We start from the raw sequence: 54,357 nt of genomic DNA on the forward strand, positions 1-54,357 counted from the left end.
AAATTAAAAATGAGCCCGGTGCAATACCGGACTCATTTGGATCAAGCTGCCTAATGAAATAACCGTGTCTAACTTTTAGGGGTCACTTCAGAAATGTTTACGATTCCATAATCGTTTTTTTGTTTATTTTACGTTTCTTAGAATGATTTCATTTAATCAAGTGTACCTTTTACTTCATTTCTTGTTTGTAAATAGCATCTTCTACGTAAATTTGTTCTTTGTCGACAGCAGTGCTATGAGATAATACTAAACCGATTGGTGTTTCTATACCTTTATTTTGAACAATTGTAAAAGGAACATTTTTTTCATTCGCTAATTTAATGTATTTTGATAAATGTGGGTAAGCAATGCCACCATTTAGGAATATTTGTAATGATTGAGAAGAGCGCATGCTACTAGCTACTTCAGAATATACATTACTTTGCATTACTTGACCGATAGTTAAAGCGATTTCTACACGCTCACGTAATGTAGTTAAATACATATTACGTTCTTCTGGTTTGTTCTGCTTTTGGCCATAAATGCCTTCTTGGAGATAATCTTCCACATTTTTATTTACCATATTTTTCACACCTTTCATTTTCTATTGTACGAAAGAATGGAGCAGGATGCAAAAAAGTCGCATACAATATAAAAAATTTTGAATGAAAGGAAGGAAAATGGAATGTATCAATCTAAACAATTAATAAAGTTATAAAAATTTTATCAACACATATTAACAAAATGTGACAATAATCTATTAACGAATCATGATTTTTGTGTTAATATTCAAAATATAAAGGGTGTTCGTCGCATGGAAATGGAGGAATGGAGGTTTTTCCAATCGATAAGGATATTAAAGAAGTATTTTGTTCGCACTTGAAAAACAACAGGCACCAATTCGTTGAGAACTGGAAAAACAAAATGATAATTTCCGATAAAGATCCGTTTAGACTAGAAGCAGTTCAAAATGGAGTGGATTTATTAGAGTTTATTATCGAACTTACTATGGAAGAAAAAGATATAAATTATCTTCAGCCATTATGCGAGAAAATAGCAATCGAACGTGCAGGAGCAGATGCGAATATAGGTGATTTTGTTTATAACGCAAATGTGGGAAGAAATGAGCTTTTCGAAGCGATGTGTGAGTTAGATGTTAGCGCACGTGAATTGAAACCAATTATGGCTCAAATACATACTTGTTTTGACAAATTAATTTATTACACTGTTTTGAAATATTCGGAAATTATATCAAGAAATTTAGAGGAAAAACAGCAATATATTAACGAAACACATAAGGAAAGGCTGACAATTTTAGGGCAAATGTCAGCTAGTTTTGTACATGAATTCCGTAACCCGCTTACGTCCATTATGGGATTTGTCAAACTATTAAAGGCAGATCATCCTAGTTTATCGTATTTAGATATTATTTCGCATGAATTAGACCAATTAAACTTTCGTATTTCGCAATTTTTACTCGTATCGAAAAAAGAAATGTGGACTGAATCAGAACGATTTTGGCTTAATGACTTGTTTCAAGATATTATACAGTTCTTATATCCGAGTTTGGTGAATGCAAATGTTTCGATTGAAAAGAATTTGCCATATCCAATTCCTCTTACTGGTTATCGCAGTGAAGTGAGACAAGTATTTTTAAATATATTAATGAACTCAATTGACGCTCTTGAATCAATGAAAGAAGAACGAAAAATTATCATTGATGTATTTGAAGAAGATCAATCGATTCGAATTGTAATAAAAAATAACGGACCAATGATTCCAGCTGAAAATGTAGAAACGATTTTTGAACCGTTTGTAACTACTAAAAAGTTAGGAACTGGTATTGGGTTATTTGTATGTAAACAAATTGTAGAAAAACATAATGGGTCCATCATGTGTCGTTCAGATAAAGATTGGACAGAATTTCAAATTGCATTTCAAAAATAAACAGTCTACACCAAATGAATGGTGTAGACTGTTTTAATTCGTAAGTATAACGGCTTCTAATTTAGGGTCTTTCATTGAATAACCTAAAAGTGAAATTGTATAAATAATATTCGGTTCTACTTTGAAATCTGGTATAGTCAGCAAAACACTTGGATTATCTGCGAGTGAAATTTCAATATCTGCTGTACCTGGGCTAACTTCTAAAAAATCTGTTATTTGTTTAAAAAGTACATTTTCAAATAAATGATCTCCGCCTTTTAAACTTACATTTACAACAGGCGTATCTGGAGAAAAATGCGCAAACCGTATTTTTGCTTGACCTGATGGTAAATGAGTATTATCGAGCATAGGTTGTAATTGTAGATGATGATCACTATTTATTGCAGCAAAAGTATAAGAGTGATTTCCCATTATCGGTACTAAAGCTGAAAAGATGGGTGTTTCACTTTCGACAGGAACAATATCTATACGGTACTTACCTTGTACTAATGTTAAATAGGGACTAAATTGTTTAAATGAAATATTTTTAATAACCTTTTGTCCATTTACTAAAATGTCAACCGCAGGTGTATTTGAAGCAGAGTGAAAAAACCTTATATGTGACGGTAATGCAGCTTCTTGTGAATCTCTTTTTTCATATGCCTGTACAAGTTTCGTAAGCGCATCGTAATATTTCATATATAGTTCTACATATTTTTTCGGATTATGAAATTGATAGTATCGAGCGAGCTGTTCGTAACGTGCAGCTTCTTGTCCATATTTTTCGATTTCAGATTGAGACATGAACATTCCTCCTTTGTCATCATTAAAACTATATGCTTAGCAAGAAAGAGGTTATGCAAAAAAATGTTTTTAAAAGAGAAAGATAGGAAATTAATAAGAAGTATTTTTACGGATAAGTGTAGTTTAGGTGAATGAGAGTTATAAATTTCTAGAGGACAAAACAAAATTTCCTCCATATGAGCTGATGAAGTTTGTATTTCGAAATGAAAACGCAAGAGTGAAACAAGTGACATTTCGAAAACATGTCCCAAATCCTTAGGAAACTAGGGATTTTTTTAATTATGGGCAAATACACATACAAAGTGATAATTGTCCTACATAAATTATAAAGGAAAGGTAGTTTGAATTTGAGGAAAGGGATGAAATCTTGGGATGGGGATATCCCGCAAGGAATTGTGAATGGAGTTATGGATGGTTTTGTGCTTTATGCTGTAGGATGAATTTTGATTTTGTAATACTATTGTTTCTATTTACGTTAGCAAGTGACGGTATTAATCGATAAAAGAGCGTCGTGCCGAACTGATTAATGTGGTTAATCGGTTCTTTTTTTATTGTATAAAACAGAGCGAAGTATATGTGAAATATTGGTTTCTATAAAAATAATTGCTATGCATTTAGTAGGATTAATTGTCGAGATTTGTTTGAAAATATGCAATATAAAGTAGGAGAATAGGAAGGAGTTTAAAGGGAGTTTCGTCGAAGTTTACACAATGTCGGCATTTGAGGAAGGCTGGCATTATGTTAGAAAAATTTTCAGCGAAGCGTTAATTTTATATAAGGGAGGGTTATTTGGGCGTAAAGATAAGGGTTGATCTACATTTTAAGTTCTGAATTTTCTGTTTTCAAAATAATATTTAGCACTCATTTGTATATTTTATAATAGTTTTTTGATAAATTCACTGCTTTCGCAGAGGGTTCTTTTTTATGAAAGAAACGTCAATTTTCTTCATATATATATACAAATTGGAGAAATGGGGGAGCGCTATGCGCGATTACTTAATTAAACCACTTGTTGGTCAGCCGTATCCAATGATTTCACATGGAAAAGGTGTGTATTTGTATGATCAAAACGGAAATAAATATTTTGATGGGTCGTCAGGGGCAATTACGGCAGGTATTGGGCATGGCGTAAAGGAGATTGCGGACGTTATCAAAAAGCAAGCAGAGGAGATTGCTTTCGTTTATAGATCACAGTTTACGAGTGAACCAGCTGAAAAATTAGCGAAGAAATTAAGCGATTTAAGTGTAGGAGATTTGAACTGGAGCTTTTTTGTGAATAGTGGTACGGAAGCAAATGAAACAGCTATGAAAATTGCAATTCAACATTTTCAAGAGCGAGGTATTCAAGGGAAACATAAAATTTTGTCACGATGGATGAGTTATCACGGTATTACGATGGGCGCCTTATCAATGTCTGGACATCCACTGCGTAGACAACGTTTCGTATCAATTTTAGAAGATTATCCAACTATTCCAGCTCCATATTGTTTTAGATGTCCGGTGCAAAAAGTATATCCAACTTGTCAGCTTGCTTGTGCGACTGAACTAGAAAGATCAATCGAAAGAATTGGTGCAGAACATATCGCAGCTTTTATCGCTGAACCGATTATCGGAGCAGCTGGAGGCGCAGTCGTTCCGCCGAAAGAATATTATAAAGTTATTAAAGATATTTGTAGTCATTACGATATTTTATTTATTGCTGATGAAGTAATGACTGGGCTTGGTCGTACTGGCGCATGGTTTGCGATGGAGCATTGGGGGGTAGAACCGGATATTATGACCCTTGGTAAAGGTTTAGGAGCTGGATACACACCGATGGCAGCGACGGTTGTAAGTGACCGTGTAATGGAGCCGATTTTACGGGGGTCGCGTTCTGTTATGAGTGGGCATACGTTAAGTGCAAATCCATTATCTGCAGCAACAGCTTTAGCTGTTATTGAATATATGGAGAAACATAATCTACCTGAAAAAACAGCGGAAAAGGGAGAGTATTTAATAAAAGGTTTACAGAAAGTTCAGCAACAATCGACAATCATTGCTGATGTGCGCGGAAAAGGTTTGCTAATTGGGGTAGAATTGCAACCGTTTACAAAGGCGTCGGAACTTATTTCAGTTGCAGCTAAAAATGGTCTTCTTTTATATCAAGCTGTTTCAGGGCAAGCAGGAAAAGAAGATAGTGCACTGCTTGTGGCACCGCCAATGACAACTACATATTCCGAGTTAGATGAATTACTTTCAATTTTTGCAAAAAGTGTAGAAGAAATGATGCAAAAAGGAGGGCATAGTATCGCATGACAACTATTACAAATACATTCGGTAAATTAAAAGAGATAGAGGAAGTAATTTCTTTGTTTCACGATGATATGACATTAATGTTTGGAGGGTTTGGGGGGATTGGATCCCCTCCTTCTTTAATACAGGCGATTTTAGAAAAAGGAGTTACAAATTTAAATTTAATAGGAAATGATACTGGATTTCCTGATGTAGGAATCGGTCGTCTCGTTACGAATGAAAGAGTAAAATCATTAATTACTTCTCATATCGGCTCAAACCCAAATGCAGGAAGACAACTAAACGAAGGAAGGTTACAAATTGAGTTTTCTCCCCAAGGAACATTAGCAGAGCGTATTCGCGCTGGTGGTGTAGGGCTTGGTGGCGTATTAGTTGATGTGGGTGTTGATACGATTGTAGAAGAAGGAAAACGTACTGTTGAAATGAATGGTAAGACATATTTAGTTGAAACAGCATTAACTGCTGAGGTTGCGATTGTATATGCGAAAAAAGCGGATCCGTTCGGTAACCTTGTGTTTGATAAGAGTGCTCGTAACATGAATCCTCACGTTGCTATGGCCGGGGATATAACGATTGTAGAAGCAGAAGAAATTGTTCCACTTGGAAGTTTAGATCCAGAAGAAATTGTTGTTCCAGGAGTATTTGTAAATTATATCGTACCGTCGGAAGGAGTGAATTGGAAATGGGTATGGGCCTAGAAGTGAGAGATAAAATTGCTAGACGTGCAGCGAAAGAAATACAAAATGGCATGATTGTAAATTTAGGTATTGGTATACCATCACTTGTACCAAACCATTTGCCTGACGATATAAACGTTATGTTTCATGCGGAAAATGGAATTGTAGGTATGGGTCCTACACCAAGCAAAGGAAATGAAGACGAAAATTTATGTAACGCAGCAGGTTTGCCGACATCTCTTATTACTGGAGCGAGTTATTTTGATAGCTGCACAGCGTTTGGGATGATTCGGAAAGGTTTACTAGATATTACGATTCTTGGTTCATTACAAGTGAGTGAGAATGGTGATTTAGCGAACTGGATTGTACCAGGAAAACGCGTTCCAGGTATTGGGGGAGCGATGGATTTGGCACAAAAAGCGAAGCGTGTCGTTGTTGTCATGAATCATGTCGATAAATACGGAAATGCAAAAATTGTTTCGGAGTGTACATTACCATTAACTTCAAAGAAATGTGTAGATTTAATTATTACGGATATGGCGGTTATGGAAGTGACGCCGAGTGGACTTATTTTACAAGAATTAATGAGCCCGTACACAGTGGAAGATATAAAACAACATACGGAAGCGGAGTTTGAAATTGGCTCTAATTTACTAGTAATTGAATGAGGGGAGATGTAATATATGGAGCAATTAAAAAAACAAATTTGTGATTATATTGAGAGTCAAGAAGAAGAGAGCGTAAAATTTTTAAAACGATTAATTCAAGAAAAGAGCGTATCTGGTGATGAAAGTGGTGCGCAGGCAATTGTGATTGAAAAATTGCGCGAGCTAGGTTTAGATCTTGATATTTGGGAACCTTCATTTTCTAAAATGAAAGATCACCCTTATTTTGTATCACCACGTACAAGTTTTTCGGATAGTCCGAACATTGTAGCGACTCTTAAAGGAAGTGGCGACGGGAAATCTATGATATTAAATGGACATATTGATGTTGTACCAGAAGGAGATGTGGACCAGTGGGACCATCATCCCTATAGTGGTGAGAGAATAGGAAATCGTATATACGGCCGCGGGACAACAGATATGAAAGGCGGCAATGTCGCGCTAATGCTTGCGATGGAAGCAATTATTGAATCTCGTATTGAATTAAAAGGAGATATTTATTTTCAAAGTGTAATAGAAGAAGAAAGCGGCGGAGCAGGAACATTAGCTACGATATTACGAGGATATAAAGCGGATGGTGTCATTATTCCAGAGCCGACAAATATGAAGTTTTTCCCGAAACAACAAGGTTCTATGTGGTTTCGTCTACATGTAAAAGGGAAAGCAGCACACGGTGGAACACGTTATGAAGGAGTAAGTGCAATTGAAAAAAGCATGTTTGTTGTAGAGCATTTAAGAAAGCTGGAAGCGAAGAGAAATGACCGAATTACAGACCCGTTATTTAAAGGAATCCCAATTCCAATTCCAATTAATATTGGGAAAATAGAAGGCGGGAGCTGGCCAAGTTCTGTTCCTGATTCGTTAATTTTAGAAGGAAGATGCGGTATTGCGCCGAATGAGACTATAGAGGCAGCAAAAGAAGAATTCGAGAATTGGATCGCTGAATTAAATGATGTGGACAATTGGTTTGTTGAAAATCCTGTAGAAGTAGAATGGTTTGGAGCGAGATGGGTGCCTGGTGAACTAGAAGAAAATCATGAGTTAATTACAACACTCGGACATAACTTTGTTGAAATCGAAGGAAAAGAACCAATTATTGAAGCATCGCCGTGGGGGACTGATGGAGGTTTATTTACACAAATCGCAGGTGTACCAACGATAGTATTTGGCCCAGGAGAAACGAAAGTCGCACATTATCCAAATGAATATATAGAAGTTGATAAAATGATAGCTGCCGCAAAAATTATTGCATGTACATTACTAGATTGGTGTGAGGTGAAAAAATGAAATACTATGAATCTTTTAGAGAGCAGACGAACCGCTATACAGTAGAAGGCGTTTTAGATTATTTTAATAAACGTATTCGAGTAGACCACTACACAGGAAATATTGAGAGGATTATCCAAACAATTGACGAATTAGCAGAGAAACATTCTTTCACTAAATGTATTGTTAAAGGAAAGGGAGAGCATGTTTCAACATGGCTCTCTTTCGGTTTTTTATTGGAAGCAACAATACCACATTATTTTCAAGGTCACGATGCATACTTCTTTGTGAAATTTAATAATGATGAAAGACGAAATAGTATTCATTGGGCTGAGGAAGACACCATTTTAAGCGGTGTAAAAGCAAAAGAAGTAAAGGAAAAAATAGTCCCAGAGAAATTTCTATTAAGAAAAGCGACAGAAGAGGATGCAGAGGAATTAGCAGTTGTATTTGGGAAAGTATTTGAAGTGTATCCGACTCCGTTAAACGAAGCGAGTTATGTAAAACAAACGATGAGAGAAGACGATACAATTTATTATGTGTATGAATTCGAGGGGGAAATAATTAGTACAGCGTCTGCAGAAATGAATATAAAAGAAGGCAATGCAGAATTAACGAATTGTGCTACCTTACCCGAATATCGTAAACATGGGTTTATGAAAAGTTTATTAATTAAGTTGGAGGAAGAACTGCAAGAAAGATCGATTTTCTGCTCTTATACAATTGCTCGATCTCTTTCTTTCGGAATGAATGCGGCCTTTCATCAGTTAGGTTATACGTATTCAGGGCGACTGGCGAACAATTGCTACATTTTTGATAAGTTGGAAGACATGAATATTTGGGTGAAAGATTTGTCTAAATAGCACGGTAAAAAAATAGAACGGAATCGTCATGCTTATAATCGCACATAGGTATGCCGAAAATTCGGCACGATATTTGCTGAATTTTCGGCAAGAGGGGGGATGACATTGCTAGCAGTTTCGACACAAGAAGTCATTGAGGCGATTTTGGGCAGTATTGATGAGGCTATACACGCAGTAGATGAAAATGGTATTACAATTTTCTATAATACTGTAGCTGCAAAACACGATGGATCAAAAATTGAAAAAGTGTTAGGTAAACATTTGTTAGAAGCGTTTCCTTCTTTATCTAGGGAAACAAGTACATTGATGAAAGTGTTAGATACAAAAAAACCAATCGTTCATCAAGTGCAGCATTATCAAAACTTAAATGGGGAAGACATTTGTACAGTAAATACGACGTTACCTATTTTTATAGAGGGAAATATTGCTGGAGCTGTTGAAATTGCAAAAGATTATTCCACAGTACAAAAGCTTACGGATACAATAGTCGATTTGCAGTCGAAAATAAAGCGGTCATCTAGAAAGAAAGCAATTAAAAAGGATGTTGCATTTGAGACGATTGTGACGAATGATGCTCGTTTTAAACAGACGAAAGAATTAGCACAAAAAGTAGCCCCAACTGATGCGAATGTTTTAATATATGGGGAAACAGGAACCGGGAAAGAGTTATTTGTACAAGCGATTCATGAAGCCTCTAAACGGAAGAACAAGCCGTTTATTGCACAAAACTGTGCAGCATTGCCAGAGTCTCTATTAGAAAGTTTATTGTTTGGAACGACGAAAGGTAGCTATACTGGGGCAATTGAACGAGCGGGATTATTTGAACTTGTAGATGGAGGGACATTATTTTTAGATGAACTGAATTCAATGCCACTCGATTTACAAGCGAAAATGCTACGTGTATTAGAAGATGGTGTGATTCGTCGTATTGGTGATAATAAGACGAGAAAGGTAGATGTTCGCGTTATTACCGCAATGAATCAGCCACCAGAAATATGTTTAAAAGAGAATAAAATTCGCACTGATTTATACTATCGATTAAATGTCTTTTCATTATATATTCCACCGCTCCGTGAAAGAACGGAGGATGTATTATTATTAGCATCTTATTTTTTGAAAGAATATAATAAAAGTTATAAAAAAGGTGTACTTCAAATGGATAAGGAAGCGAAGGAAAGACTACAAGGTTACCAATGGCCTGGAAATGTTCGGGAGCTTAAACATACGATTGAACATGCTGTCATAATTGCAGAAGGGAATACATTAACAGCCAATTGTTTACCGCGTACATTTCGGAAAGAGAGTCTTCCGCAGAAGAAGAGTATATTGCCACTTAGAGAAGCACTTCATCAAACGGAAAAAGAATTAATAGATCAAGCGTTAATTGAAACGGAAGGGAATATATTACAAGCTGCAAAAATGTTAGGTATTCCTCGACAGACGCTTCAATATAAATTGAGTAAGTACGACAAAACCGCCGAATAATTGGCGGTTTTTGTGTGTTTGCACCAATAAAAGAGCGTTTACATATATAAAAAGTAATGAATATGATAGTATGTATGGATTTCATGCAGTGCTCAAAAAAATTTTTTCGCTTATGTAATAGGGTTCGCCGTACATTTACTTATCAATAAAGTAAAGTTGGCATAACTATTGCTTATATAAAGGATGAGCGTATAAAAAGGGGGAATAGCAATGTTACATGATGTATACAAACCAAATCGTCACTGGAAGGATATCGAATTATGGAAAGATGTTACTGAAGAGCAATGGAATGATTGGGTTTGGCAATTAACGAATACGATCAAAACGTTAGATGACTTAAAGAAAGTGATTAACTTAACACCTGATGAAGAAGAGGGCGTTAAAATTTCAACGAAAACGATCCCGTTAAATATTACACCGTACTATGCTTGGTTAATGAATCCTGATGACCCACGCTGTCCGATTCGGATGCAATCTGTACCGATTTCGGAAGAGTTATATAAAACAAAATACGATTTAGAAGATCCGCTTCATGAAGATGAAGATTCACCAGTTCCAGGATTAACACATCGTTATCCTGACCGCGTATTATTCTTAGTGACAAATCAATGTTCGATGTATTGTCGTTACTGTACGCGCCGTCGTTTTAGTGGACAAATTGGAATGGGTGTACCGAAGAAACAATTAGATGATGCAATTGCTTACATTCGTGAAACACCACAAGTACGAGATGTATTAATCTCCGGTGGTGATGGTCTTCTAATTAACGATAAAATTTTAGAATATGTATTAAAAAATTTACGTGAGATTCCGCACGTTGAGATTATTCGTATCGGAACGAGAGCACCAGTGGTATTCCCGCAGCGTATTACAGAAAACTTATGTAACATTATTAAAAAATATCATCCAGTATGGTTAAATACACATTTCAATACATCTATTGAAATTACTGAAGAATCGAAAAAGGCATGTGAAATGTTAGCGAATGCTGGTGTTCCAGTCGGAAACCAAGCAGTAATTTTAGCTGGTATTAACGACAGCGTTCCAATTATGAAAAAATTAATGCATGACTTAGTAAAAATCCGTGTACGTCCATACTACATTTATCAATGTGACTTATCTGAAGGCATTGGTCATTTCCGTGCACCAGTTTCTAAAGGTCTTGAAATTATCGAAGGTTTACGCGGACATACGTCTGGTTATGCAGTTCCGACATTCGTTGTTGATGCACCAGGAGGGGGCGGTAAAATTGCGCTTCAGCCAAACTATTTAATCTCGCAAAGTGCAGATAAAGTTGTGCTTCGTAACTTTGAAGGTGTTATTACAACGTATCCAGAGCCAGAGAGCTACATTCCAGGGAGAGCAGAAGGATACTTTAAAGAAATCTATCCGAACTACGAAGAAAAACGTTCAGATGTTGGTATTGCGGGTCTTATGAGCGATAAGAAATTTAATCTTGTTCCAGACGATTTACAGCGTATGAACCGTCGTAAAGACTATGAAGATAATGAAACGCATGCAACATTAAAAGATAAACGTGATAAGCGCGACCAATTGAAAGATAAAAAATATCAAGCACAAATGGCTAAAATAGAAGAAAACGACAAAAAAACTGAGGGTGATGCAGTATGAATTGTATGTGGTGTGACAGTACAGAAGCAAAAGAAAGCTTAAATACTGTATATTGGGAATTACCAGATGGTACGAAAGCCATTGAAATCCAAGAGACACCATGCATTTCTTGTTCCTCATGTGGTATGGACTATCAATCAGATCATACAGTGAAAGAAATAGAAGATCAATTGTTTCTAATTTATACGAAAGATTTACCAAAACAACTAACATATGAAGAATTAATGGGAAGACCACGTCTATTAAAAAGAAATTATTTCGACTTTTAACCAGCTTTTATGCTGGTTTTTTTCTTTTTTGCCTTGTATAATGTACCCAAGTTAGAAAGGTAGGGAATATTTTTGAAAAAGACATTTTACCACTATATGATGAAGCATCGCGCAGCTTTATTTAGTAATGAAATATCGAATTTAGCAGAGGCAATGTATGATGATTTAAGCTTTCCGAAGCAATCTGAAGATTACGATGAAATTAGTTCATACTTAGAGTTAAGTGGAATGCTAGAAAGTATGTCTATATTTGATGAAGCGTGGGATTTGTACATACAAGAGAGATAAAAACTATACGGGATTTTTTTAATGTGAAGCTAGTTTATTTGCTAGCTTTTTTTATATTGTAAATAAATTTTCATATGGTGATATTTTTTATTGAAAAAATTTATGAATATACGCTTCTGTGATAAGCGTTTTTATGTAGGTTGCATATACTGTTATCAAAATCACGACGTCAAAAAAAGGAGAGATATAGATGGCAAGGAAAAAGCAACCTAAATATAACGTAGGGGACATAGTCGTGATTACGCTATATGGAACCGTTGGTAAAATCACAAATATGAAGGTTTTAGATGGAGTTTACGTATACGAAGTCAATAATCACGATGGGTTTTACGTAGAGCAAACGTTGCAGCACGTTTCAGAGCAAGATATGAAAAAAGGTGAAACTGAGTGGATTGAATTAAATTATCATTTCACATTTGGTGATCTCGTGCAAGTAACAGGATACGATAAAGATGTGTTTCGAATTGTTGGTTTTCGTACAGAAGTATGGAGATATAAAAATGACGCATGGGAAGATACAATATACGAATTGTCACGAATTACGGATGGTGAATGGTTAGAAGCGGATGAGTCAGATTTAACGTTACTTGCCAATGCTCAAACGGCAAATGCAATTTTGAAGAAAATGAAACAAGATAAAGCTGGTATGAATAAATTAGATTTAGGAAAATTAAAGTCAATTAACAACTCGAAAAAAGTGAGTGTTAAGACAAATCGTCAAGAAATCATTGATGGATTACTTGATATTTATAACGATTATCAATTGTTATTTGATACATTTAAAGATGAAGAATACAAAATTGTTATGGATGTTGTTCATAATTATTTAGTTAAATTGACAGAGAAAAAATAGTTAACTAGAAAGAGAGAATAAATTGAACAACAACATATGCAGTATAAGGTATGCCTACAATTATTAAAAAAATAAAAAGCCATTTAATAAGAGAGTCTGCCCATTGATCTTCATGCATGAACTCTTCTTTTGTTTGTCCTACTTCTTGTTTTACCTCGTATTGGTATTCCATAATTAAATCCCCCTTTTTGATAGCTTGTACTACCATCGTATGCATCTCGTCCAAAGGATATAACCTATAAAAAAAGAAAAACTATTTTTCTAATCTCATATACATATTTTTGAGATTTTTTCATAAAACAGAAATAAAGGAGTGATGCTCATGAAGGAAATTGAAGTCGTAATTGATACGGAAGAGATTGCGGAGTTTTTTTATGAGCAACTAATTGAAAGAGGATACGTCCCAAAAAGAGAAGAAATTGAAGATCTCGCAGATATTACATTCGAGTATTTATTAGAGAAATGTATGATTGATGAAGTGTTTGATGAAGAAGATGAGTGAAAGTAACGACGGGCTTAACTCGTCGTTTTTTACTCTTTACAAACTTGTCACAAATCTAGCCAGCAATAGTTGGTATAATTAAAAGAAAATTTTACTCAAGAGGTGAAGGGATGTTCAAAAAAATTATTGATTCTTTATTAGGAAAGAAAAAGTATCGTTCGTATTCTAGTAGTGATTATCGCCATAGAGGTCGCTCTTATTCAAGTAGCGATTATAAGCGACGTTCATCTGGTTATGGGCATCATCATTATAAAAGAAAACGTAAAAGCCGTAGCTTCTTTTCAAGTAGCTGATGAAATGGCGTCGTATACTAGCTTTATTTGATAGACCACTGCGAAAAAATACAATCGTTGCAGAACGTTATAAAATTGAATCAGTAATTGGAATGGGCAGTTATGGGGTTACATATGTCGTTAATGACTTACAAATAAATAGATATAAAGTCTTAAAACAATTAAGACAAAGTAAACAAAGATATGAATCTGGGAGAAAATCATTTGAACAAGAGAAAATGATTTTACAAACATTAAATCATCATGCAATTCCTAGTTTATATGATCAATTCGTATGGGAGAAAAAAAGCTTTTTTGTAATGGAATATATGCCCGGTAAAAATTTCGAAGATTATATTTTTTTAGATGGGCATGTATATACAGAACGTGAAGTTTTAAAAATTTTATACGAAATATTAGAAATTGTATCGGTGTTTCATAGTGAAGGTATTATTCACCGAGATTTACGCATTCCAAACATATTAATGAAAGAAAATGAAATTAGTATTATTGACTTTGGATTGGCTAAATTGAAGGGTGAGGGTGATGAACGAGCTACGACTTATGAAGGTGAACAAGCTTTGATGCGAGAAGTTCACTTTCGTAGCGATTTTTATGCGCTTGGTCATTTCTCATTATTTTTATTATATGCAGGCTATGAATCTATTGAAAAACATGAGAAGCCATGGCATGACGAATTAACTTTGGAAAAATATAACCGTGAAATGCTTATGCGCATGTTACAAATAAAAACACCGTACTATGAAAATGTACAAGATTTAAAAAAAGATGTAGCTTTTGCTTTAGAAAGGATGGAGGATCCATGTTTCAAAAGTTTTTAGCAAGCGTTGGTATTGGTAATGCAAAAGTAGATACAGTTCTTGAAAAAGATGAGTATATTGTTGGAGAAGAGATACACGGGAAGGTTCATATAACTGGTGGTTCAGTTAGCCAACAAATTGAAAGCATTTACTTAACGTTATCAACATCGTATGTACGAGAAGTGGATGATAAAAAGGTAACAACAACATATGATTTAGAGCGAGTTCGTTTAACAGAACCTTTTTCTGTTGAGCTGAATGAAAAAAAAGAAATTCCATTTTCATTTAACATGCCAGTTGAAACGCCACTTACTCTTGGAATGAAAACAGTTTGGGTGCATACAGGCCTTGATATTAAACGCAGTATAGATCCAAGTGATCGTGATTACATTCAAGTGTTGCCCAATGCACTATTAAATAGTGTGTTAGAGAGTGTAAATCAATTAGGTTTTAAAGCGCGTCATATAGAATGTGAAGAATTACCGTATCGCTTACGTAAGCAAGTTCCATTTGCACAAGAATTTGAGTTTATTCCTGTTTCCGGAGAGTATTATGGGAAATTAGATGAACTAGAATTATTAATCTTACCAAGCGCTTATGATCGCCTAGAGATTATTATGGAAGTAGACAGAAAATCTCGCGGTTTAGCAGGTTTATTTGCAGAAGCACTTGATCTTGACGAGAAAGTGATTCGCTTTACAGTAACGAATGAAGATATACCAGTAATGAAAGAAAAAATTAACAATTATATTTTTTAATAAACTATGCATAAAAAAGAAATGGAGAGGAAAACTAAAACAACCGCTCCATTTTTTTGCATAGTGAGGTTATGTATGTGAAACGATATCGACATTTATACTTGTTAAGTTTTACGCTACTCATTTGTTTTGTCGTATTATCACTTTCGTATCATACCACTTGTATTGAGAAATTTGACAATATAGTCGCACATTTTATTCAAAGTTTTAGAAACGACTACTTGACAGCCTACTTTACTTGGGTGTCTTTTATCGGTTCCAAAAGAATATATTTTCCGTTACTCATCATTCTTGTAATGTATTTTCTCGTTAGAAAAAAGTTGCTTAGTGCATTACTTCTAACAATTAATTATTATGGATCTCGTTATTTAAACAGTATGCTTAAACTATGGTACGAACGAGCAAGACCTGATGTAACGCAGCTTGTTACGGCAACTGGATATAGTTTTCCGAGCGGTCATACGATGAATGCTACTGCTTTTTTAGGATTTATTGCATACGTCACAATTACAGAAGAACATATTACATTGCATAAAAAATTGTTGATTATTTTTATAGCGAGCTTTGTTGTATTATCTATTTCAGTTAGCCGAATATATCTTGGCGTCCACTATCCATCTGACATATTAGCAGGATGGGCAGCTGGCGGTAGCTGGCTCGTTTTATGTGTTATATTTCATAAAGCGTTTATTAAAAAAGAACCTATGTCATAATAGGTTCTTTTTCCATTGGCTCAACATGAATGTGTGCATGATAAATGCCAAACTTTTTCCGGAGCATAGCCTCGATGTTGTCAGTAATACAATGACTTTCACCAACATCCATACTAGCATCTACCTCGATTGTAATATCAACGTACGTTTGATTTCCGTACATACGAGCGCGAATATCCACGATATTTTCCACGCCACCTATATGTTCAATAGCATCAGCGTACTCTTCCATCTTATCTGGATCGATTCCATCCGTTAACATATGAGAAGCTTCTACGAAAATCTCCCATGCAGTTTTACAAATAATAAGACCGACAATTAAAGCGGCAATAGGGTCTAAAATAGGCATTTGGAACTGCGAACCGACAATACCTACTACTGTACCAATACTTACGAGAGCATCTGATAAATTATCCTTTGCAGCGGCTTCTAATGATTTGCTTTTTGTGCGCGCCGCAACCTTTTTCGTATATAAATACACACAGTACATAACGACAGCAGAAAATAAAGCTACCCATGCAGCAAGTACATTAGGTGCAGCTTGTTTTGGATTTAAAAAAGATTGAATGGCACTAACAACAACCTCTAATCCGACCGTTGCCATAATAAAAGAAGCAACAAGTGATGCAATTTGTTCAGCGCGCGAATGCCCATAAGGATGATCTGGGTCACGAGGTTTACGAGAGATTTTTAGACCGATTAATATCGCTAAAGAAGCACCGATATCCGTTAAGTTATTTAAACCGTCAGCACGTAATGCGCTAGAGAGGGTAATATAACTGATGATGATTTTCATAGAGGATAAAAATATGTAGGCCATAATGCTGACAATCGCACCTTTATCAGCTTCTTTATGAGAAAGAGTATCCATTTTAATCACTCACCTTTCTACAAGGAATTTCTTTCTATAAATAGAGTACCAAACGGAACTCGTGTGGGTCTATACAAACATTGTTGACGTTTTTTAGCTTTTTAAGAAGGGGATAACAAAGTTTCGTGAAGGAAAAATATGTTGTAAAGTGCAAAGTAAGGGTGCGAACTCGATTTTGATTGAGGGGATAGGTGAAAGGATACATGTATTATGATGAATCCGTATACTACATTGCTCAAAGGTGATTGGGCAAAATAAAAACCCTCTAAAAAATATTTTTCAGAGGGTTTTCATCTTAGTATGCTTCTAAAAACTCAGTAACTTGCTCTTCAGTTTTTGCATTAGCACTATGTAAGTGGCCTAGCTTCTCTCCATTTTGATATACAAGTAAACTTGGAATACCCATTACTTGATACTCTTCAGCGATACTTGGAAACTCATCTTTATTAATAGAATACCATTCAAACTTATTGAACTCTTCCATTACATCTCCGATAAAGTTGTCCATACGCACACAATCTGGGCACCATGTAGTAAAGAACTTAACAACTACTGGCTCCTCGCTTGCGATGATGTCTTTGAATTCCTGTTCAGATTTGATTTCTTTCATGTTTTTGACTCCTCTCAATGTCACACGGATAAGCTAGTATTTTTATGCAAAATCCGCGATTGCAAACATTTTGCAAACATTAGTGTTTTTGAAGAAAGTTATTTGCAAAATCTTCGACTGCTTTTTCTTGTAGGTCTGGTTCGACATAGGCGTAGGTGCTCAGTATGATACCTACGCTGTTAAGTCCTAAACGTCCGCTTTGTGATCTTTGGATGTATAACTTAGATACTAGAAACGAATATTAGGAACCTCACTTTTCTTTATAAGCTTTTTCATGAGCTGTGTCAAACTTCTGAAATTGCAGGGGTTACTATTATAGGGTGGGCAAACCAAATCCAAATTATTATATCCATCGCTATACCGTTCTTTATCTTCATTTATTTTTTGAAGATGTTCTTGAAGAGCATGTAAGGTGATTTCAGGCAAAACCATTAATCTTTTTCCTTTTAGGTCCATGAAATTGTTTTGTGACCTGAGAGAGGTAACGATAAACCGATAGAGTTCTTCTCTCCAAATCAATATCCTTCCATTGAAGCTTTAAGATTTCGCCTTTACGCATGCCACATGTAATAGCCAATAGATATGCAACATAGTATCTGCTATCTTTTGTACGATCTAAAAAACAAAGGACATCTTCTTCTGACCAAGTATTTACTGTTTTTTCTTTACCTTTAGGAGGGCTTACTACATCAGCTACATTCTTTTGATATCCAGCGAATGTATAGCGGAGAAAAAGCTTTTAAGAAAATGCAAAATTACCGCAACCCACATTTCAATTACATGGGTATGAGAGTAAACGTAGCTGGCGTGTGGGGTTTATTTGTAATAAATCGGAAAAAATAATCTATTCGTTTTGTTCGATGGAGAAATTAAGAAGCATAATTGCCATCCCTATTGGGAAATTGCTTACTACGGTGATGAGGGTAATGTTGTAAGAAGCTACCAGAAGGAAGAGTATGCGATATAAAAAAAGGACTAGCGGTTGCACCCGCTGTCCTTTAATAGGAGAAAAAGTATTCTTGTTTAGAACTACGCATAAACAGAAAATCTGCTTGTAATTAGTTTTACCCTCAATGTACGTGCTTATACAAAAAAGAGATAAGTAAAAAATACTTATCCCCAAGAAAGGAAATCCCAAGCACCAAAATGGCTCGTATTGGTCTGCAGGTTCAAAAGTAGTATATGTAGAACGAAACAATCTCATGCAAAAAGCAGACAACGCTTTTTGTTGTCTGCCAGTGGGTCGAATGAGTTAGCTAATTGTGATAAATTGCATTCCCATTACAAGAAGAGTGAAGCTGCTAGTTCAAACAGCTTGTTGGTATTATTTTCGATATTAAAAAAAATATACAGGAAAAGCAGATAAGTTAAAAAACCTACCTGCTTCTGCTGTAACAAATGAAAGAAGTATTAGCCGTGGATACGGCGGCTTGGAAATAGTATGTATTTTTATTTAAAAAATATTCAAGGGTTGAAGAAACATAGAATGTTTGATAAATGGTATCCATGAAATTAATCAGCTAATCAGTAAAACAAAAGTGAAAAACAATGAGCAAATATAATAATAAAAAGGTAAAACTAGATGACCATGTATTCGATAGTAAAGCAGAAGCGAATTATTATGCTGGATTAAAAATACGCCAAGCTACAGAGGGAATTTCAAGTTTCGAATTGCAACCAAGATCCATTTTGCAGCCAGCATTTATAAAGAGCGGAAAAAGATATCAGGCAATTACATATTGGATGAGTACGACAAATTAAAATGTGAAAAGAAAAACTAAAATAAGTAAATTTATGTATATTTTTAATGCATGTTCAGTTTGAAAAAATCTTTCTTTTGCAAAACAAAGCAGTTAGTTAATAAAACTAACTGCTCGTTGTACAAAAGAAACGCTCCGCTTACACAATAGATTGTAACCTAAAGTTGAAAAATAGTATGAACAGGGTTAAAAATGTGATTTAGAAATGAAAGGAAACATAATAAAAAAAGAGAAGCGCTTAATTAGGACACTCCTCTTAATGCCAATATACAATAACTATTCCATTATAATGTATAAGCATAAAATATTTAACAATTAGTTATGTGGTAAAAATTTCATTTTGTTTTAGGTTAAAATGAAAAAAGAGCACTTACAGTGAACTGAACGTCTAGGTTAGAAATATATGATTTGAAAAAGAAATAAGAACAAAATTTTATTATTTGCTCAATATAAAAGAGGAGTTAGCCCAGTTCAACTGCTCAGTACAGGGGTAATGATCTAGATGCATAGATATTATATGCCAAGTTATTGACTTTATTCGAGGAGAAATAAAGAATATGTATTTATTTGGAAAATATAGTTAGATAATTTCTTTAAGTAACAAGAGCAATAATGAAATAAAAGAGCAGCTAGCAAAAGCAAACTGCACCAATCATGGAATATGGTTCGAAATGGGGTGTCTATATTATTGACGGAATATTGAGTTTTAGTCAGGGGCACCTAGAGGTTTTCTTTTTTACTTAATCCATATCTCGCAAACAAAATAATGGCTAAAAATACAGATAATAAAAATGTCAGAAAGTTTGTTATTATGTCCCTGAGCATCGCTTTCCAGTTGTTTATTTTAGAGAATTCCATCATACCAATAAAAAAGTTCCTATTGTTAAAACTAGGAAAAGGAATAAACGATGAAAATTTATCGGAAAAGAAAGTCAGGAATTATCAATTTTACAAGAGCGTTAAGCATGATATGAATATAAAAATGGAAGTTTTGGGGTACCATTCAGGGTATTATTTTGGGCAGTGAATTTTCACATTGAAATCAACGTTATGATATTTCTACAGTTAATTGTTCTTTGAAAAGAGCATAATGTGAGGATAACGTATCTATGCGCTCTTAATCAATGATCATAGCTTCTATATCAAAACGCGTTATCTGAGAACGGGCATGGGCAGTAAGAATCCGAAAAGGACGAAAAGACCAATATCAATTATAGTAGACGCTGTCATGATCTGGTTGACGTCATGTTTGTTGTTAAGAAAAGATAAGGGGTGATGTAGACTTGCAAGTTAAAATATTATTAGTCTAAAACAGAAAATATAGACTAGTAAACAAACTGTTTTCACCATTTATTCATAGAATATGATGAATTCTATTTTTAGAGGAGGGAATCATATCTATGGGATGTAATAATAATTTTGGACATTCCCGAGATTGTAATAGATTTTGGGATGATTTAGTATTTTGCGGATGCGGTCGTAGACGCAGAAGAAACGATTTTAACGACTGTCATTGTAGACGTGACTGCGATTGTGATGAGTGTCGTCGCAGACGTAATCATGACCGTGATCATGATCATGATGATCGTCGAGATTGGTAAAGTCTCTTAAAAGAGTGCATATCTTTATAGCACTCTTTTTTATTGTGTTTTTTAATACTTAATAATTTGAAAGACGCAGTTTCAAACGGGTTTAACGTTTAACAAAACAAACGGACATAACGAACAAAAAAGAAAAGTAAGAATCAAATAATTCCTGCAAGGTGGAAATATACGATGGATAATCCGATAGCGCCAATAAATTCTGGTGAAATGTAAAAATCTGATTTAAATCTGTTTGTTTTTTGATTTTAAGTTTCTTGTCCCGTCTCCCTTAGATATTTTTATCTTACATGGGCATATACAAACCGAAAGGGATTTTGTAACAAATAAATGAGCAATATTTTTAAATAAGATTTATTTAGCGATTAGCTTAAGTAGTAAACTCATGGGAATTGAGGTGGCAGGTGAAATGTAGATGGCAAGACAGCGCAGTCCAGACCGTGATAAAGCATTCGAAATATACAGAGCAAGTAATGGTAAGAAGCCACTTGTTGAGATTGCGAAAAGGAGTGTTACTAATGTAAAGAAACTCAAAACAAAAGCCAAGTTAAAAAAGATGATAGATGATGGAGAGCTGGCGGAACAAGAACGACTCTTGAAGTATTTTAACGGTACACAAGATGGACTGGAAGTTGGCTATGCAAAAAGTAGCGTGAATAGCTGTTTACTCAGAAGAGTCCGTGTAGCACTGTAAGTCCGAAAGCTTAAAGGTGAAATGGTTGAAATATTTTTTTGAAGCGATAGATGTATGGAATGAGTAAATTAAGATTGCTTTTGCTAATATGAAAAAAGGTCCTGTTGTTTCCAACAGGACCTTTCCTAAAATGGCAAAGGGTAACTCTTACCTTACCCTTCTCGTATATAATACCTGAAAAAGATAGATGTGTATACAACAAGAAATTCCAATATAATTATTCGAATATAGTGTTAAGAAATAAAGGTGTGTAATTTGAAATAAGGAATTAAATTACAAATGTTGATTTGTTAAGTGATTGGAATGGATGCCTATCAAATTGTAGTGAATAAAGTAATATTGAGATAATAAAATATGTAATTTTGCATATCGGATTTTTAAAAGTAAACAAGGTTATAAAATATATAAATGTTACGGAAGTTGAGGAAATAAATACTAAAATTCATTTGATTTTTTCCTGAAATAAATAAATTCATTTGAATCGTAGTAAAAAATAGAGGTTTGCCTTAAACATTTATAAAAGTAAAGAATATTTATAACAAAAGGAGTAAATACACAGGTCCAATTTTTGTAATGATGGAGGGAATTGTTGTGGACATAACTCAAAGTATGGCACGAATAGTGGTTAACGGGAAAGATCTTCCGTTTAATTCAGTTAGAACTTCTGTATGGAATCAAGGGCCTGTAAATGATTTAATTGTTTCAACAAATCAGAGAATCGAGGAGTTTTATCAATTTATGTGGTCACAAGTGCCAGTCACACTTGCGATGTATTTTCTTCAGGGGGCGGACTTAATGAGGTTTGCCAGAATTATTGGGATTAATCAAAGTGTGACAGGAGAATATATATATCATTTCTCTTTGGGATAAAAGGAATGTAAAGTAGCTTAACAGCTACTTTTTTATTTTGCACAGGAATTTAGAAGGTGATGAATAGGAGATTAGAAAAATAAGATTAGAGCGTGATATAAGTAATTTGTGATTAACTAAAAGTACATAAGGGGTCCCACTATGAATATAAAATTTTTAAGGCGTACAAAAAATAAAAAAACAGAGAGACATAATTTTGTCCCCCTGTTTTTTATATTATTCACAAATAGTTCCAGTTGCTATACCAGTTGGAGCAACTCCTACTGGAACCGTATCTATAACTGTATTTGTAGCAGTATTGATAACAGAAACAGTATTGCTACCTTGGTTTGTAACGTAGGCGAGAGTGCCATCTGGTATGATGGTTACTTGATCCGGGGATAAAGCAACAGGAATTGTATCAATTATCGTATTTGTCGCCACACTTATTACCGATACATTATTACTAACTTTATTTACAACGTAAATACGAGTGCCATCCGGTGTAATATCTATACCAACCGGTTCAGAACCTACGCTAATTGTATTAATAACCGTATTTGTAGCAGTGTCAATAACAGAAACAGTATTGCTGTTTTGATTTGTGATTATGCTTCATAATTACCTCCTTTTAAAAAAATTAAATAGTAAGTACATGTGATAATCAATATTTGTTTCTAAATGTAATGTGTTTATGAGTATAAATTATATGTGAAATTCCCAAGAATGTTTTGTAAAAGTATATGTAAACAAAATGAAGGTGTTCTTATGAGACTAGTAGTATTGTAAAGATTTGATGGTAATTATAAGTTTAATTAAGCTAGGGTCTAATGGCGTTCCATTTAGAATTTTATTTTTTTATTTTGCTTTAAAAATTCAATCACGTTTAATAATTGAAACGAGTAAGTAAAATATGAAATTGAAGCGATTAAAAGAAATAATGAAATGAGAAACCTACTAAAAGCTAATGTACTAGTTTTCAGCACTTCCTAAAAAAAGAATCATACTATGGTTTGTAATAGCTTATATGGAAGTGAGTTGAAAATAATGTTTTATTCGTATTTTGCTAATCAAGCTGGTATGCGACCAGCGTATGGTACATCAATCACGTTTAGCGGAGCACAAAGTACAGTTCAAGCTGTTCAACAAGCGTTACAAATGCAACAACAAATGCAAATGCAGCAACAAGGTATCCAGCCGTATTATTCATCCGTGGAGTATTTTTACCCAGTGCATCAAATCACACCGTATGGAAGTTCTTTTCTTACTATCCCATATGGAACTGTATTTAATCTATAAATTGAAAGTTTAATCAGTAGGGGGCAGGTATCCAAAACTAATAATTAGCCTTCACCAATCGGATATAAACGGGCAACCTGTCTCCTAGCTAGCTTTCTCGCATGTGTCGAATTTTTTTGGAGTCTTATTACCCGTAAATGGTGAGGTGTATATGCAGGCGTCAAAGAGTCCTTACCTACTAATTGGAAATAACCGATGTAATAATCTTCGTACATACTATAAGTGGAGTTTTTTGATGAGAAAATACCGATAAAAAAGAGCATTATTTTATATTATGACAAATGATGGTTAATGGCTCTGTATGAAAGGATATATCCAGACATAACATCACATATTTTGTTTATAATTGTAAATAGTTATTAAAATGTATAAATAATATTTCTTTTTTTATAAATAAAAAAGGAAAAATAATGCAACTTTTTATTTTGCTTATTCGTGATATATATGAAAGGAGGAGGGGGGATGGAGATTGAAGAAATATATAAGGTTTATATAAACGATGTGTATCGGTATTTGTTTTCCCTTTCTCGCAGCCATCATGTAGCGGAGGACTTGATGCAAGAGACTTTTTATCGAGCGTATCTGTATTTAGAAGACTATGAAAATCAAAAGGTGAAATCATGGCTTTTTAAAGTGGCATATCATACATTTATTGATTTTGTTAGGAAAGAGAAAAAAGTAACTTTTGTAGGAACAGAGGAATTAGAGACAATACAAGCGGGGGAATCTACAGAAGAGTACGTAGTCGCCAAAAATAGTTACGAAAAATTAATTCAGATTATTCATACTTTACCAGTGGTAGAGGCGCAAGCTATTTTATTATGTGACGTACATCAATTAACGTACGAAGAGGGTGCTTCTGTATTAGATTTAAAGTTAAACACGTATAAAAGTCACATATTTCGCGGGAGAAAGAGATTAAAAGAATTGTTAAAGGAGGAAAAGAGTCAAAATGACAAATGATAAACCTCATTCTGAACAAGATGATTATAAAGAATTGTTACAAGAAGCTCTTCATCAAAGGCCGGATTCACTTTCTAATGGAAAACAGGAGCAAGTGTTGAAAATAGGTAAAAAAAGAGCGCGTATTACGAATGTTTTAATTGTATTTACTTTTTTATTACTTATTCAACCTATTATATATATATCTACACTCTTATATTATACATTGGCACCTACAAACGCAATGGAGATACGGAATGTAGTAAATCAAACGTTAAGTGTAACAGAACCAAATGTATTTTTGAAAGATAGGGGCATGGAGCAAACGTTGTTACCGCTTAGTTTGCAATTGCATTTTGATTTGTATAAAAGGGTAGGAAAGAAAGATATTCGAATAGGAGAAGAGAAAACAGATTATGTATTTAGTAGAGCGACGAAAGTAACTCGTAAATATACAACAGATGAAAAAATTCCAGAAGTCCCATATATAGATAATGAGGTGTTGTCTCATCCTAATAACTATAATACGTCGTACAATAGTAGCGAAGAAGCGCAGGTATTAAAAGGACTTCCACAAGAATCTGTTGTAGAAGCATTTGTATCTTTTAGGGAATTATTAAGTGTACAAGAGGTAACCGATACGTTTCCTGCTATTGATATTGTGTGGTATGCCGTTCATACAGGATTAGAGGAGAAGCAAATGAATGATGAGGGGATGTATGTAGCCCCGATTGGTTTTCCAGCAGATATAATGTCCATGCCAAGTGGTGTTTTTGTAAATGATTCACCTCACGAGGAACAATTCATTGATGTTTTAAAGTCATTACAGAAGCATGAAAGTTTAGCGGTGAAGTTATCTAGAGCGAAAGTATTAGAGTTGTCAAAGCGTATTTCTTTTCTTGAAAAAAATGGGATAAAAACATATGGGGCAGTTGTAACAGGACCTAAAGTAGAAATTGAAAAATTGATGATCAACGAAAAAGTTAGAAACTTGAAAGTAGGTGAAGTGAGGTTATGGAATTGGCATTCTTAAAAAAAAGAAAGAATCATATTTATAAACAGGAAACGTGGATGGGGACTATTTCATTAATTATTGCCTTTCTAGCGTTATTGTATTTGAACATTATTTTGCTTATACAAGAAACATTTATAGGTAAAGGTTTTCTGCAAATAGTTGGTATTGGATTGGTATGCTCAGTCATAGGAATGATCACAAAAAGAAAAAGTCGGAAATATGCATTGTGGGCATGTAGATTATATCTTTTTATGCTGCTGTTTGCTATATTTGGATATATGTTAGGTTGGATGATAAGTTTTGGGCCATAAATATGTGAGAAAGAGCGAATGTAGATTCGCTCTTTTTTATGTATTTAAAGTAAAATAGATAAAAGAAGCATCCATTAAATTTGAATGGAGTGCACTATACATCTAGGTTGTATTATTATAAATATCTTTTCCGCTCACGTACATATAAATAAGCGGCAAGTATAGTGCTAAAACAATAGCTCGTCCAAACATTGCGAATCCCTCTTACATAATATGTAGTAATAAGCATGAAAGGGGAACTAGTATGTCTTGCTATAACTACTGTAAGTATTGTAAAGAGTATAAAAAGAAACAGCATGATTGTTGTAAGAACACGAGTAAGTATAATGACAACAAGGATAAGCTTGTTAGGGCATCAGCATTTAGAGCTAGAAATACGGTGGATCAAACGGTTCCTGCCAATACTTTTGTAAAGGTATTGTTCCAAAATGAACAATTTGATTTAGCAAATGAGTATAATCCAGCAACGTCTATTTTTATTCCGAAGACGCAAGGAGTTTACTCTATTATTGGAACAATTGGTTTCTTTCCAAACGATCCGAGCTTAAATTATAGAGCTCGTGTAGAAATTCGTGTAAATGGAAACGCAGCAATAGCTATAGATAATGACTTTTTCGGTCCAATTAATTTTGGGAATGTAGTAAGTGTTTCAACGATTATACAATTGAATGAAGGAGATCAAGTTGAGGTTTATGCACAAAGTAGTATAGACGGCGTTTTAAGTTCATCGGAAGACGGCTCACATTTCGAAGCGGCAAGATTTCCTTCTCCAATTAAATAAGAATAAAATACTTTTCAGTAGATTTACTTAATCCCCTTTACCAAATGGTGGGGGATTATTATTGTTTTTCTGAAATATATAAGTAAATAGGTTAAGTATAGTTTGATTCATGAAAATTTCACATACTAGGAAATAAAGTTGAAAGTGCTAGCTTATTATGACTATTAGATATTCTGCGGGTAATAAACAGCGTATAAAGAAATGAGTAACATAGTTGTAAAAGTTCTTTGGCATTACATGTGCTAGCTGTCTAACTGAATAGAAAAGATATCTTGATTTATGTCTGTATAATTACATTTTTTCTTTACCATATGGAAATTACATATTTATCAAAGGTTTATGAAGGTATTGCTATTGAATAGAAAGGAATAACATTAAGGCGACTACACTATATAAAAATAAAATAAATCCTAAGATGAGTAGTATTGGATGCAACTTGAACATGTTTGACCTCCTTGAGTATATAAAGATTTTAATATAACTATGGTCAATTTAGAAGGGAAATATATTAGATGAATATAAAGTTTGATTGGATACACTAATGTAACAGAGGAGTAAAAGTATAATAAATAATGGAGTAATATTGAATTCACATTGATTAAATTGTTTATAAGTAAGCAGGAGGAGATGGCCTATGAAATATAAAAATAAACAGGTTTATCCCGTAAATGCCCGATTGGTGAGAGCGGATTAAAGTTTCACTTCATATGCATAGGATGAGGGATAAATAAAAAAGAGCATACATAAACAGTACGCTCTAAAGAAAGATAGGTTTTATGAGTGGATAATCTCCATACGATAATATATGTTCTGTTAATAAAAACGTGTGAAAAATCAATAGAATATCAATGGAATATCATGAAATGAGTAATTTTAGTCTTTTACCAAAGTTGTTTAGCTAATCAAATTGTGGAGAGAATGGATTAACAATTGGATAATGATTGCACTTCAGTTTCGTATTTCTTATAGTCTGGATATTGGGTAATAGTTTGACACCTAGGTGTGGAAAGTTGATTAATTATAGAAACATTTGTAATGACCTCGTTACAAGGACCGAAAAATGTAATTTTTAGTTTTGAGTTTGGTGGAACTTTGAAAACGATAGGTTTTTTTTCCATGAAATCAGCTCCTAAGACGCAGTATGGTATACTGCGTTTTTTGTTTGGTTTGTAATAGCGTATTAATATATAATATGAAATTTTTAGTTGAGTTGATAATGATATGGAGTTTTATGGTGTAATCAGATTATGAAAGATTAGTAGAAACTTAATTAAAAGGTTGTATGTTTTGAAAAACAATATAGATTCCCTTTATTTATATTATAGATAGCTAGTATTAAGTATAGGTGGCTTTCAATAAAACAAGCTTTGAATATGATAATAAAAAGGGGAGGAATTGTATTGGGTTATATTATCGATATTTCAAAATGGAATGGAACTATAGATTGGGGGATATTGCAGCATCTCAGCTAGATTTAGTTATTGCTAGCGTTCAAGATGGCTCGAATACGATAGATTTTATGTATCAAAATTATGTGAATGAAATGAATTACATGTAGAAAACACATTGTTTACACATCAACATTGTATAGTTGTTTTTGTATCATAATAAAAGTGAGGTATTTTGAATTGAAAAAGAACAAGCTATTTTTAGGAACAATTATTTCATGCGTAGTACTGGCATTATCTGCATGTGGTTCCTCAGAAAACGTAGTAACATCAAAAGTAGGAAATGTTACAGAGAAAGAATTAAGTAAAGAATTAAGACAAAAATATGGAGAAAGTACTTTATACCAAATGGTGTTAAGTAAGGCATTACTAGATAAATATAAAGTTTCAGATGAGGAAGCGAAAAAACAAGTTGAAGAAGCAAAAGATAAAATGGGTGACAACTTCAAATCGACTTTAGAACAAGTTGGATTGAAAAATGAAGATGAATTAAAAGAAAAAATGAAGCCAGAAATCGCATTTGAGAAAGCGATTAAAGCGACTGTTACAGAAAAAGATGTAAAAAATAACTATAAACCAGAGATAAAGGTAAGTCACATTTTAGTGAAAGATGAAAAGACCGCTAAAGAAGTGAAAGAGAAAGTAAATAATGGTGAAGATTTTGTGGCTTTAGCGAAGCAATACTCAGAGGATACTGGTTCAAAAGAACAAGGCGGAGAAATAACTGGTTTCGCTCCAGGGCAAACAGTGAAAGAATTTGAGGAAGCAGCATATAAATTAGATGCAGGACAAGTAAGTGATCCGGTAAAAACAACTTACGGTTACCATATTATTAAAGTGACAGATAAAAAAGAATTGAAGCCATTTGATGAAGTGAAAGATAGCATTCGTAAAGACCTAGAACAGCAAAGACTACAAGATACGACAGGGAAATGGAAACAACAAGTAGTCAATGACTTATTGAAAGATGCTGATATTAAGGTGAACGGCAAAGAATTTAAAAATACATTTGAATTTCTAGAAAAAAAATAATGACTGTAATTAGAAAAGGGAACCTATACAGGTTCCCTTTTCTAGTTAGTGTGTGAGTTATAAATAGATAGTAAGACAATACAATATTACATATAAATATTAAGAATTACAATAGGAATTTATGTAATTATTTTAAAGTAGAATAATTATTACTTCCAAAAATGTTGATATTATAATGTTTTATTTATTTAATTTCATTAAATATAAAGTGAATTTCTTATTTTTTACTCACTATTTGTAGGTAGTACGATTGGTGTAGGCCAATTATTAGTCGGGAATGAACAAAACTTGAGTTGATTTAAGTTTTACTTTTTTGAAGTGGATAAACATAGTTTGCAGAATGAAACATACATTAATATTGATGCTAAATGAAGTAAAAAGTAAAGCATTCCATTAAAATGGATATTCTTCTTAGTATGGAATTTTCAGAGGAAGAATGAACATTTTTAAATGGATTATTGAATAGATAAATATATTACGTAGGAGGAGAACATGTGAAAGTAATTTTTCAAAGAGAAGATGCAGGGAAAGTTTTTGAATCGAACGATGAAGATATAAGTAACTTATTAGCTATTTTAAAAGAAACGAAAGGGATTAAGATCGGGATGATTGAGTATGAAGTATTAAAATACGAATTAGAGTATTTTCGTAACCCCAAAAAAGCAGTAACAGAGAGGGAGTTACATATAATAGTACAACCAAGATATATGAAATAATTAGGAGGAATTATTTATAGATAGTCTTATACCGTATGTAAGAAAAGAGAGTGTTTAAATTGCTCTCTTTTCATAGAAACTTTGTGAGTTCGTTCTTTATAATATATGCTGTCATTTATAGATGGTTAATAAACTTGAAAATTAAAACTTTTTTTGTTGATTTGTGAACGTCCTATTAAATAAGAAGTGAAAAGCTCATTTGAAGAAGAAAAAATAAGTAATTTAAATTATATTTTATTAAAAATATAATTATATCTCTTCTCAAAAGAACGTAGGTTCGTGTATAATTAGAACGAATGTTCTTGTGGTGTAAATAGTATACGATTTAGAAATAAAGTGAAACTTTATTTACGGGCAGTTGATTTTCAACTTACTTTCCTCGCCTGTAGCGAATATTGAGGTAGGAACTTACCTGTCTATTAATACGGGGTAAATATGGGCCAAGCAATTATGAAAGAATAATCGAAGAGCAATATGTATGAAATAAAATGGATAAATGATCAAGGAGATAAAGAAATGAATGATGCAAAGGTGCAGAAAGTAGAAAGAGAATGGGTTCCGTTTACAGTAATGTCTGAACAGTTGTTAAGTATGCGAGAGGTTGTTGGAGAAAAATTTAAAGTACAAAAACCGCTCGTAACAAACGAAGCTAAAGAAAGAATTTCTGATACATTATTAACATCCTTTTTGTCTGAAAAAGAAATATTGGTGACATATTTTGAAGATGGATATATCCTTACAAGTTATATGACAGTTGTGCATATAAACCCGCTAAAGCGCATAGTAATATGTACTGACGCTTTTTATAGAACTTATGTATTAAATACTTCGGATATTATTGAAATAACGTAAAGAAAGCTGAAATTTAAGTTTTAGCTTTTTTATTTTTGTTAGATGAGAGATAGAAATAATAAAACGAAAAAGCAGCTAGCTTCATACTAGCTGCTAAGCCCCAGGGAAAGGGAGAAAAAGATAGGGTACTCCAAAAATCAACAATAGCTGTGTAACAGCCTGATTATAGTATAGACAAGTTTAAAATTTCTAAACAAAACGATGGAAAATAGGATTAGGCTGTACCCACTTGATTTTGATCTGCAAGGTCAGAATCAAACGTATTAGTCGCGCTCACGCCATTAAAAGTGTTAACAACAAAACCAACGTTTGAAGCACCAGATCCATTATAAGCCTTCGTATTTTCTTTCGGAGAAACGTTGTAGAAATCACCTAAGTTAAATGAACCGTTACTATTTTGTACAACTAAATTCCCTACAACTGAGGGCATGGTTTTCACCCGCTTTACAATCATTTGTTAACACTACTATATGATACTATAGTTCAAATGGTTCATGTAACAAAGATTGTGGAATAGTAAATCATTTGAAGTGTAGCTTAATCCCACAATAAAAGTATGTTAAAATTAATGTAAGGATGAGTAATTAAAAATAGTGATTGTATAATTAATATATACGAAAACAAAGGAGGCAAAATGTAATGAATAATGTTATAAAAAAAGTAGATTTAACAGATGCAAAATCAAGTAATCTTGTTGCACTTATTTATAGCAATGAAGTTATATTGGTCGAAGAAGCATTTTGTCCAAATGAAATAAAATTAAAATTTAATGAAATTGCAATTTTATCGGCTATTAAAACAGCACATATAACGAAAGTATCCATCAGAAAAGAACTGGAAGCAATTTTTCATGACACTGGTGTTTTATTTGTAAAGCATAGTGTTGATTATGGTAACAGTCACTCTATCACTATGCATTTTGAGCAATTTAAAAAGTTGCAACATGAGATTGAGAATTTATGTAAAAGTATGTAATAAGAATAAATGAAGATTTTTTCATAGAGGTGAACAGTTCTATGTTGAAAAAATGGGTTGAAAATTTTTTAGATGAATCTAAATGTAAACATAAGTATAGTGTTATTAAGATACAGGACAATGAAGATTTTAAAAAGGGTAAGCTAGGTGTAGCTTATGTGTATCGGTGTGAGAAATGCGGGAAAGAGAAGCTGAAATTTAAAAGTAATAACGAAATAAATAATGATTTTTTTGATATATAAACAAGGGTAACTGCTAGCGTTACTCTTTTTCTTTATATAAAAACTCCTTCTAAAGTATGAAATGAGTTGATACTTTAGTAAATGGCTGAATGTAAAAGGAGATAATAAAATGTTGTAAAGGAGATATGTAAAATTTCAATTTTACATAAGTAGAAAAGTTGAAGTGGTAGGTTTTTTTGCATTAGAATAGAATATATAGCAGTAGAAGAGATATTAGTAGTAAATTAAAATAATTGGTTTTATTAGCGTACGAAGAGAAGAGAGATAAAAAATACAAAGCAAGGAGTTTTCAAGCGATGATGTATTTGTTGGCAATTCTACTTCCACCTGTAGCCGTATTATTTTGTGGAAAACCATTTCAAGCAATAATTAATTTTATATTAACATTAATATTTTGGGTTCCAGGGGTTATACATGCGATTTTAGTTGTACACGATAAAAAAGCAGATCGGCGATTAAAAAAACAAATTCAAGCATATGATGACATGAATAAGAGAAATAGAAGATAGCTGAGTTGTGAAATGAAAAAAGAAAGGGGGATTACCTCCTTTCTTTTTTCATTTCGTTTAAGTTTAAATTTAAATTTTAGTATAGCGGAAAGAATTTTTAATATAAGTATTGTGATAATTCGTTTTAGAATGTGCATTTAATAAACCGATGTAAATGTTTTCAGGCACGTTAAAGAAATCATACATTCCATTCTTTAATTGAATACGTAAAATCATAGAAAATGGATTATAGCCAACAGCAACTATACTTTTTGAAATCACGGGAGATAATTCCATTATTACGCAACTCCTTGCTTTTCAATTTTTATAATTTCTTGTAGATGTTGGGGTTGGGATGTTGAAATCCTTATAATTAAAGAGGTATGATACTTATATGCAATATATTAAATGTTCGTTATACGTAATTATAAGGAAGTTCACACGAAGTACATATCGTTGTGCTATTTTTATTTCACCTTTGATTTATAAATAAGAAAATATTGACCATTTGAAAAAAAGGTATATTATTTATACGAGGTATTAAAAATTCACTTTTTACATTCTATGCTTAAAGGGGCAGCATTATTAGGAAAAATAGAAGTGAAAATACTTTGTATAAGAAGTATTCTAAAATTTATAATCTGTGAATTAGGAAAATATTGAATGCTCCAGGTCAATATACTTTCTTAATTAAATTCATTTTAGAAAGTGACCTCAATATTTTTTAAGTAAATCAACGGGAGAATTGAAAGGCAGGAGAAAGTAACATGTCAGAAAATTATCGTTCTCGAGAGGAGCGACGACAAGTTAAGAAGAAAAAACAGCCAGCTTCTAAAACACAAAAACCAAAAGGTAAAACATCATTCTTTCGCAAGTTTTTAATTACTTGTTTATTACTTGGTATTGTTGGTTTAGTGGCGGGGGTTGCTACCTTCTTCGTAATGATTAAGGATGCACCAAAACTTGAGAAAGCAAAACTTGTTAATCCGTTATCCTCAAAAATTTATGATAAAAATGGCGATTTGGTATATGAATACGGGAAAGAAAAGCGGACGAATGTTACGTATGATCAAATTCCTAAATTAGTAGAAAATGCATTTTTAGCAACAGAAGATGCACGTTTTTATGAGCATAGCGGAGTAGACTTCAAAGGTACTGCCCGTGCTGTTTTGGTGAGTCTTAAAGGAGATTACGGTTCACAAGGTGGAAGTACAATAACGCAACAGGTTATTAAAAACTACTTCTTATCGATGGAAAAAACATCAAAACGTAAGGTTCAGGAAATATATTTAGCGTATAAACTAGAACAACAATATTCAAAACATGAAATTTTAGAAATGTATTTAAATAAAATTAACTTAGGAAACCGTTCATACGGTATCGCAACAGCAGCACAAAACTACTATGGTAAAGAATTGAAAGAGTTAACATTACCAGAAGTTGCGATGCTTGCAGGTTTACCGAAAGCACCGAATAACTATGATCCATCGAAACCAGAAAATGTTCAAAGGGCAACAGAAAGAAGAAATGTTGTACTAAAATTAATGAATCGACATGGTTATATTACAAAAGCAGAAATGGAAGAAGCATCGAAAGTACCCGTGGATAAAAATATTAAGAGTGCAGCTGAGCTACAAGCGATGCCATATCCTGCATTTATGGATGCAGTAGTGAAAGAAGTAGAAAAGGAAATACCAGATGTAAATATTGGATCTGATGGTTTAGAAATTTATACAACATTGGATCCAAAAGCACAGAAATTAGCTGATAACATTTTGAATACAAATATTATTAATTATCCAAATGATAAATTCCAAGGTGCTTTCACATTTATGGATACGAAAACAGGTGAGGTTCGTGCTATAGGTAGTGGGCGCGGTGAAAATAAAGCAGTATTTAAAGGGCATAATATGGCAATTGAATTAGATCGTGCAGCTGGTTCAACTATGAAGCCAATCTTTGATTACGGTCCTGCAATTGAATACTTAAAATGGGCTACGTATCATCAAATTGATGATTCTCCATTTAAATATTCAACTGGACAAGAACTTCGAAATGCTGACAGAAGTCATTTAGGCCCAATTACTATGCGTGAAGCGTTAAAAATGTCACGTAACGTTCCAGCAGTTAAAACTGCAAAAGAAGTAGGACTTAATAAATCAAAGGAATTCTCTGAGAAATTAGGTATTACATTTAATAAAGCGCCGGCAGAATCTACAGCTATTGGTACAAACGAAGTATCACCAACTGAAATAGCGGGTGCTTATGCGACATTTGGAAATGGTGGAAAGTATGCAAAACCGCATTTTGTTAAGAAAATAGTTTATCCAGACGGAAAATCACAAAGTTTTGAGCAAAAACCAAAACAAGTTATAGCTGACTCTACAGCATATATGATTACTGATATGCTTCGCTCAGTAGTAACATCAGGTACTGGTACAGCGGCAAATATAAGTTCTTTAGATGTAGCTGGAAAAACAGGTACAACAAACTATGATTCAAAACAATTAGCGAAATTTAATATTCCGGAAAGTGCAACTCGTGATAGTTGGTTTGCAGGTTATACGCCGCAATATACGATGGCAGTATGGACTGGATATATGAAAGATGGTAAAGACGAGTATATTAGTAGCAAAAATACGAAAATTGCACAACTGATCTTTAAAGAAATGATGAGTGAAATGGCTACGGATAAATCACGCTTTAAAATGCCTAGTAGTGTAATTCAAGAAGGCAGTGAGTTACGTATAAAAGGTGAAAAACGTGATTCTTCTCCAAATACGAGCGTACCGGATACAACGGAAAAACCAAAACAAGATCAGCAGCAAAAAACTGAAGAAGAGAAAAAGCAAGAAGAATTAAAGAAACAGGAAGAACTGAAAAAACAAGAAGAAGAAAAGAAACAAGAGGAACTTAAGAAGCAAGAAGAACAAAAGAAACAAGAAGAGCAAAAGAAACAAGAAGAAGAAAAGAAACAAAATGAACAAAATAATGGAAATGGTCAAGGGACAACACCTCCAGCAAATAACGGAGGAGGCCAAGGAAATACGACACCTCCAGCAAATAACGGAGGAGGTCAAGGAAATACGACACCTCCAGCAAATAATGGAGGAGGCCAAGGAAATACGACACCTCCAACAAATAACGGAGGAGGCCAAGGAAATACAACACCTCCAGTAAATAACGGAGGAGGCCAAGGAAATACGACACCTCCAGCGACCACACAACCAGAGACTGGCGGTAATGCAGGAGAGGCCCCTGCTAATAATGGGCAATAAGAAAATTTTATAAAAAATATTAAAAAGCACTTAAGATTTGTATACATTACATTCTTAGGTGCTTTTTTCGTTTAAATGTTAAAAGTACCATAGAAATTTTGAAAATAAATAGAAGGGAAATGATAAAAAACTTGAGCCTGAGGTAGTGGAGGATAACTTTGGCTTTGAAACATAGTACTACTTGGATGTGCGCCATGATGCCAAAATGAGGGAGTAACTTGACCTGGAATTTGATATTGTTGCCAAGTTGCAGGAAGTTCAATTCCTACATCGGAACTAGCTGTATGAACAGCTGGAACGTGTATCCCAGGAGTCGAAGGAACAACGGCTGTTACTCTTGAAGAGATCCACATAACATAATCACTCCTAAGTTGTGATAATAAAGTAGTATATTCTATTCACGCGTGTAAAGGTACATATAGATAGGACTTTAGGCTAATGTATACATATAAAGTTGTAAGACCAATTTAAGTTGATGGTGGACCATTTATTATAAAAAGATACGTCTATTTACGGAGGGAAAAGGAACTAAGAAAATGTAAAATGGAGGTGTTAATTACAAGCAGCGATGATTACAATTGTTGATCCGAGTAAAAGAGGAGTCGCTAACGCTTCATTCTTTACCGCATTTGATTTAGGGATTGGACTTGGTGCGATTTTACTTGGAGTTGTTTCGCAAATGTTTGGTTACCGTATTTTATTTGCAGGTAGTGCAATTTCAGGATTAATTGCTTTCATTATTTTTGTCATTTTTGTAAAACAGCGATTAGGTAAAAAAGAATTTGCGTAAACGAGAATAACAAAGAGGGGGATTTTAATTGAACATAACGATTTACAATGGTTTAACATAATAATAGTTCAATTCAGCCTGACTATTCTTGAGGGATAGTTTCTAAGAAATTAGATAGGAAAATCGTGTCAGTTGAGAAAGAAGACATTCTATTTTTGATGGACGTTGATAATGTTTGGTACTTTAAAAACTATCATGTAGTTGAATTTTATCATGAGGAAATGGTAGAAATTTAATTTAATTATGTAAAATAATAACTTTTTTAAAAGTAAATAAGTTTTATATAAGAATTATATTGATGGGATAGTGAAATAAATTTCATGTAGAAACGAGTTGTATATGTATACAACTCGTTTTTTTTTATTTTCTTAAAAAAATTGAGCGAATGATATATTCTACGGGATTTTCTCGTTCATTCTTATATTTTGTTTTAATAAAACACGAAAAGAAGTCTGTCCTTTCTTTATAAAATATGAAAATTATTTTTGAAAAATTGTATTGTTACATCGGTAAAAGTATAGGAAACTTATCATTATAAAATAAATTGAAATCTTCTAAAAACTCTGATACATTGAAATAGAAATGTAGTTTCATAGTATTGTAAAGGCTTACAGTTATGTGCACGAAGATCTATTAGGATTGGAGGAAATAATGATGAAAGCTGAAGAAAAATTTTCCCCGGGATTAGATGGTATAGTGGCAGCAGAGACGAAAATCTCGTTTCTTGACACAGTGAAAGGTGAAATTGTAATTCAAGGGTATGATTTAATCGAACTCTCAAAAACAAAAGAGTATTTAGACATTGTGCACCTTTTATTGGAAGAACATCTACCGAATGAGGATGAAAAAGTAACACTTGAAAAGAAATTAAAAGAAGAATACGCAGTACCAGAAGGTGTATTCAACGTACTGAAGGCATTACCGAAAGAAACGCATCCTATGGATGGATTACGTACAGGTGTGTCCGCATTAGCTGGTTACGATAATGATATTGAAAACCGCTCATTGGAAGTAAATAAAAGCCGCGGGTACAAATTATTGAGTAAAGTACCGAACATTGTAGCGAATAGCTATCACATTTTAAATAATGAAGAGCCAATTCAACCTCTTAAAGAACTATCATATAGCGCAAATTTCTTCTGTATGTTAACAGGTAAAAAGCCAACTGAACTTGAGGAAAAGATCTTTGATCGTTCCCTTGTTTTATATAGTGAACATGAAATGCCAAACTCTACATTTACAGCGCGCGTTATTGCCTCTACGCAATCCGACTTATATGGTGCTTTAACAGGTGCGGTTGCATCTTTAAAAGGTAGCTTACATGGCGGTGCGAACGAAGCAGTTATGTACATGCTTTTGGAAGCTGGTAATGTTGAGAAGTTTGAAGAGTTGTTACAGAAGAAACTATACAACAAAGAAAAGATTATGGGCTTTGGACATCGTGTATATATGAAAAAGATGGATCCAAGAGCACTCATGATGAAGGAAGCTTTAAAGCAGTTATGTGATGTAAAAGGTGATTATACACTATATGAAATGTGTGAAGCTGGGGAAAAAATTATGGAGAAGGAAAAAGGAATTTATCCGAACCTTGATTATTACGCTGCTCCAGTATATTGGATGCTTGGTATCCCAATTCAACTTTATACACCAATTTTCTTTAGCTCTAGAACAGTGGGACTATGCGCGCACGTAATTGAGCAGCATACGAACAATCGATTGTTCCGTCCACGTGTAAATTATATTGGCGAGCGACATGTACTTAGTAAATAAGAACAACTGGGGAGTTGTTAGCGCCGCCCGCCAGATGGGTGTTTGACCGACACCCATCATTAATAATAACGAATTTTCGACAGAAAGGGAAGGATAGCATGATTAAAACAAATGAAATTAAACAAAAAGATGCATTATTAGAAGAGATTACAGATTATGTATTAAATAAAGAGGTAACAAGTCCAGAAGCATTCAGTACTGCTCGTTACGTATTACTTGATACACTTGGATGCGGAATTTTAGCATTGCAATATCCAGAGTGTACGAAATTACTAGGACCAGTTGTACCAGGAACAATCGTGCCAAATGGTACACGTGTACCAGGTACGTCATATGTACTTGATCCAGTGAAAGGTGCATTTAATATCGGCTGTATGATCCGTTGGTTAGACTATAACGATACTTGGCTTGCAGCAGAGTGGGGACATCCATCTGATAACCTAGGCGGAATTTTAGCTGTGGCAGATTATATTAGCCGTGTTCGTATTTCAGAAGGAAAAGAACCGTTAAAAGTACGTGAAGTATTAGAAATGATGATTAAAGCACATGAAATTCAAGGTGTACTTGCTTTAGAAAACAGCTTAAACCGCGTCGGTCTTGACCACGTATTATACGTAAAAGTGGCAACAACTGCTGTAGTTGCTAAAATGCTTGGTGGAACACGTGAAGAAATCTTTAATGCGTTATCACATGCGTGGATTGATAATTCTAGTCTTCGTACATATCGTCATGCTCCAAATACAGGATCACGTAAATCATGGGCAGCAGGTGATGCAACAAGCCGCGGTGTTCATCTTGCGATGACTGCTCTAAAAGGTGAAATGGGTTATCCAACAGCTTTATCTGCACCGGGCTGGGGATTCCAAGATGTATTATTCAATAAACAAGAATTAAAATTAGCTAGACCACTAGAGTCTTATGTAATGGAAAATGTATTATTTAAAGTTTCATATCCAGCAGAATTCCACGCACAAACAGCTGCAGAATGTGCTGTGAAATTGCATCCAGAAATTAAAGAAAGATTAGATGAAATTGACCGTATTACAATTACAACGCATGAATCAGCAATTCGTATTATTGATAAAGAAGGTCCATTAAATAACCCAGCTGATCGTGATCATTGCTTACAATACATTACGGCAATTGGTTTATTAAAAGGAGATATCGTTGCGGACGATTACGAGGATGCAGTAGCAAATGATTCACGTGTAGATGAATTACGTAATAAGATGGTTGTTGTTGAAAACAAACAGTACAGTTTAGATTACCTTGACCCGAACAAGCGCTCAATCGCCAACGCTGTTCAAGTTCATTTTAAAGATGGCACTGTAACAGAAAACGTGGAATGTGAATACCCACTTGGTCACCGTTTCCGTAGAGACGAAGCAATTCCAAAAGTTGTTCAAAAATTCACTGCAAATATGGCAGGTCATTATTCTAGTAAACAACAAGAGCAAATTCATGAAGCTTGTTTAAATGAAGAAAAACTAGAAAATATGAATGTAAATGAATTTGTAGATCTATTCTTAATTTAATAATAGGGGGAATTTAGAATGGCTTGGGTTGTGAATAAACAGTCAACACAAGAGGAGCTTGCGAATCGCTTCCGAGCTTTAGTAGAAGCAAATGAAATTTTACAAATTCCAGGTGCTCATGATGCAATGGTAGCTTTAGTTGCGAGAAATACAGGTTTTTCAGCTCTTTATTTATCAGGAGCTGCTTATACTGCAAGTAAAGGGCTACCTGATTTAGGAATCGTGACTTCTACTGAAGTAGCAGAGAGAGCAAGAGATCTAGTAAGAGCTACAGACTTACCAGTTCTTGTTGATATTGATACAGGATTTGGCGGTGTCCTAAATGTAGCGAGAACAGCGGTAGAAATGCTAGAAGCGAAAGTTGCGGCTGTTCAAATTGAAGATCAACAATTACCAAAGAAATGTGGACATTTAAATGGTAAAAAACTCGTTACGACAGAAGAATTAGTTCAAAAGATTAAAGCGATTAAAGAAGTTGCACCAAGCTTATATATTGTGGCACGCACAGATGCTCGCGGTGTAGAAGGCTTAGATGAAGCAATCGAAAGAGCGAACGCTTATGTAAAAGCAGGTGCAGATGCAATATTCCCCGAAGCGCTTCAATCAGAAGAGGAGTTCCGTCTATTTAATAGTAAAGTAAATGCACCTTTACTTGCGAATATGACTGAGTTCGGGAAAACGCCGTATTATAGTGCAGAGGAATTTGCGAATATGGGCTTCCAAATGGTTATTTATCCTGTAACTTCACTTCGTGTTGCAGCGAAAGCGTATGAGAATGTGTTTACTTTAATTAAAGAAACAGGTTCTCAAAAAGATGCACTTTCAAATATGCAAACGAGAAGTGAGTTATATGAAACAATCTCATACCATGATTTTGAAGAATTAGATACTGGAATTGCAAAAACAGTATTATCAGAAGATCAATAGATAAAACAACTAAGGCGATGAGAGTACATCTTTGGCAAAATAAACTGCTTGATGTGAAAATTCATCGCCTTCTGTTTTCAAAAATAAGATATTCCACTCATCGTAGACGTGCATAAGTAGTAGCAAGTAAGGCCGAAATGATAGGGGGATTCAGATGGAGAAAACGAAGTTACCGTGGGATGAATTTTTTTCACTTAATAAAGATGTGAATCATAGTTTCTTTACGCCAGAAGACTTTTCAGGAGATGAAGATTTAATCGCAAAAACGACAGAACAATTCGTTAAACAAGAAATTGTTCCACAAATGGAGAATATTGAACAACATAACTATAAAGTATCTCGTCAACTATTTGAGAAAGCTGGAGAACTTGGATTATTAAGTATCGAGGTCCCAGAAGAGTATGGAGGATTTGAGTTAGGGAAGGCAGTTTCAGGGCTTGTAGCAGAAAAAATGGGATACGCTGGTGCATTTAGCGTTTCATTTAATATACACGCAGGTGTAGGTACATTGCCTTACATATATTACGGAACGAAAGAACAAAAAGAAAAATATTTGCCAAAAATTGCGTCTGGAGAATGGATTGGGGCTTATGCTTTAACTGAACCAAATGCTGGTTCTGATGCTTTAAGTGCAAAAACGAGTGCAGTATTAAATGAAGATGGTACTGCTTGGAAGCTAAATGGTGAAAAGCAATGGATTACAAATGCTCATATGGCAGATGTATACGTTGTTTTTGCGAAGACAAATAAAGGAATGACAGCGTTTATTGTCGAAAGAACATGTGAAGGTGTATCTATTGGGCTAGAAGAAAAGAAAATGGGGATTAAAGGTTCTTCAACGGCTACCCTTATTTTAGAAGATGTTGTCATACCTGCTGAAAATGTTTTAGGGGAAGTTGGGAAAGGGCATCACGTTGCTTTAAATATTTTAAACTTCGCTAGATTAAAGCTTGCTTTTGGAAATATTGGAACAGCAAAACAAGCAATTGGTTTGTCGGTTCAATACGGAAAAGAGAGAAAACAGTTCCAAACGGAATTAGTAGACTTTACGATGATTCAAGAGAAAATTGCAAATATGATCATTGCTACATATGGAGCAGAAAGTGCAGCTTATCGTACTGCAGGTATAATTGATGAAGCAATTCATGAGAGTGATGAGGATCTTATGAAGAAAATGTCTCAATTTGCAATTGAATGTGCACTTAATAAAGTAAATGCTTCTGAAACACTCGGTCATATCGTAGATGAAGCTGTACAAATTCATGGTGGTTACGGTTATATGCAAGAGTATGAGGTAGAACGATTATATCGTGATGCTAGAATTAGTCGTATTTTTGAAGGAACGAACGAAATTAATAGATTAACAGTTGCTAAAATGTTAATGAAGCAAGTGGAACAAATTGAAGATACTGAAGTAGAGATTGATGTAGAAAATGTCGAACGAAACCATCGTTACATTTTATTAGCGAAAAAATTGTTGAAACAATCTTTGAAAACGCTCTCTAAAACTCCAGGTTTAAAAATTGATCAAGAGCAAGAATATTCACGTGTATTATCAAATATGTTAACGGACGTGTACGTCATGGAATCAGCATTTTTACGTACGAGTAAAGCAATTAGTAAAAATGGTGTAGAAAAAGAGCGTACGAAACAAATGATAACTGACGTTATTTGTGAAGAAGGCTATCGCAAAGTAGAAGAAGCAGCGATTTCTATCCTTTCCGCGACTATTACAGAAGAACAAGATAGACACGTGATTTTAACTGAAATTCGTCAATTATTAGTGCCTTTATACACGAACGTATTTACAAAAAAGAGAGAAATTGCGAAAGCTATTATAAATCGCGGAAAGTATATTGTGTAAATAGGGGGAAAGCGATATGAAAAAGATTGGTTTTATCGGTTTAGGTAACATGGGTCTTCCAATGTCTAAAAATTTAGTTAAATCGAGTTACACAGTATATGGTGTGGATTTAAATAAAAATGCTGAAGCTTCTTTTGAAAAAGAAGGCGGAATTATCGGCTTATCAATTTCAAAACTAGCAGAAACATGTGATGTGATTTTTACAAGTTTACCTTCACCTCGCGCTGTTGAAGCGGTATATTTTGGCGAAGAAGGATTATTTGAAAATAGTCACTCGAATGTAGTTTTAATTGATACAAGTACTGTATCTCCACAATTGAACAAACAGTTAGAGGAAGCTGCAAAGGAAAAGAAAGTAGACTTTTTAGCAGCACCTGTTAGTGGTGGGGTAATTGGAGCTGAAAACCGTACATTAACGTTTATGGTTGGTGGATCAAAAGAGGTATATGAGAAAACGGAATCTATCATGGCTGTACTAGGTGCGAACATTTTCCACGTTAGTGAGCAAATTGATAGTGGTACAACAGTTAAATTAATTAATAACCTATTAATTGGTTTTTATACAGCTGGTGTGAGTGAAGCTTTAACATTAGCGAAAAAGAACAATATGGATTTAGATAAAATGTTTGATATTTTAAATGTAAGCTATGGTCAAAGTAGAATTTATGAGCGCAATTATAAAAGTTTTATTGCATCAGAAAACTATGAGCCAGGCTTTACTGTGAACTTATTAAAGAAAGACTTGGGGTTTGCAGTAGATTTAGCGAAAGAAAGCGAACTTCACTTACCAGTAAGCGAAATGCTATTAAACGTATATGAAGAAGCAAGTGAAGCAGGGTATGGTGAAAACGATATGGCTGCTTTATATAAGAAAGTTAGTGAACAATTAATTTCTAATCAAAAATAATAGACTTATAAACATCATAAAAAAGGAGAGAATATAATGATTACAACTGAAATTAAACGAGTAAAAAATCATATTAATGGTGAGTGGGTAGAATCTACTGGTACAGAAGTAGAAGCAGTTCCCAATCCGGCGACTGGAAAAATTATTGCTTACGTTCCGCTATCTCCGAAAGAAGATGTTGAAAAAGCTGTTGAAGCAGCAAAAGCAGCATACGAAACATGGTCTAAAGTACCAGTTCCGAATCGTTCAAGACAATTGTATAAATATTTACAGCTTTTACAAGAAAACAAAGAAGAGCTTGCAAAAATCATTACGCTTGAAAATGGTAAAACATTAACGGATGCAACTGGAGAAGTACAACGTGGTATTGAGGCAGTAGAACTTGCAACATCAGCACCAAATTTAATGATGGGACAAGCTCTACCGAATATTGCTAGCGGCATTGATGGATCGATTTGGCGTTATCCAATTGGAGTTGTTGCTGGTATTACGCCATTTAACTTTCCAATGATGATTCCATTATGGATGTTCCCACTTGCAATTGCTTGCGGTAATACATTCGTATTAAAAACATCTGAAAGAACGCCACTTTTAGCAGAGCGACTTGTAGAGTTATTCTATGAAGCTGGTTTTCCAAAAGGAGTATTAAATTTAGTACAAGGCGGAAAAGATGTTGTAAATAGCATTTTAGAAAATAAAGATATTCAAGCTGTTTCGTTCGTTGGATCTGAGCCGGTAGCTCGCTACGTTTATGAAACAGGTACGAAACACGGGAAACGTGTACAAGCGTTAGCTGGTGCGAAAAACCATGCGATTGTAATGCCAGATTGTAATCTTGAGAAAACAGTACAAGGTGTAATCGGCTCTGCATTTGCAAGTAGTGGAGAGCGTTGCATGGCTTGTTCAGTAGTAGCAGTAGTAGATGAAATTGCTGATGAATTCATCGACGTATTAGTAGCGGAGACGAAGAAGTTAAAAGTAGGAGACGGTTTCCACGAAGAAAATTATGTTGGACCATTAATTCGTGAATCTCATAAAGAACGCGTATTAGGCTATATTAATAGTGGTGTAGCAGATGGAGCTACTTTATTAGTAGATGGCCGCAAAATTAAGGAAGAAGTTGGAGAAGGGTACTTTGTAGGTGCGACAATCTTTGACGGTGTAAATCAAGAAATGAAAATTTGGCAAGATGAGATTTTTGCTCCAGTATTAAGCATTGTACGAGTTAAAGATTTAGAAGAAGGTATTAAACTAACAAATCAATCTAAATTTGCAAATGGTGCAGTTATTTATACGTCAAACGGTAAACATGCACAAACGTTCCGTGATAATATCGATGCTGGTATGATCGGTGTAAATGTAAATGTTCCAGCACCAATGGCATTCTTCGCATTTGCAGGAAATAAAGCGTCATTCTTTGGTGATTTAGGTACAAATGGTACAGATGGCGTTCAATTCTATACACGTAAAAAAGTTGTAACTGAGCGTTGGTTTTAATATAAAATAAACAGCAAAATGAGTTATTAAATGAAAACCACCACTATTAATAGTGGTGGTTTTCATTTTGTTAATTACTTTTTTCAAAAGCAAGTTTAATACCAAAACCAATTAAGACGATTCCCGTTAACCCTTGAATATAACGTTGCGTCTTCGGTTTTTTCATAAAAGCACTAATTTTATCAATTAAAAATATATAAAAAGCGAACCAAATGACTGTTAAAACGAGGTAAGTAAGGCCCATTACGAGAAGTTGGATAAACGTATTATGATTTGGATTTAAAAATTGCGGTAAAAACGTTAAAAAGAATACTGCAACTTTAGGGTTTAATAAATTCGTAAGAAACCCTTGTCGAAAGCAAGAGGTGTGTTCATCTTCATTATTCAAAGATATATCGTTCGTATCAACGCCTTCTTTATTTCCTACTGCTAAAAGGGCTTTAATACCAATATAAATTAAATATAGAGCTCCAACGTACTTGAAAATAGAAAATAAAAGAGCTGACTTTACAATAAGTGCGGAAAGTCCGATAACTGCTGCTAAAGTATGAATTAATAGTGCAACACATGTACCAAACACTGTTTTTACTCCGCCCACCTTACCGGCAACTAATGTATTTTTTGTAGCCATTGCAGTATCAGGACCAGGTAAAATAATAAGACAAATAGACATAATGATGAAAAGAAAATAATTTTCAATCATAGTCGCTCCTCCTTTTTTTATTTTTAGAATATTTGATTAAAAATAGTGTAGCACATATTTTGATTTAATAAAATTAAATTTTATTAAAAAATATTAAATGGGAAAGAGGCTATATAGTCGTGTAGTTACACTGGTATATAGCCTCATTATGGGCGGTGATGGGTAACCCGCCACTTATGCGTTAAGTAAGTTAAAGAATCGATTTACATCCTCTTCTGAAACATCACTTAACTGCTTATATTTATAATTCGGGTTTTGATCTTTATCAACGACAACAGAGCGGACTCCTTCGAAGAAATCTACATGTCTCATGAAATTTTTAGCAAGTACAAGGTCGGTAGCGAAACATTCTTCAACGGATTTATCTTGTCCATCAATAAACTGCTTTAATGTTACTTTTAATGAAACAGGCGATTTTGATAATAACGTTTCTTTCGTTTTTAAAGCAAAGGAACTTTGATCTTTTTCTAATGAATGGATGATTTCTTCAATTGTATCGAATGCAAAATGGGAATTAATTTCTTCTAATGAAGGAGCAAGCTCGCTTTCTAATTTTGGAGCAGTTGCAAATGTACGAATAACTTCTTTTAAATTAGTATGTACATCATCTTCTTTATGCCAATTTACACTTTCAAGTTTGGTAAGGAAATTTGGTAATGAATCAGATGTCATAAAGAAATCAGCAGCGTTTATAAATAATACGTCAGTAGCTTTTAAAATAGATGCTGTTAAAGCAACATATCGGCCAGTGAACCCTGGAGCTTTATTTAAGAAATAAGCAGCACCGACGTCTGGGAAGAATCCGATATTCATTTCTGGCATTGCCCATTTCGTACGCTCCGTTACAATTCGATATTTCGCACCATTTGTCAGACCGACACCACCACCCATTACAATTCCATCTAAACAAGCGATAATCGGTTTTTTATATTGATAAATATATGTATCAATTTCATACTCTTCTTCAAAGAAACGTTCCGCATGCTGTAATGCAGCTTCATTTGAACGTGCTTCATAAAGGGTTTTAATGTCGCCGCCTGCACAAAAACCTTTTGTGCCAGCTCCCTTTAATACGATAAGCGCAATTCGCTCATCATGTTCCCATTCTTTCAGTTTTTGCCCAATTGGTTGCAGCATGTCATAAGATAAAGAATTAAGTGCTTTTGGGCGGTTTAAAGTAATTGATGCAACGCCGTTTTCGCTAACAGAAAATAAAACGTGTTCAGTCATAATTCATCCTCCCTTACATATCTTCTTATTCTTAATTCTTTATACGTACTGAAATGTCCTTTATAAATTTTGTCTAAAGTTGGCGGTACATGTTAATTTCGACACTGCATATTTTGACGAGTTATATTTGCAGGATTTTGGAGGTTGGAAATGAATATTACAACATTACTGTAATTGTAATTATTTGAATTTATCATGATAAACACGCTATTATATATGTGTAAATTGTACAAAACCACTTTGGAAAGAGTATTTGAAGTGATAATAATGTAAGAAAATTGCTTTTCATTAGAAATAGAGAAAGGAGAAATCGGAATGCCAGTACCTTTACTATTGTCGGTGATTATTTTGTCTTCTTTAATGATAGGAATAACTCAGTATTTTCATCATACAGATACGACAGAGGAAGTGAAGGATAAAGTACGACTTGTATTTCCGATTTTTATCATATCTATTTCTTTTTGCATTTTATTAAATAAAGATGGGTACATTGTCGCAGTATTTTCATTTTTTGTAGCGATCGTTCTCATTACAGTTTTATATTATGTAATGAAAGACTTTATCCAAAAATAAAGATGTCGCATGAGACATTTTTATTTTTGGAAATAATGAAATTTCACATACCGTAATATATGTAAAAATAGAAAACATATAGCATTAGAAAAGTATGTACTTTACCGTGTATTTACTTGTCAATCTTGCATAGCCAATATACTATTAATAATGTAGAGAATAGAAAAAGGGGTTGTATCTATCATGAAATTTGAGATGCACACAAAAATTATTTCAAATGAAAAAGAAGTAAGATTACATATAGAAGAAAACATATTTCAATTAAAATTGGATGGTTATCACTTATTTACAGTTCAAGAAATATTACCTTTATATAAATCAAATGAAGAAAGAATTGGTAGTGCAATGATACAAAAATTAGAGTGGGAGAACGGAAGAACTACATTAAACTATCAACTCGTATCACTAAATTCAGTAAATTAAAAGGAGCAGGAAAATATGAAGTTATTTCATACAGCGGATTGGCATTTAGGAAAGCTTGTTCATGGCGTGTATATGACTGAAGATCAAAAGATTGTATTAGATCAGTTTGTGCAAGCAGTTGAGGAAGAAAAACCAGATGCCGTAATTATTGCAGGGGATTTATACGACCGAGCAATTCCGCCTACAGAAGCAGTAGACTTATTAAATGATGTTTTACAAAAAATAGTCATTGATTTACAAACGCCAGTTATTGCAGTCGCAGGAAACCATGATAGTCCAGATCGTATTCATTTTGGTAGTAGTTTAATGAAGAAACAAGGATTATTTATTGTGGGACAATTTCAATTTCCATATGAGCCAATTATATTAAATGATGAATATGGCGAGGTTCACTTTCATCTCGTTCCTTATGCGGATCCAAGCATAGTGAGACATGTATTGAAAAATGAAGACGTACGTTCTCATGATGATGCGATGCGTATTTTTATGAATGAGCTTTCTGAAACGATGGATAAAGAAGCTAGACATGTCTTTGTTGGTCATGCATTTGTAACTTCTGCGGGCGAAGCGGAGGAGAATACAAGTGATGCAGAACGACCACTTTCAATTGGGGGTGCTGAATATGTAAATAGTCATTATTTTGATAAGTTTCATTACACAGCGCTTGGACATTTACATCAAGCGCATTTCGTACGTAATGAGACAATTCGATATTCAGGTTCTCCACTTGCATATTCTATTTCTGAAGAAAAACATAAAAAAGGATATTATATTGTGGAATTGGACGAGCAAGGTGAAGTAACAATTGAAAAAAGGTTACTTACACCACGCCGTAAAATGCGAACAGTAGAAGCGAAAATAGATGAATTATTACAACATCCAGTAAGTGAAGATTACGTGTTTGTAAAATTATTAGATGAAAATCCTGTCTTGCAGCCAATGGAAAAAATACGCTCTGTATATCCAAATGCAATGCATGTTGAAAGATCTATTCAAAGACGAGAATTCACAGATTCAAATGAAGTAACTGTTTCAAGACATAAAATGGATGATTTATCACTATTAAAGGCTTTTTATAAAGAAATGAAAGGCTTAGAGTTATCAGAAGAGAAAGAACGTCTATTTGTAGAAGTATTACAAACAGTGCAAGAACGGGAAGGTGAACGAGGATGAGACCGATTCAGCTTATTATGACGGCATTTGGCCCATATAAACAGAAAGAAGTAATCGATTTTAACGATCTTGGAGATCATCGTATTTTCGCCATTTCTGGGAATACAGGAGCTGGAAAGACTACGATTTTTGATGCGATTTGTTATGTATTATATGGTGAGGCAAGCGGAGAAGAACGTAGTGATACGAGCATGCTTCGTAGTCAATTTGCTGATGATAACGTGTATACAAGTGTAGAACTAACCTTTCAGCTAAAAGGGAAGCGTTATGAAATAAAACGCCAACTTGGACATAAAAAACAAGGGAACAAGACGATTACGGGACATGCAGTAGAATTATATGAAGTGATTGATGATGAGCAGGTTCCAGCTGTTGATCGTTTCCATGTAACGGATGTAAATAAAAAAGTGGAAGATTTAATTGGTTTAAGTAAACATCAGTTTAGCCAAATTGTAATGTTACCACAAGGGGAATTCCGAAAATTATTAACATCTGAAACAGAAAACAAAGAAGAAATTTTGCGTCGTATTTTTAAAACAGATCGTTATAAGTTAATGCGTGAGTTACTTGATCAAAAACGAAAACAATGGAAAGACGTCTTACAAGAAAAACAGAAAGAGCGAGAGTTATATTTCCGTAATGTTTTTAAATTACCAATTCGTGATGGATCATTATTAGAGACATTAGTGGAACAAGACCATGTAAATACGCATCAAGTAGTAGAGGCATTAGAACAAGAGACAGCTGCGTATAAAGCAGAGGTGGAGCAATTACAAGTAGAACAAGATGTTCAAACGAAACAATTAAAGGATGCTGAAACACGTTTTCATGCAGCGAAATCTGTAAATGAGAAATTTATAGATTTACAACAAAAGAATGAGAAATATAATACTTTACAAGAAAACCGTACAGTGATTGAAATGAAAGAAACATCTTTTAAACGTGCGGAACAAGCGAAGCGCTTATTACCATTTGAACAGTGGTACGAAGAAGCAATGCAAAATGAGCAGAAGGTTGAAAGTTTGTTAAAACAAATAATCGCCAAAAAAGAAAATATAACGAAGAGCTTCGAACTTGCTCAGGAGAAATATAAAGAGGTAAAGAATAAAGAGCCTGAGAGAGAAAATGCAAAAAAACTCGTTCAAAGATTAGAAGAGTTACAACCGATTATTGCATCATTAGCTGAGAAACAATTGAATTTACAAAATGCAGAAGTTCAAGTAGGGAAATTAAAAGCAAGTATGCAAAATTTAGAGCAACAATTAGAAGTGTATACAAATCATAAACAGCTAATGTCTGATGAATTACAGCAATTAGAACGAGCACTTGAACAATACGTAGCTAAAGTAGAAGAACTAACGAATATGCGAGAAGATGCAAAAGTTTTAAAGCAAGCATATGATGTTTGGCAAGAAAAACAAAAATTCGAGAAAGAAAAAGAAGCGGCATATAATAACATGCAACTGGCAGTGAACGCATATGAAAATATGGAACGTCGCTGGTTAAGTGAACAAGCTGGTATATTAGCTCTTCATTTACATGATGGTGAATCTTGTCCAGTATGTGGCAGCACGAACCATCCGAAAAAAGCTACAGAGCAAAGTGATGCGATTGACGAAAAAGAGTTAAATGATTTAAGAGATAAGAAGAACATTGCTGAAAAATTACATGTGCAAGTAGAGGAGAAATGGAATTTCTATCATCTTCAATATGAGCAAGTAATAGAAGAGGTTAAGAAGCGAGGCTATCGCTCAGAAGAATTAGCTGAAACATATAGTGCGCTTGTTCAAAAGGGAAAACAATTAGCAACTGAAGTAAATATATTAAAAGCAAGCGAAGAAACGCGTAAGCAAACAGCTGTGAATTTAAAAAACGTAGAAGAAAAAGTAGATACAATTCAGAAGCAAAAGCGTGAGATAGAAATAGAGCAGCACCGTACAGAAATGGAGTGTATGCAGCTTCGTACGTCATATGAACATGATAAGAAAAATATTCCTGAAAGCTTACAAACAGTACAAGCTTGGAAAATCCAGTTTGACCAAGCTGTGCATGAACTCAATTTAATGGAAGACGAATGGAAGAAAGTACAGGAAGCGTATCAACATTGGCAAAATGAAAATATACGTATTCAAGCAGAACAAGAAGGTGCTTCTAATCAATATGAAAGTGCAAAATTGAAGAAAGAAGAGACCTTCGCGCGCTTTATGAAAGAGCTTGAACAGAGCGGATTTATAGATCAATCTACGTATAAAGAAGCCAAATTAAGTGATGCTGAGATGGATATGTTACAAAAAGAAATTCAAAGCTATTATTCATCTCTTGAAGTACTTGCAAAACAAATTGAAGAGTTACGTGCTGAATTAAAAGATAAAGAGTATATGGATATTACAGCGTTAGGTGAACATATAAAAGATTTAGAAATCAATCTTGATATCATTAAAGAAAAACGTCAACGTGCGCAAAATGCGGTAACATATATTTCTGATTTACATGAAAATATTAGACGTATTGATGAACAAATTCATGAGGAAGAAAAAGCTTTCCAAGAACTTGTTGACTTATATGAAGTAATGAAAGGCGATAACGAAAGCCGTATATCATTTGAACGTTACATCTTAATTGAGTATTTAGAACAAATTGTTCAAATTGCAAACGAACGCTTACGTAAATTATCAAATGGACAATTTTATTTAAAACGAAGTGAGCGAGTTGAAAAGAGAAATCGCCAAAGTGGATTAGGCTTAGATGTTTACGATGCATACACTGGCCAAACACGTGATGTAAAAACATTATCTGGCGGTGAGAAATTTAATGCATCGCTTTGTTTAGCACTCGGAATGGCAGACGTCATTCAAGCGTATGAAGGCGGTATTTCCATCGAAACGATGTTTATCGACGAAGGTTTTGGTTCGTTAGATGAGGAGTCATTAACAAAAGCAGTGGACGCCTTAATTGACTTGCAAAAATCAGGCCGATTTATCGGTGTCATTTCACACGTTCAAGAGCTGAAAAACGCAATGCCAGCTGTATTAGAAGTAACGAAGCAGAAGGATGGGTGTAGTCAGACTCGGTTTGTGGTGAAGTAAGTTCTATTGTAATGCAAAGTATTATTTGCGATTTTATAGTAAACAACTTATGATAAAATAAATGCCGTCTCTTTTTAGAGACGGCATTTATTTGTTATTCAAAATTACATGATTTATCCCGCTTTAATGGACAGTAANNAATTCAGCGAAAGCAAAGAATTTAGGTGGGAGCTAATAATCAGTGGGGATGAAGAAAACCCCACTGATTAAAGTTTCACTTTATTTACGAGTTATCTGTAGAAGGCGGAGTATTCTCCAAGCGATTATAAGCTTTAAAAGCCGAAATTGCGGATATAACACCACCTACTAAAAATAAAGCTGATCCACTAACTAATATGATACGACTGACATACGTTTCACGCGCTTCTTCAACTTCTTCTTGTAGTACTGTTGGCATTTGAAATCCCCCCTAAACAACATTTATTTTGTAGATAGTATATACAAACGCCTAAAATATGTTAAAATCACTGGACAGTGTTATGAGGAAGTGAATGGTTACATGTGAATGATTTGAAAAATCTTCATTATAAATTTATGCTAACTTCACATAGAGCACATATTAACATTGTATTATGTATATGTACCAAATAAATAAAGTGAATTGTATTTCATTCTGTTTTCAAAAATTTAAAATTCTATTATTTTTATATAAAGGTTTCTTGTCAGAGTTTTAAATATTTTGGAAATAGATCAAAATAAAAGGAATTCATATAAAAGGGGAATGTCTTATGACAACATATACGAGTGAAATGAGAAAAAGTTTAGTTTCAGAAGAAGATGTAGATATTTTAAAAATTATGGCGCACCCAATCCGTTTACAAATTGTAAATGAATTAAGTACAAGAAAAACTTGTAATGTAACGCAATTAACAGAATTACTAAATATTCCACAATCGACTGTTTCGCAACATTTATCAAAAATGAAGGGTAAAGTGTTACGAGCAGAGAGAAGAGGTTTAGAAATTTATTATCATATTAACAATTTAAAAGCGAGTAAGATTGTTAATGTTTTAGGATATATAAACTAATGAAGTATTTTCATATAAAATAGCCGCTGCTGGTGAGCAGGGGCTATTTTGTGTTGTTTTATGTATTCGTATTTAATATTTTATAGTTTTTATGATTTACAATTGTTCGATCAAATTCAAAAGTACCACCGCTTACATCTGTAATTTCAACTAAGACCGATTCAGTATAAAGTTTTAGTACAGATCCCGTAATCTTTAAATTGTTTCGTTGAAAAAGTATAGTATCCCCTACGTTTGCTTTCATAGTACCTCCTCATTAAAGACAGAAATATTTTTTATTATATATATTAAACCACGTAAAGGGATATTAGTGAATATTTAGTTTTATTTATCAAAAAATATTTGTTGTCTATGTGTGCAGAATAAAAAGAAGTTTTAACATATTATCCGAAAGAAGTCTCCTTATAAGTCTAAAGAATTAGCTACGAGTTTTGACGTTGTAGCAATCGAAGACTTACATATGAAAGGAATGTCACGAGCATTTAGATTTGGTAAGAGTGTAGCGGACAACGGTTGGAGGATGTTCACGACATTTTTAGCATATAAGCTACAAGAACAAGGAAAAAAGCTTGTAAAAATAGATAAATGGTTTCCTTCTACAAAGATGTGTAGTAATTGTGGAAATAAAAAAGAAATGCCATTATGTGAACGCACGTATGCGTGTTTGTGTGGACTCACAATTGGCCGTGATTATAATGCAGCCATCAATATCAAAAAGGAAGCCATCCGCTTATTAGTGTTGGCATAAATAGTAATAAAATAATCTTTGGAACAAGGGAGTTAGCTCGGCTGTCCTAGGACAAATTCGTTAGCTATCAAAAGTAGCGATGAACCGAGAAGCCCCTACTCGAGGTAAGCTCGTAAGGGGTACTAAGTGGTGGGTAGTTCACCAAGACGCATTAAAAATGCTTTCATTATGATGGAATTTGTAGAGCCAATTATTACATTTGAAGAAACAATTATAAATGTATAAAGAAAGTCAGGCTTATGAATTAATCTAATAAAACCGTCTCTTTAAT

General features: G+C 34.0%; 55 protein-coding genes and 7 pseudogenes. 46 read left to right on the forward strand and 16 right to left on the reverse strand.

Annotated elements, in window-relative coordinates; genetic code table 11:
* Positions 1 to 169: 169 nt before the first annotated feature.
* Positions 170 to 562, reverse strand: a complete 393-nt coding sequence (locus COL05_RS25330; RefSeq protein ID WP_098670592.1) for a YueI family protein — start codon at positions 560 to 562, stop codon at positions 170 to 172.
* A 245-nt stretch (positions 563 to 807) separates the two neighbouring features.
* On the opposite strand from COL05_RS25330, the gene COL05_RS25335 reads away from it, so the two are divergent.
* Positions 808 to 1,926, forward strand: a complete 1,119-nt coding sequence (locus tag COL05_RS25335; protein ID WP_098670593.1) for a BA2291 family sporulation histidine kinase — start codon at positions 808 to 810, stop codon at positions 1,924 to 1,926.
* A gap of 33 nt (positions 1,927 to 1,959) precedes the next feature.
* On the opposite strand, the gene COL05_RS25340 is transcribed toward COL05_RS25335, so the two are convergent.
* Complete coding sequence (locus tag COL05_RS25340) at positions 1,960 to 2,709, reverse strand: DUF4397 domain-containing protein (RefSeq protein ID WP_098670594.1); 750 nt, start codon at positions 2,707 to 2,709, stop codon at positions 1,960 to 1,962.
* A 984-nt stretch (positions 2,710 to 3,693) separates the two neighbouring features.
* Here COL05_RS25340 and COL05_RS25350 point away from each other — a divergent pair.
* The 10 genes from COL05_RS25350 (at position 3,694) to COL05_RS25395 (ending at position 12,999) form a co-directional block, all read left to right on the forward strand.
* Positions 3,694 to 5,004, forward strand: a complete 1,311-nt coding sequence (locus tag COL05_RS25350) for an aspartate aminotransferase family protein (protein ID WP_001205894.1) — start codon at positions 3,694 to 3,696, stop codon at positions 5,002 to 5,004.
* Positions 5,001 to 5,699: an acetate CoA-transferase subunit alpha gene (gene atoD, locus COL05_RS25355; RefSeq protein ID WP_000208105.1), complete on the forward strand. Its 699-nt coding sequence runs from the start codon at positions 5,001 to 5,003 to the stop codon at positions 5,697 to 5,699. The genes COL05_RS25350 and atoD overlap by 4 nt, the downstream gene beginning before the upstream one ends.
* Positions 5,684 to 6,346, forward strand: coding sequence for a CoA transferase subunit B (locus COL05_RS25360; protein ID WP_098670596.1), 663 nt, complete (start codon positions 5,684 to 5,686; stop codon positions 6,344 to 6,346). The genes atoD and COL05_RS25360 overlap by 16 nt, the downstream gene beginning before the upstream one ends.
* Positions 6,347 to 6,361: 15 nt before the next feature.
* Positions 6,362 to 7,630, forward strand: a complete 1,269-nt coding sequence (locus COL05_RS25365; RefSeq protein WP_098670597.1) for a peptidase — start codon at positions 6,362 to 6,364, stop codon at positions 7,628 to 7,630.
* Complete coding sequence (gene ablB, locus COL05_RS25370) at positions 7,627 to 8,472, forward strand: putative beta-lysine N-acetyltransferase (protein WP_098670598.1); 846 nt, start codon at positions 7,627 to 7,629, stop codon at positions 8,470 to 8,472. The genes COL05_RS25365 and ablB overlap by 4 nt, the downstream gene beginning before the upstream one ends.
* A gap of 99 nt (positions 8,473 to 8,571) precedes the next feature.
* Positions 8,572 to 9,957 (forward strand): arginine utilization transcriptional regulator RocR, encoded by a 1,386-nt coding sequence (gene rocR / locus COL05_RS25375; protein WP_098670599.1) that lies wholly within the window; start codon positions 8,572 to 8,574, stop codon positions 9,955 to 9,957.
* A gap of 210 nt (positions 9,958 to 10,167) precedes the next feature.
* A complete protein-coding gene (gene kamA / locus COL05_RS25380; protein WP_071717082.1) occupies positions 10,168 to 11,589 on the forward strand; it encodes a lysine 2,3-aminomutase in 1,422 nt (473 codons plus the stop codon).
* Complete coding sequence (locus COL05_RS25385) at positions 11,586 to 11,858, forward strand: YokU family protein (protein ID WP_000995763.1); 273 nt, start codon at positions 11,586 to 11,588, stop codon at positions 11,856 to 11,858. Before kamA ends, COL05_RS25385 begins: the two co-directional genes overlap by 4 nt.
* Before the next feature lie 72 nt (positions 11,859 to 11,930).
* Complete coding sequence (locus COL05_RS25390) at positions 11,931 to 12,146, forward strand: YozE family protein (RefSeq protein ID WP_000750725.1); 216 nt, start codon at positions 11,931 to 11,933, stop codon at positions 12,144 to 12,146.
* A 190-nt stretch (positions 12,147 to 12,336) separates the two neighbouring features.
* On the forward strand, positions 12,337 to 12,999 hold the full coding sequence (locus COL05_RS25395; protein WP_000101495.1) for a hypothetical protein: 663 nt from the start codon (positions 12,337 to 12,339) through the stop codon (positions 12,997 to 12,999).
* Between the two features lie 4 nt (positions 13,000 to 13,003).
* On the opposite strand, the gene COL05_RS25400 is transcribed toward COL05_RS25395, so the two are convergent.
* Complete coding sequence (locus COL05_RS25400; RefSeq protein WP_000456537.1) at positions 13,004 to 13,171, reverse strand: DUF3930 family protein; 168 nt, start codon at positions 13,169 to 13,171, stop codon at positions 13,004 to 13,006.
* Between the two features lie 150 nt (positions 13,172 to 13,321).
* Here COL05_RS25400 and COL05_RS25405 point away from each other — a divergent pair, with 150 nt between their 5' ends.
* The 5 genes from COL05_RS25405 (at position 13,322) to COL05_RS25425 (ending at position 16,065) form a co-directional block, all read left to right on the forward strand.
* Entirely contained in the window at positions 13,322 to 13,501 is a 180-nt protein-coding gene (locus tag COL05_RS25405; RefSeq protein WP_000658451.1) for a YozD family protein, read from the forward strand.
* Positions 13,502 to 13,611: 110 nt separating this feature from the next.
* Positions 13,612 to 13,794: a hypothetical protein gene (locus COL05_RS25410; RefSeq protein WP_000473370.1), complete on the forward strand. Its 183-nt coding sequence runs from the start codon at positions 13,612 to 13,614 to the stop codon at positions 13,792 to 13,794.
* Complete coding sequence (locus COL05_RS25415; RefSeq protein WP_098670600.1) at positions 13,794 to 14,615, forward strand: serine/threonine protein kinase; 822 nt, start codon at positions 13,794 to 13,796, stop codon at positions 14,613 to 14,615. Before COL05_RS25410 ends, COL05_RS25415 begins: the two co-directional genes overlap by 1 nt.
* On the forward strand, positions 14,597 to 15,352 hold the full coding sequence (locus COL05_RS25420) for a sporulation protein (RefSeq protein WP_098670601.1): 756 nt from the start codon (positions 14,597 to 14,599) through the stop codon (positions 15,350 to 15,352). The genes COL05_RS25415 and COL05_RS25420 overlap by 19 nt, the downstream gene beginning before the upstream one ends.
* 77 nt (positions 15,353 to 15,429) lie before the next feature.
* Complete coding sequence (locus COL05_RS25425; RefSeq protein ID WP_142337660.1) at positions 15,430 to 16,065, forward strand: phosphatase PAP2 family protein; 636 nt, start codon at positions 15,430 to 15,432, stop codon at positions 16,063 to 16,065.
* Here COL05_RS25425 and COL05_RS25430 read toward each other — a convergent pair.
* The 4 genes and pseudogenes from COL05_RS25430 to COL05_RS31540 all read right to left on the reverse strand — a co-directional run.
* Positions 16,055 to 16,936, reverse strand: coding sequence for a cation diffusion facilitator family transporter (locus COL05_RS25430; protein WP_142337661.1), 882 nt, complete (start codon positions 16,934 to 16,936; stop codon positions 16,055 to 16,057). The two genes, COL05_RS25425 and COL05_RS25430, sit on opposite strands and share 11 nt — an antisense overlap.
* Positions 16,937 to 17,231: 295 nt before the next feature.
* Entirely contained in the window at positions 17,232 to 17,546 is a 315-nt protein-coding gene (locus tag COL05_RS25435; protein WP_000658777.1) for a thioredoxin family protein, read from the reverse strand.
* Positions 17,547 to 17,625: 79 nt separating this feature from the next.
* Positions 17,626 to 17,978 (reverse strand): annotated as a pseudogene (locus COL05_RS32380) (site-specific integrase).
* Positions 17,965 to 18,150, reverse strand: a pseudogene (locus COL05_RS31540) (tyrosine-type recombinase/integrase); the annotation flags it as partial. The pseudogenes COL05_RS31540 and COL05_RS32380, both read right to left, overlap by 14 nt.
* 944 nt (positions 18,151 to 19,094) lie before the next feature.
* On the opposite strand from COL05_RS31540, the gene COL05_RS25445 reads away from it, so the two are divergent.
* The 4 genes and pseudogenes from COL05_RS25445 (at position 19,095) to COL05_RS25470 (ending at position 22,471) form a co-directional block, all read left to right on the forward strand.
* Positions 19,095 to 19,307 carry a DUF1064 domain-containing protein gene (locus tag COL05_RS25445; protein WP_098670603.1) on the forward strand — a complete coding sequence of 71 codons (213 nt, stop codon included), beginning with the start codon at positions 19,095 to 19,097 and terminating at the stop codon, positions 19,305 to 19,307.
* 1,399 nt (positions 19,308 to 20,706) lie between these two features.
* The gene (locus COL05_RS25455) at positions 20,707 to 20,907 is read left to right on the forward strand and encodes a hypothetical protein (RefSeq protein ID WP_098670604.1); all 201 of its coding nucleotides are present in this window, start codon (positions 20,707 to 20,709) and stop codon (positions 20,905 to 20,907) included.
* 415 nt (positions 20,908 to 21,322) lie between these two features.
* Positions 21,323 to 21,665: pseudogene (locus tag COL05_RS25460) on the forward strand (phage terminase small subunit-related protein); the annotation flags it as partial.
* Between the two features lie 452 nt (positions 21,666 to 22,117).
* Positions 22,118 to 22,471 (forward strand): hypothetical protein, encoded by a 354-nt coding sequence (locus tag COL05_RS25470; RefSeq protein ID WP_098670605.1) that lies wholly within the window; start codon positions 22,118 to 22,120, stop codon positions 22,469 to 22,471.
* A 216-nt stretch (positions 22,472 to 22,687) separates the two neighbouring features.
* Here COL05_RS25470 and COL05_RS25475 read toward each other — a convergent pair.
* A pseudogene (locus COL05_RS25475) lies at positions 22,688 to 23,059 on the reverse strand (YVTN family beta-propeller repeat protein); the annotation flags it as partial.
* A 438-nt stretch (positions 23,060 to 23,497) separates the two neighbouring features.
* Here COL05_RS25475 and COL05_RS25480 point away from each other — a divergent pair.
* From COL05_RS25480 to COL05_RS25505, 5 genes are all read left to right on the forward strand, one after another.
* Positions 23,498 to 23,749 (forward strand): DUF3947 family protein, encoded by a 252-nt coding sequence (locus COL05_RS25480; protein WP_098670606.1) that lies wholly within the window; start codon positions 23,498 to 23,500, stop codon positions 23,747 to 23,749.
* Between the two features lie 462 nt (positions 23,750 to 24,211).
* Positions 24,212 to 24,712: a sigma-70 family RNA polymerase sigma factor gene (locus COL05_RS25485; RefSeq protein ID WP_048563097.1), complete on the forward strand. Its 501-nt coding sequence runs from the start codon at positions 24,212 to 24,214 to the stop codon at positions 24,710 to 24,712.
* Positions 24,702 to 25,724 (forward strand): anti-sigma factor, encoded by a 1,023-nt coding sequence (locus tag COL05_RS25490; RefSeq protein WP_098670607.1) that lies wholly within the window; start codon positions 24,702 to 24,704, stop codon positions 25,722 to 25,724. Before COL05_RS25485 ends, COL05_RS25490 begins: the two co-directional genes overlap by 11 nt.
* Positions 25,706 to 26,017 (forward strand): hypothetical protein, encoded by a 312-nt coding sequence (locus COL05_RS25495; RefSeq protein WP_098670608.1) that lies wholly within the window; start codon positions 25,706 to 25,708, stop codon positions 26,015 to 26,017. The genes COL05_RS25490 and COL05_RS25495 overlap by 19 nt, the downstream gene beginning before the upstream one ends.
* A 244-nt stretch (positions 26,018 to 26,261) precedes the next feature.
* Entirely contained in the window at positions 26,262 to 26,798 is a 537-nt protein-coding gene (locus tag COL05_RS25505; RefSeq protein ID WP_098670610.1) for a C1q-like domain-containing protein, read from the forward strand.
* A gap of 923 nt (positions 26,799 to 27,721) precedes the next feature.
* Here COL05_RS25505 and COL05_RS25510 read toward each other — a convergent pair.
* On the reverse strand, positions 27,722 to 27,916 hold the full coding sequence (locus COL05_RS25510) for a hypothetical protein (protein WP_098670611.1): 195 nt from the start codon (positions 27,914 to 27,916) through the stop codon (positions 27,722 to 27,724).
* A gap of 282 nt (positions 27,917 to 28,198) precedes the next feature.
* Between COL05_RS25510 and COL05_RS25515 the strand changes: the two are divergent.
* The 4 genes and pseudogenes from COL05_RS25515 to COL05_RS25530 form a co-directional block, all read left to right on the forward strand.
* A pseudogene (locus COL05_RS25515) lies at positions 28,199 to 28,344 on the forward strand (N-acetylmuramoyl-L-alanine amidase); the annotation flags it as partial.
* An 82-nt stretch (positions 28,345 to 28,426) separates the two neighbouring features.
* Positions 28,427 to 29,278, forward strand: a complete 852-nt coding sequence (locus tag COL05_RS25520) for a peptidylprolyl isomerase PrsA (RefSeq protein WP_098670612.1) — start codon at positions 28,427 to 28,429, stop codon at positions 29,276 to 29,278.
* A gap of 494 nt (positions 29,279 to 29,772) precedes the next feature.
* The gene (locus COL05_RS25525) at positions 29,773 to 29,994 is read left to right on the forward strand and encodes a hypothetical protein (protein WP_098670613.1); all 222 of its coding nucleotides are present in this window, start codon (positions 29,773 to 29,775) and stop codon (positions 29,992 to 29,994) included.
* Positions 29,995 to 30,510: 516 nt separating this feature from the next.
* On the forward strand, positions 30,511 to 30,846 hold the full coding sequence (locus COL05_RS25530) for a YolD-like family protein (protein WP_098670614.1): 336 nt from the start codon (positions 30,511 to 30,513) through the stop codon (positions 30,844 to 30,846).
* A gap of 214 nt (positions 30,847 to 31,060) precedes the next feature.
* Here the strand turns inward: COL05_RS25530 and gerPF are convergent, their stop codons facing one another.
* Positions 31,061 to 31,276: a spore germination protein GerPF gene (gerPF, locus tag COL05_RS25535; RefSeq protein WP_001141565.1), complete on the reverse strand. Its 216-nt coding sequence runs from the start codon at positions 31,274 to 31,276 to the stop codon at positions 31,061 to 31,063.
* 209 nt (positions 31,277 to 31,485) lie between these two features.
* Here gerPF and COL05_RS25540 point away from each other — a divergent pair, with 209 nt between their 5' ends.
* The 3 genes from COL05_RS25540 to COL05_RS25550 all read left to right on the forward strand — a co-directional run bounded on the left by COL05_RS25540 (position 31,486) and on the right by COL05_RS25550 (position 32,572).
* Positions 31,486 to 31,821 (forward strand): hypothetical protein, encoded by a 336-nt coding sequence (locus tag COL05_RS25540; RefSeq protein WP_098670615.1) that lies wholly within the window; start codon positions 31,486 to 31,488, stop codon positions 31,819 to 31,821.
* Between the two features lie 41 nt (positions 31,822 to 31,862).
* Positions 31,863 to 32,063: a hypothetical protein gene (locus tag COL05_RS25545; protein ID WP_046955721.1), complete on the forward strand. Its 201-nt coding sequence runs from the start codon at positions 31,863 to 31,865 to the stop codon at positions 32,061 to 32,063.
* A 296-nt stretch (positions 32,064 to 32,359) separates the two neighbouring features.
* The gene (locus tag COL05_RS25550; protein WP_078418528.1) at positions 32,360 to 32,572 is read left to right on the forward strand and encodes a YqaE/Pmp3 family membrane protein; all 213 of its coding nucleotides are present in this window, start codon (positions 32,360 to 32,362) and stop codon (positions 32,570 to 32,572) included.
* A gap of 69 nt (positions 32,573 to 32,641) precedes the next feature.
* Here COL05_RS25550 and COL05_RS25555 read toward each other — a convergent pair whose 3' ends face one another.
* Entirely contained in the window at positions 32,642 to 32,848 is a 207-nt protein-coding gene (locus COL05_RS25555; RefSeq protein WP_098670616.1) for a KTSC domain-containing protein, read from the reverse strand.
* Between the two features lie 470 nt (positions 32,849 to 33,318).
* On the opposite strand from COL05_RS25555, the gene COL05_RS25560 reads away from it, so the two are divergent.
* Positions 33,319 to 35,829 (forward strand): PBP1A family penicillin-binding protein, encoded by a 2,511-nt coding sequence (locus tag COL05_RS25560; protein ID WP_098670617.1) that lies wholly within the window; start codon positions 33,319 to 33,321, stop codon positions 35,827 to 35,829.
* Positions 35,830 to 35,900: 71 nt separating this feature from the next.
* Here COL05_RS25560 and COL05_RS25565 read toward each other — a convergent pair whose 3' ends face one another.
* Positions 35,901 to 36,182, reverse strand: a complete 282-nt coding sequence (locus COL05_RS25565) for a hypothetical protein (protein WP_098670618.1) — start codon at positions 36,180 to 36,182, stop codon at positions 35,901 to 35,903.
* Positions 36,183 to 36,385: 203 nt separating this feature from the next.
* Here COL05_RS25565 and COL05_RS25570 point away from each other — a divergent pair.
* From COL05_RS25570 to COL05_RS25600, 7 genes and pseudogenes are all read left to right on the forward strand, one after another.
* Positions 36,386 to 36,619: pseudogene (locus COL05_RS25570) on the forward strand (MFS transporter); the annotation flags it as partial.
* A gap of 651 nt (positions 36,620 to 37,270) precedes the next feature.
* Positions 37,271 to 38,392, forward strand: coding sequence for a citrate synthase (gene mmgD, locus COL05_RS25575; RefSeq protein ID WP_142337664.1), 1,122 nt, complete (start codon positions 37,271 to 37,273; stop codon positions 38,390 to 38,392).
* Positions 38,393 to 38,490: 98 nt separating this feature from the next.
* Positions 38,491 to 39,927, forward strand: coding sequence for a 2-methylcitrate dehydratase (prpD, locus tag COL05_RS25580; RefSeq protein WP_098670620.1), 1,437 nt, complete (start codon positions 38,491 to 38,493; stop codon positions 39,925 to 39,927).
* Positions 39,928 to 39,945: 18 nt separating this feature from the next.
* Positions 39,946 to 40,854 carry a methylisocitrate lyase gene (gene prpB, locus COL05_RS25585; protein WP_098670621.1) on the forward strand — a complete coding sequence of 303 codons (909 nt, stop codon included), beginning with the start codon at positions 39,946 to 39,948 and terminating at the stop codon, positions 40,852 to 40,854.
* 154 nt (positions 40,855 to 41,008) lie between these two features.
* A complete protein-coding gene (locus COL05_RS25590) occupies positions 41,009 to 42,718 on the forward strand; it encodes an acyl-CoA dehydrogenase family protein (protein WP_098670622.1) in 1,710 nt (569 codons plus the stop codon).
* Positions 42,719 to 42,734: 16 nt separating this feature from the next.
* Positions 42,735 to 43,625, forward strand: coding sequence for an NAD(P)-dependent oxidoreductase (locus COL05_RS25595; protein ID WP_098670623.1), 891 nt, complete (start codon positions 42,735 to 42,737; stop codon positions 43,623 to 43,625).
* Positions 43,626 to 43,661: 36 nt separating this feature from the next.
* The gene (locus COL05_RS25600) at positions 43,662 to 45,122 is read left to right on the forward strand and encodes a CoA-acylating methylmalonate-semialdehyde dehydrogenase (protein WP_000633353.1); all 1,461 of its coding nucleotides are present in this window, start codon (positions 43,662 to 43,664) and stop codon (positions 45,120 to 45,122) included.
* A 70-nt stretch (positions 45,123 to 45,192) separates the two neighbouring features.
* Here the strand turns inward: COL05_RS25600 and COL05_RS25605 are convergent, their stop codons facing one another.
* Positions 45,193 to 45,825 carry a LysE family translocator gene (locus COL05_RS25605; RefSeq protein ID WP_098670624.1) on the reverse strand — a complete coding sequence of 211 codons (633 nt, stop codon included), beginning with the start codon at positions 45,823 to 45,825 and terminating at the stop codon, positions 45,193 to 45,195.
* Between the two features lie 174 nt (positions 45,826 to 45,999).
* A complete protein-coding gene (locus tag COL05_RS25610; RefSeq protein WP_098670625.1) occupies positions 46,000 to 47,055 on the reverse strand; it encodes an enoyl-CoA hydratase/isomerase family protein in 1,056 nt (351 codons plus the stop codon).
* A gap of 315 nt (positions 47,056 to 47,370) precedes the next feature.
* On the opposite strand from COL05_RS25610, the gene COL05_RS25615 reads away from it, so the two are divergent.
* From COL05_RS25615 to COL05_RS25630, 4 genes are all read left to right on the forward strand, one after another.
* Positions 47,371 to 47,628: a hypothetical protein gene (locus COL05_RS25615; RefSeq protein ID WP_048528963.1), complete on the forward strand. Its 258-nt coding sequence runs from the start codon at positions 47,371 to 47,373 to the stop codon at positions 47,626 to 47,628.
* Positions 47,629 to 47,811: 183 nt separating this feature from the next.
* A complete protein-coding gene (locus COL05_RS25620) occupies positions 47,812 to 48,051 on the forward strand; it encodes a DUF2584 domain-containing protein (protein WP_087956399.1) in 240 nt (79 codons plus the stop codon).
* A 15-nt stretch (positions 48,052 to 48,066) separates the two neighbouring features.
* A complete protein-coding gene (locus tag COL05_RS25625) occupies positions 48,067 to 49,224 on the forward strand; it encodes an exonuclease SbcCD subunit D (RefSeq protein WP_098670626.1) in 1,158 nt (385 codons plus the stop codon).
* Positions 49,221 to 52,310: an AAA family ATPase gene (locus COL05_RS25630; protein ID WP_098670627.1), complete on the forward strand. Its 3,090-nt coding sequence runs from the start codon at positions 49,221 to 49,223 to the stop codon at positions 52,308 to 52,310. The genes COL05_RS25625 and COL05_RS25630 overlap by 4 nt, the downstream gene beginning before the upstream one ends.
* A 223-nt stretch (positions 52,311 to 52,533) precedes the next feature.
* Here COL05_RS25630 and COL05_RS31545 read toward each other — a convergent pair whose 3' ends face one another.
* Positions 52,534 to 52,707, reverse strand: coding sequence for a hypothetical protein (locus COL05_RS31545; protein ID WP_098670628.1), 174 nt, complete (start codon positions 52,705 to 52,707; stop codon positions 52,534 to 52,536).
* 331 nt (positions 52,708 to 53,038) lie between these two features.
* Between COL05_RS31545 and COL05_RS25640 the strand changes: the two genes are divergently transcribed.
* Entirely contained in the window at positions 53,039 to 53,338 is a 300-nt protein-coding gene (locus COL05_RS25640) for an ArsR/SmtB family transcription factor (RefSeq protein WP_000214797.1), read from the forward strand.
* 58 nt (positions 53,339 to 53,396) lie between these two features.
* On the opposite strand, the gene COL05_RS25645 is transcribed toward COL05_RS25640, so the two are convergent.
* Positions 53,397 to 53,582, reverse strand: coding sequence for a YkvS family protein (locus COL05_RS25645; RefSeq protein ID WP_000646788.1), 186 nt, complete (start codon positions 53,580 to 53,582; stop codon positions 53,397 to 53,399).
* Positions 53,583 to 53,741: 159 nt separating this feature from the next.
* Between COL05_RS25645 and COL05_RS25650 the strand changes: the two are divergent.
* A pseudogene (locus COL05_RS25650) lies at positions 53,742 to 54,086 on the forward strand (RNA-guided endonuclease InsQ/TnpB family protein); the annotation flags it as partial.
* Positions 54,087 to 54,357 lie beyond the last annotated feature (271 nt).

Origin of the sequence: Bacillus sp. AFS059628, assembly GCF_002571225.1 — a bacterium.
Lineage (GTDB): Bacteria > Bacillota > Bacilli > Bacillales > Bacillaceae_G > Bacillus_A.

Coding starts and splice junctions, on each gene's coding strand:
- COL05_RS25330 (WP_098670592.1), bottom strand. CDS start 562: ATGGTAAATAAAAATGTGGAAGATTATCTCCAAGAAGGCATTTATGGC.
- COL05_RS25335 (WP_098670593.1), top strand. CDS start 808: ATGGAGGTTTTTCCAATCGATAAGGATATTAAAGAAGTATTTTGTTCG.
- COL05_RS25340 (WP_098670594.1), bottom strand. CDS start 2,709: ATGTCTCAATCTGAAATCGAAAAATATGGACAAGAAGCTGCACGTTAC.
- COL05_RS25350 (WP_001205894.1), top strand. CDS start 3,694: ATGCGCGATTACTTAATTAAACCACTTGTTGGTCAGCCGTATCCAATG.
- atoD (WP_000208105.1), top strand. CDS start 5,001: ATGACAACTATTACAAATACATTCGGTAAATTAAAAGAGATAGAGGAA.
- COL05_RS25360 (WP_098670596.1), top strand. CDS start 5,684: ATGGGTATGGGCCTAGAAGTGAGAGATAAAATTGCTAGACGTGCAGCG.
- COL05_RS25365 (WP_098670597.1), top strand. CDS start 6,362: ATGGAGCAATTAAAAAAACAAATTTGTGATTATATTGAGAGTCAAGAA.
- ablB (WP_098670598.1), top strand. CDS start 7,627: ATGAAATACTATGAATCTTTTAGAGAGCAGACGAACCGCTATACAGTA.
- rocR (WP_098670599.1), top strand. CDS start 8,572: ATGACATTGCTAGCAGTTTCGACACAAGAAGTCATTGAGGCGATTTTG.
- kamA (WP_071717082.1), top strand. CDS start 10,168: ATGTTACATGATGTATACAAACCAAATCGTCACTGGAAGGATATCGAA.
- COL05_RS25385 (WP_000995763.1), top strand. CDS start 11,586: ATGAATTGTATGTGGTGTGACAGTACAGAAGCAAAAGAAAGCTTAAAT.
- COL05_RS25395 (WP_000101495.1), top strand. CDS start 12,337: ATGGCAAGGAAAAAGCAACCTAAATATAACGTAGGGGACATAGTCGTG.
- COL05_RS25400 (WP_000456537.1), bottom strand. CDS start 13,171: ATGGAATACCAATACGAGGTAAAACAAGAAGTAGGACAAACAAAAGAA.
- COL05_RS25405 (WP_000658451.1), top strand. CDS start 13,322: ATGAAGGAAATTGAAGTCGTAATTGATACGGAAGAGATTGCGGAGTTT.
- COL05_RS25410 (WP_000473370.1), top strand. CDS start 13,612: ATGTTCAAAAAAATTATTGATTCTTTATTAGGAAAGAAAAAGTATCGT.
- COL05_RS25415 (WP_098670600.1), top strand. CDS start 13,794: ATGAAATGGCGTCGTATACTAGCTTTATTTGATAGACCACTGCGAAAA.
- COL05_RS25420 (WP_098670601.1), top strand. CDS start 14,597: ATGTTTCAAAAGTTTTTAGCAAGCGTTGGTATTGGTAATGCAAAAGTA.
- COL05_RS25430 (WP_142337661.1), bottom strand. CDS start 16,936: ATGGATACTCTTTCTCATAAAGAAGCTGATAAAGGTGCGATTGTCAGC.
- COL05_RS25435 (WP_000658777.1), bottom strand. CDS start 17,546: ATGAAAGAAATCAAATCTGAACAGGAATTCAAAGACATCATCGCAAGC.
- COL05_RS25445 (WP_098670603.1), top strand. CDS start 19,095: ATGAGCAAATATAATAATAAAAAGGTAAAACTAGATGACCATGTATTC.
- COL05_RS25455 (WP_098670604.1), top strand. CDS start 20,707: ATGGGATGTAATAATAATTTTGGACATTCCCGAGATTGTAATAGATTT.
- COL05_RS25480 (WP_098670606.1), top strand. CDS start 23,498: ATGTTTTATTCGTATTTTGCTAATCAAGCTGGTATGCGACCAGCGTAT.
- COL05_RS25485 (WP_048563097.1), top strand. CDS start 24,212: ATGGAGATTGAAGAAATATATAAGGTTTATATAAACGATGTGTATCGG.
- COL05_RS25490 (WP_098670607.1), top strand. CDS start 24,702: ATGACAAATGATAAACCTCATTCTGAACAAGATGATTATAAAGAATTG.
- COL05_RS25495 (WP_098670608.1), top strand. CDS start 25,706: ATGGAATTGGCATTCTTAAAAAAAAGAAAGAATCATATTTATAAACAG.
- COL05_RS25505 (WP_098670610.1), top strand. CDS start 26,262: ATGTCTTGCTATAACTACTGTAAGTATTGTAAAGAGTATAAAAAGAAA.
- COL05_RS25510 (WP_098670611.1), bottom strand. CDS start 27,916: ATGGAAAAAAAACCTATCGTTTTCAAAGTTCCACCAAACTCAAAACTA.
- COL05_RS25530 (WP_098670614.1), top strand. CDS start 30,511: ATGAATGATGCAAAGGTGCAGAAAGTAGAAAGAGAATGGGTTCCGTTT.
- gerPF (WP_001141565.1), bottom strand. CDS start 31,276: ATGCCCTCAGTTGTAGGGAATTTAGTTGTACAAAATAGTAACGGTTCA.
- COL05_RS25540 (WP_098670615.1), top strand. CDS start 31,486: ATGAATAATGTTATAAAAAAAGTAGATTTAACAGATGCAAAATCAAGT.
- COL05_RS25545 (WP_046955721.1), top strand. CDS start 31,863: ATGTTGAAAAAATGGGTTGAAAATTTTTTAGATGAATCTAAATGTAAA.
- COL05_RS25550 (WP_078418528.1), top strand. CDS start 32,360: ATGATGTATTTGTTGGCAATTCTACTTCCACCTGTAGCCGTATTATTT.
- COL05_RS25555 (WP_098670616.1), bottom strand. CDS start 32,848: ATGGAATTATCTCCCGTGATTTCAAAAAGTATAGTTGCTGTTGGCTAT.
- COL05_RS25560 (WP_098670617.1), top strand. CDS start 33,319: ATGTCAGAAAATTATCGTTCTCGAGAGGAGCGACGACAAGTTAAGAAG.
- COL05_RS25565 (WP_098670618.1), bottom strand. CDS start 36,182: ATGTGGATCTCTTCAAGAGTAACAGCCGTTGTTCCTTCGACTCCTGGG.
- mmgD (WP_142337664.1), top strand. CDS start 37,271: ATGATGAAAGCTGAAGAAAAATTTTCCCCGGGATTAGATGGTATAGTG.
- prpD (WP_098670620.1), top strand. CDS start 38,491: ATGATTAAAACAAATGAAATTAAACAAAAAGATGCATTATTAGAAGAG.
- prpB (WP_098670621.1), top strand. CDS start 39,946: ATGGCTTGGGTTGTGAATAAACAGTCAACACAAGAGGAGCTTGCGAAT.
- COL05_RS25590 (WP_098670622.1), top strand. CDS start 41,009: ATGGAGAAAACGAAGTTACCGTGGGATGAATTTTTTTCACTTAATAAA.
- COL05_RS25595 (WP_098670623.1), top strand. CDS start 42,735: ATGAAAAAGATTGGTTTTATCGGTTTAGGTAACATGGGTCTTCCAATG.
- COL05_RS25600 (WP_000633353.1), top strand. CDS start 43,662: ATGATTACAACTGAAATTAAACGAGTAAAAAATCATATTAATGGTGAG.
- COL05_RS25605 (WP_098670624.1), bottom strand. CDS start 45,825: ATGATTGAAAATTATTTTCTTTTCATCATTATGTCTATTTGTCTTATT.
- COL05_RS25610 (WP_098670625.1), bottom strand. CDS start 47,055: ATGACTGAACACGTTTTATTTTCTGTTAGCGAAAACGGCGTTGCATCA.
- COL05_RS25615 (WP_048528963.1), top strand. CDS start 47,371: ATGCCAGTACCTTTACTATTGTCGGTGATTATTTTGTCTTCTTTAATG.
- COL05_RS25620 (WP_087956399.1), top strand. CDS start 47,812: ATGAAATTTGAGATGCACACAAAAATTATTTCAAATGAAAAAGAAGTA.
- COL05_RS25625 (WP_098670626.1), top strand. CDS start 48,067: ATGAAGTTATTTCATACAGCGGATTGGCATTTAGGAAAGCTTGTTCAT.
- COL05_RS25630 (WP_098670627.1), top strand. CDS start 49,221: ATGAGACCGATTCAGCTTATTATGACGGCATTTGGCCCATATAAACAG.
- COL05_RS31545 (WP_098670628.1), bottom strand. CDS start 52,707: ATGCCAACAGTACTACAAGAAGAAGTTGAAGAAGCGCGTGAAACGTAT.
- COL05_RS25640 (WP_000214797.1), top strand. CDS start 53,039: ATGACAACATATACGAGTGAAATGAGAAAAAGTTTAGTTTCAGAAGAA.
- COL05_RS25645 (WP_000646788.1), bottom strand. CDS start 53,582: ATGAAAGCAAACGTAGGGGATACTATACTTTTTCAACGAAACAATTTA.